This window comes from Paraburkholderia sp. 2C (genome assembly GCF_054589215.1).
Map to the genome: position 1 here is coordinate 394,248 of NZ_BAAILL010000049.1, position 56,127 is coordinate 450,374.

General features: G+C 63.5%; 55 protein-coding genes and 1 other RNA gene (2 of these 56 running past the window's edge). 26 read left to right on the plus strand and 30 right to left on the minus strand.

Going from position 1 to position 56,127, the window contains the following annotated elements; genetic code table 11:
• Positions 1-771: the 5' end (the start) of an ATP-dependent DNA helicase RecG gene (gene recG, locus ACYPXD_RS26045; protein ID WP_459717962.1), read on the minus strand. Its footprint begins 1,584 nt before the window's first position; the window shows 771 of its 2,355 coding nt (coding positions 1-771); it begins with the start codon at positions 769-771; its stop codon lies off the left edge, out of view.
• A 370-nt stretch (positions 772-1,141) separates the two neighbouring features.
• Here recG and queA point away from each other — a divergent pair, with 370 nt between their 5' ends.
• The 5 genes from queA (at position 1,142) to secF (ending at position 7,332) form a co-directional block, all read left to right on the plus strand.
• A complete protein-coding gene (queA, locus tag ACYPXD_RS26050; protein WP_459717967.1) occupies positions 1,142-2,191 on the plus strand; it encodes a tRNA preQ1(34) S-adenosylmethionine ribosyltransferase-isomerase QueA in 1,050 nt (349 codons plus the stop codon).
• A gap of 128 nt (positions 2,192-2,319) precedes the next feature.
• Positions 2,320-3,546 (plus strand): tRNA guanosine(34) transglycosylase Tgt, encoded by a 1,227-nt coding sequence (tgt, locus tag ACYPXD_RS26055; RefSeq protein WP_459717970.1) that lies wholly within the window; start codon positions 2,320-2,322, stop codon positions 3,544-3,546.
• 268 nt (positions 3,547-3,814) lie between these two features.
• The gene (gene yajC, locus ACYPXD_RS26060) at positions 3,815-4,081 is read left to right on the plus strand and encodes a preprotein translocase subunit YajC (RefSeq protein WP_246641727.1); all 267 of its coding nucleotides are present in this window, start codon (positions 3,815-3,817) and stop codon (positions 4,079-4,081) included.
• 173 nt (positions 4,082-4,254) lie between these two features.
• A complete protein-coding gene (gene secD, locus ACYPXD_RS26065) occupies positions 4,255-6,363 on the plus strand; it encodes a protein translocase subunit SecD (protein ID WP_459717973.1) in 2,109 nt (702 codons plus the stop codon).
• A gap of 18 nt (positions 6,364-6,381) precedes the next feature.
• Entirely contained in the window at positions 6,382-7,332 is a 951-nt protein-coding gene (secF, locus tag ACYPXD_RS26070; RefSeq protein ID WP_459717976.1) for a protein translocase subunit SecF, read from the plus strand.
• A gap of 120 nt (positions 7,333-7,452) precedes the next feature.
• Here secF and ACYPXD_RS26075 read toward each other — a convergent pair whose 3' ends face one another.
• From ACYPXD_RS26075 to ACYPXD_RS26085, 3 genes are all read right to left on the minus strand, one after another.
• Complete coding sequence (locus tag ACYPXD_RS26075) at positions 7,453-8,022, minus strand: YceI family protein (RefSeq protein WP_459717980.1); 570 nt, start codon at positions 8,020-8,022, stop codon at positions 7,453-7,455.
• Between the two features lie 120 nt (positions 8,023-8,142).
• Positions 8,143-8,742 carry a YceI family protein gene (locus ACYPXD_RS26080; protein ID WP_459717983.1) on the minus strand — a complete coding sequence of 200 codons (600 nt, stop codon included), beginning with the start codon at positions 8,740-8,742 and terminating at the stop codon, positions 8,143-8,145.
• Positions 8,743-8,751: 9 nt separating this feature from the next.
• Entirely contained in the window at positions 8,752-9,321 is a 570-nt protein-coding gene (locus ACYPXD_RS26085; protein ID WP_459717987.1) for a cytochrome b, read from the minus strand.
• Between the two features lie 465 nt (positions 9,322-9,786).
• On the opposite strand from ACYPXD_RS26085, the gene ACYPXD_RS26090 reads away from it, so the two are divergent.
• The 5 genes from ACYPXD_RS26090 to ACYPXD_RS26110 all read left to right on the plus strand — a co-directional run bounded on the left by ACYPXD_RS26090 (position 9,787) and on the right by ACYPXD_RS26110 (position 14,991).
• Positions 9,787-10,494: a paraquat-inducible protein A gene (locus ACYPXD_RS26090; RefSeq protein ID WP_459717990.1), complete on the plus strand. Its 708-nt coding sequence runs from the start codon at positions 9,787-9,789 to the stop codon at positions 10,492-10,494.
• Positions 10,495-10,501: 7 nt separating this feature from the next.
• Positions 10,502-11,230, plus strand: a complete 729-nt coding sequence (locus ACYPXD_RS26095) for a paraquat-inducible protein A (RefSeq protein WP_459717993.1) — start codon at positions 10,502-10,504, stop codon at positions 11,228-11,230.
• Complete coding sequence (locus tag ACYPXD_RS26100) at positions 11,223-12,863, plus strand: PqiB family protein (protein WP_459717997.1); 1,641 nt, start codon at positions 11,223-11,225, stop codon at positions 12,861-12,863. Before ACYPXD_RS26095 ends, ACYPXD_RS26100 begins: the two co-directional genes overlap by 8 nt.
• On the plus strand, positions 12,860-13,609 hold the full coding sequence (locus ACYPXD_RS26105; RefSeq protein WP_459718002.1) for a PqiC family protein: 750 nt from the start codon (positions 12,860-12,862) through the stop codon (positions 13,607-13,609). The genes ACYPXD_RS26100 and ACYPXD_RS26105 overlap by 4 nt, the downstream gene beginning before the upstream one ends.
• A gap of 83 nt (positions 13,610-13,692) precedes the next feature.
• Positions 13,693-14,991, plus strand: coding sequence for a THUMP domain-containing class I SAM-dependent RNA methyltransferase (locus ACYPXD_RS26110; RefSeq protein ID WP_459718005.1), 1,299 nt, complete (start codon positions 13,693-13,695; stop codon positions 14,989-14,991).
• Between the two features lie 55 nt (positions 14,992-15,046).
• Here ACYPXD_RS26110 and ACYPXD_RS26115 read toward each other — a convergent pair whose 3' ends face one another.
• From ACYPXD_RS26115 to ACYPXD_RS26125, 3 genes are all read right to left on the minus strand, one after another.
• Complete coding sequence (locus ACYPXD_RS26115) at positions 15,047-16,501, minus strand: NAD(P)(+) transhydrogenase (Re/Si-specific) subunit beta (protein WP_459718009.1); 1,455 nt, start codon at positions 16,499-16,501, stop codon at positions 15,047-15,049.
• Complete coding sequence (locus tag ACYPXD_RS26120; RefSeq protein ID WP_459718014.1) at positions 16,502-16,825, minus strand: NAD(P) transhydrogenase subunit alpha part 2; 324 nt, start codon at positions 16,823-16,825, stop codon at positions 16,502-16,504.
• A 102-nt stretch (positions 16,826-16,927) separates the two neighbouring features.
• Complete coding sequence (locus ACYPXD_RS26125; protein ID WP_459718017.1) at positions 16,928-18,070, minus strand: Re/Si-specific NAD(P)(+) transhydrogenase subunit alpha; 1,143 nt, start codon at positions 18,068-18,070, stop codon at positions 16,928-16,930.
• 273 nt (positions 18,071-18,343) lie between these two features.
• Between ACYPXD_RS26125 and ACYPXD_RS26130 the strand changes: the two genes are divergently transcribed.
• From ACYPXD_RS26130 to ACYPXD_RS26140, 3 genes are all read left to right on the plus strand, one after another.
• Positions 18,344-18,820 carry an NUDIX hydrolase gene (locus tag ACYPXD_RS26130; RefSeq protein WP_459718020.1) on the plus strand — a complete coding sequence of 159 codons (477 nt, stop codon included), beginning with the start codon at positions 18,344-18,346 and terminating at the stop codon, positions 18,818-18,820.
• A 22-nt stretch (positions 18,821-18,842) separates the two neighbouring features.
• A complete protein-coding gene (gene mnmA, locus ACYPXD_RS26135; RefSeq protein WP_459718023.1) occupies positions 18,843-20,027 on the plus strand; it encodes a tRNA 2-thiouridine(34) synthase MnmA in 1,185 nt (394 codons plus the stop codon).
• 88 nt (positions 20,028-20,115) lie between these two features.
• Positions 20,116-21,726 (plus strand): FMN-binding glutamate synthase family protein, encoded by a 1,611-nt coding sequence (locus ACYPXD_RS26140; protein WP_459718026.1) that lies wholly within the window; start codon positions 20,116-20,118, stop codon positions 21,724-21,726.
• A 39-nt stretch (positions 21,727-21,765) separates the two neighbouring features.
• Here the strand turns inward: ACYPXD_RS26140 and ACYPXD_RS26145 are convergent, their stop codons facing one another.
• A complete protein-coding gene (locus ACYPXD_RS26145; RefSeq protein WP_459718029.1) occupies positions 21,766-22,377 on the minus strand; it encodes a glutathione S-transferase N-terminal domain-containing protein in 612 nt (203 codons plus the stop codon).
• Between the two features lie 180 nt (positions 22,378-22,557).
• Between ACYPXD_RS26145 and ACYPXD_RS26150 the strand changes: the two genes are divergently transcribed.
• The 8 genes from ACYPXD_RS26150 to ruvB all read left to right on the plus strand — a co-directional run bounded on the left by ACYPXD_RS26150 (position 22,558) and on the right by ruvB (position 31,061).
• A complete protein-coding gene (locus tag ACYPXD_RS26150; protein WP_459718032.1) occupies positions 22,558-24,054 on the plus strand; it encodes an aminopeptidase P N-terminal domain-containing protein in 1,497 nt (498 codons plus the stop codon).
• A complete protein-coding gene (locus ACYPXD_RS26155) occupies positions 24,051-25,328 on the plus strand; it encodes a UbiH/UbiF/VisC/COQ6 family ubiquinone biosynthesis hydroxylase (RefSeq protein ID WP_459718036.1) in 1,278 nt (425 codons plus the stop codon). Before ACYPXD_RS26150 ends, ACYPXD_RS26155 begins: the two co-directional genes overlap by 4 nt.
• 211 nt (positions 25,329-25,539) lie before the next feature.
• Positions 25,540-26,604 carry a tRNA dihydrouridine synthase DusB gene (gene dusB / locus ACYPXD_RS26160; protein WP_459718039.1) on the plus strand — a complete coding sequence of 355 codons (1,065 nt, stop codon included), beginning with the start codon at positions 25,540-25,542 and terminating at the stop codon, positions 26,602-26,604.
• Positions 26,601-26,834, plus strand: coding sequence for a Fis family transcriptional regulator (locus tag ACYPXD_RS26165; RefSeq protein ID WP_219798967.1), 234 nt, complete (start codon positions 26,601-26,603; stop codon positions 26,832-26,834). Before dusB ends, ACYPXD_RS26165 begins: the two co-directional genes overlap by 4 nt.
• A gap of 45 nt (positions 26,835-26,879) precedes the next feature.
• Positions 26,880-28,445: a bifunctional phosphoribosylaminoimidazolecarboxamide formyltransferase/IMP cyclohydrolase gene (purH, locus tag ACYPXD_RS26170; RefSeq protein WP_459718043.1), complete on the plus strand. Its 1,566-nt coding sequence runs from the start codon at positions 26,880-26,882 to the stop codon at positions 28,443-28,445.
• A 143-nt stretch (positions 28,446-28,588) separates the two neighbouring features.
• Entirely contained in the window at positions 28,589-29,131 is a 543-nt protein-coding gene (gene ruvC / locus ACYPXD_RS26175) for a crossover junction endodeoxyribonuclease RuvC (RefSeq protein ID WP_459718046.1), read from the plus strand.
• Between the two features lie 141 nt (positions 29,132-29,272).
• Positions 29,273-29,854, plus strand: a complete 582-nt coding sequence (ruvA, locus tag ACYPXD_RS26180) for a Holliday junction branch migration protein RuvA (protein WP_308830727.1) — start codon at positions 29,273-29,275, stop codon at positions 29,852-29,854.
• Between the two features lie 142 nt (positions 29,855-29,996).
• Positions 29,997-31,061: a Holliday junction branch migration DNA helicase RuvB gene (gene ruvB / locus ACYPXD_RS26185; RefSeq protein ID WP_219800112.1), complete on the plus strand. Its 1,065-nt coding sequence runs from the start codon at positions 29,997-29,999 to the stop codon at positions 31,059-31,061.
• A 73-nt stretch (positions 31,062-31,134) separates the two neighbouring features.
• Here ruvB and ACYPXD_RS26190 read toward each other — a convergent pair whose 3' ends face one another.
• From ACYPXD_RS26190 to tyrS, 3 genes are all read right to left on the minus strand, one after another.
• The gene (locus ACYPXD_RS26190; RefSeq protein WP_459718055.1) at positions 31,135-31,806 is read right to left on the minus strand and encodes a histidine phosphatase family protein; all 672 of its coding nucleotides are present in this window, start codon (positions 31,804-31,806) and stop codon (positions 31,135-31,137) included.
• A 184-nt stretch (positions 31,807-31,990) separates the two neighbouring features.
• The gene (dtd, locus tag ACYPXD_RS26195; protein WP_459718059.1) at positions 31,991-32,449 is read right to left on the minus strand and encodes a D-aminoacyl-tRNA deacylase; all 459 of its coding nucleotides are present in this window, start codon (positions 32,447-32,449) and stop codon (positions 31,991-31,993) included.
• Positions 32,450-32,520: 71 nt separating this feature from the next.
• Complete coding sequence (tyrS, locus tag ACYPXD_RS26200; RefSeq protein WP_459718062.1) at positions 32,521-33,762, minus strand: tyrosine--tRNA ligase; 1,242 nt, start codon at positions 33,760-33,762, stop codon at positions 32,521-32,523.
• Positions 33,763-34,021: 259 nt separating this feature from the next.
• Between tyrS and ACYPXD_RS26205 the strand changes: the two genes are divergently transcribed.
• Positions 34,022-35,158: an anhydro-N-acetylmuramic acid kinase gene (locus ACYPXD_RS26205; RefSeq protein WP_459718065.1), complete on the plus strand. Its 1,137-nt coding sequence runs from the start codon at positions 34,022-34,024 to the stop codon at positions 35,156-35,158.
• A gap of 150 nt (positions 35,159-35,308) precedes the next feature.
• On the opposite strand, the gene erpA is transcribed toward ACYPXD_RS26205, so the two are convergent.
• From erpA to rplM, 3 genes are all read right to left on the minus strand, one after another.
• Positions 35,309-35,674: an iron-sulfur cluster insertion protein ErpA gene (erpA, locus tag ACYPXD_RS26210; protein WP_459718068.1), complete on the minus strand. Its 366-nt coding sequence runs from the start codon at positions 35,672-35,674 to the stop codon at positions 35,309-35,311.
• Between the two features lie 245 nt (positions 35,675-35,919).
• On the minus strand, positions 35,920-36,312 hold the full coding sequence (rpsI, locus tag ACYPXD_RS26215) for a 30S ribosomal protein S9 (protein WP_459718072.1): 393 nt from the start codon (positions 36,310-36,312) through the stop codon (positions 35,920-35,922).
• A gap of 11 nt (positions 36,313-36,323) precedes the next feature.
• Positions 36,324-36,752, minus strand: coding sequence for a 50S ribosomal protein L13 (rplM, locus tag ACYPXD_RS26220; protein ID WP_075158980.1), 429 nt, complete (start codon positions 36,750-36,752; stop codon positions 36,324-36,326).
• A 656-nt stretch (positions 36,753-37,408) separates the two neighbouring features.
• Between rplM and ACYPXD_RS26225 the strand changes: the two genes are divergently transcribed.
• Positions 37,409-37,831, plus strand: coding sequence for an OsmC family protein (locus ACYPXD_RS26225; RefSeq protein ID WP_459718076.1), 423 nt, complete (start codon positions 37,409-37,411; stop codon positions 37,829-37,831).
• Between the two features lie 102 nt (positions 37,832-37,933).
• Here the strand turns inward: ACYPXD_RS26225 and rnpB are convergent.
• The 3 genes from rnpB to pyrC all read right to left on the minus strand — a co-directional run bounded on the left by rnpB (position 37,934) and on the right by pyrC (position 40,341).
• An RNA gene (rnpB, locus tag ACYPXD_RS26230) (RNase P RNA component class A) lies at positions 37,934-38,346 on the minus strand.
• A gap of 82 nt (positions 38,347-38,428) precedes the next feature.
• Positions 38,429-39,274 (minus strand): DUF3025 domain-containing protein, encoded by an 846-nt coding sequence (locus tag ACYPXD_RS26235; RefSeq protein ID WP_459718080.1) that lies wholly within the window; start codon positions 39,272-39,274, stop codon positions 38,429-38,431.
• Positions 39,271-40,341 (minus strand): dihydroorotase, encoded by a 1,071-nt coding sequence (gene pyrC, locus ACYPXD_RS26240; RefSeq protein ID WP_459718083.1) that lies wholly within the window; start codon positions 40,339-40,341, stop codon positions 39,271-39,273. Before pyrC ends, ACYPXD_RS26235 begins: the two co-directional genes overlap by 4 nt.
• 252 nt (positions 40,342-40,593) lie before the next feature.
• Here pyrC and ACYPXD_RS26245 point away from each other — a divergent pair, with 252 nt between their 5' ends.
• Entirely contained in the window at positions 40,594-41,508 is a 915-nt protein-coding gene (locus tag ACYPXD_RS26245) for a class II glutamine amidotransferase (RefSeq protein ID WP_459718086.1), read from the plus strand.
• A gap of 39 nt (positions 41,509-41,547) precedes the next feature.
• Here the strand turns inward: ACYPXD_RS26245 and ACYPXD_RS26250 are convergent, their stop codons facing one another.
• The 5 genes from ACYPXD_RS26250 to ACYPXD_RS26270 form a co-directional block, all read right to left on the minus strand.
• A complete protein-coding gene (locus tag ACYPXD_RS26250) occupies positions 41,548-42,474 on the minus strand; it encodes a transporter substrate-binding domain-containing protein (RefSeq protein WP_459718091.1) in 927 nt (308 codons plus the stop codon).
• A gap of 60 nt (positions 42,475-42,534) precedes the next feature.
• Positions 42,535-43,740, minus strand: coding sequence for a pyridoxal phosphate-dependent aminotransferase (locus tag ACYPXD_RS26255; RefSeq protein ID WP_459718097.1), 1,206 nt, complete (start codon positions 43,738-43,740; stop codon positions 42,535-42,537).
• 49 nt (positions 43,741-43,789) lie between these two features.
• On the minus strand, positions 43,790-44,470 hold the full coding sequence (locus ACYPXD_RS26260) for an RraA family protein (protein WP_459718103.1): 681 nt from the start codon (positions 44,468-44,470) through the stop codon (positions 43,790-43,792).
• A 66-nt stretch (positions 44,471-44,536) separates the two neighbouring features.
• A complete protein-coding gene (locus ACYPXD_RS26265) occupies positions 44,537-45,037 on the minus strand; it encodes a LeuD/DmdB family oxidoreductase small subunit (protein WP_459718106.1) in 501 nt (166 codons plus the stop codon).
• Positions 45,038-45,051: 14 nt separating this feature from the next.
• On the minus strand, positions 45,052-46,311 hold the full coding sequence (locus ACYPXD_RS26270; RefSeq protein ID WP_459718109.1) for a 3-isopropylmalate dehydratase large subunit: 1,260 nt from the start codon (positions 46,309-46,311) through the stop codon (positions 45,052-45,054).
• A 272-nt stretch (positions 46,312-46,583) separates the two neighbouring features.
• Between ACYPXD_RS26270 and ACYPXD_RS26275 the strand changes: the two genes are divergently transcribed.
• Positions 46,584-47,495 carry a LysR family transcriptional regulator gene (locus ACYPXD_RS26275; RefSeq protein WP_459718112.1) on the plus strand — a complete coding sequence of 304 codons (912 nt, stop codon included), beginning with the start codon at positions 46,584-46,586 and terminating at the stop codon, positions 47,493-47,495.
• 126 nt (positions 47,496-47,621) lie between these two features.
• On the opposite strand, the gene ACYPXD_RS26280 is transcribed toward ACYPXD_RS26275, so the two are convergent.
• The 6 genes from ACYPXD_RS26280 to ACYPXD_RS26305 all read right to left on the minus strand — a co-directional run bounded on the left by ACYPXD_RS26280 (position 47,622) and on the right by ACYPXD_RS26305 (position 53,450).
• Entirely contained in the window at positions 47,622-48,347 is a 726-nt protein-coding gene (locus ACYPXD_RS26280; protein WP_459718115.1) for an amino acid ABC transporter ATP-binding protein, read from the minus strand.
• Positions 48,344-49,021, minus strand: coding sequence for a glutamate/aspartate ABC transporter permease GltK (gene gltK, locus ACYPXD_RS26285; protein WP_459718118.1), 678 nt, complete (start codon positions 49,019-49,021; stop codon positions 48,344-48,346). Before gltK ends, ACYPXD_RS26280 begins: the two co-directional genes overlap by 4 nt.
• On the minus strand, positions 49,021-49,761 hold the full coding sequence (locus ACYPXD_RS26290; RefSeq protein WP_459718121.1) for an amino acid ABC transporter permease: 741 nt from the start codon (positions 49,759-49,761) through the stop codon (positions 49,021-49,023). Before ACYPXD_RS26290 ends, gltK begins: the two co-directional genes overlap by 1 nt.
• Before the next feature lie 88 nt (positions 49,762-49,849).
• Positions 49,850-50,755: a glutamate/aspartate ABC transporter substrate-binding protein gene (locus tag ACYPXD_RS26295; protein WP_459718125.1), complete on the minus strand. Its 906-nt coding sequence runs from the start codon at positions 50,753-50,755 to the stop codon at positions 49,850-49,852.
• Positions 50,756-51,016: 261 nt separating this feature from the next.
• Positions 51,017-52,321 (minus strand): Glu/Leu/Phe/Val family dehydrogenase, encoded by a 1,305-nt coding sequence (locus ACYPXD_RS26300; protein WP_459718128.1) that lies wholly within the window; start codon positions 52,319-52,321, stop codon positions 51,017-51,019.
• 169 nt (positions 52,322-52,490) lie between these two features.
• On the minus strand, positions 52,491-53,450 hold the full coding sequence (locus ACYPXD_RS26305; protein WP_459718131.1) for a LysR family transcriptional regulator: 960 nt from the start codon (positions 53,448-53,450) through the stop codon (positions 52,491-52,493).
• Between the two features lie 162 nt (positions 53,451-53,612).
• Here ACYPXD_RS26305 and purB point away from each other — a divergent pair, with 162 nt between their 5' ends.
• On the plus strand, positions 53,613-55,001 hold the full coding sequence (purB, locus tag ACYPXD_RS26310; RefSeq protein WP_459718134.1) for an adenylosuccinate lyase: 1,389 nt from the start codon (positions 53,613-53,615) through the stop codon (positions 54,999-55,001).
• 141 nt (positions 55,002-55,142) lie between these two features.
• On the opposite strand, the gene ACYPXD_RS26315 is transcribed toward purB, so the two are convergent.
• Together ACYPXD_RS26315 and ACYPXD_RS26320 are read right to left on the minus strand one after the other, a co-directional pair.
• Positions 55,143-55,637 (minus strand): gluconokinase, encoded by a 495-nt coding sequence (locus tag ACYPXD_RS26315; RefSeq protein ID WP_459718138.1) that lies wholly within the window; start codon positions 55,635-55,637, stop codon positions 55,143-55,145.
• Positions 55,638-55,647: 10 nt separating this feature from the next.
• Positions 55,648-56,127, minus strand: the final stretch of a protein-coding gene (locus ACYPXD_RS26320) for a GntP family permease (protein WP_459718141.1). Its footprint extends 918 nt past the window's final position; only the last 480 of its 1,398 coding nucleotides appear in the window; its start codon lies beyond the right edge, outside the window — the gene reads right to left on this strand; the stop codon is at positions 55,648-55,650.

Genomic DNA, 56,127 nt, shown 5'->3' on the forward strand with positions numbered 1-56,127 from the left:
TTCCGGCAGCGCCGTGCGCGACAGCGCGTTGTCGATGGCCTTGCGCAAGTACGCCTGCGTCACGCCCGCCGTGCTCGGATAAACGGGCGTCAGCGCCTGCGGCAGCGGCGTGTCTTCGTCGACGACGCGCACGGCCGGATGAACCATCTCCATGCCGAAGAAGCCGCCGCGTACATCGCCGCGCACGCGCAGCCGCACACCGACCGACATCTGCTTGACCTGCGAGCCGTAGAAGTTCAGAAAGCGCAGCACGAGCTCGTCGCCGGCATCGTCGCGCAGCTTCACGAGCAGCTGACGGCGCGGCCGGTAGGCGATTTCGTTGTCGAACACGACGCCTTCCGTCTGCGCGATGCCGCCGGGCAGCAGTTCGCCGATCGGCGTCAGCGACGTTTCGTCTTCGTAGCGCATCGGCAGATGCAGCACGAGATCGATGTCGCGCGAGAGGCCGAGCTTGGCAAGCTTGTCGGCGGTACGCGGGAGCGCGGGCTTATCGGCAACCTTGTCTGCAACCTTATCGGCGGCCTTTCCAGCGGCCTTTTCCGCGGTCTTCTCCGACGCGGGGTCGATAGCCGGCTTTCCCGCGCGCTTCACGGACGGCTTCTTTGCCGCTTGCGCGGTTGAGCCCTCCGATGCGAACGCCGGCTCCTGCTGCGCGCGTGCGGCCGCGGCAGCGTCGCTCACCTGCGCCGCCTTGCCTCGCGAAGCGCGGCGCGGCGGCGCCGCGTCGGCGTCATCGGGATTTATCGGCGGACGGCGTTCGGACAAGGGCATGAGTCGCTTCGCAAGTACAATATCGGCTTTCCACGTTTTCGTGGCCGTTCGGCGCAGCATCAGGACGGCAGGCGCGGGCTCGGCAATGTCCCGCAATCATAGCCGCTCGGCGCGCGGCGGCGATTCCATCCGATCTGTTTCGCGTGAAGTTTCGTTTGAAGTTTCGCTTGAGTCCGGCGCGGATTGGTTCATGGCCGCATCCTGCCGCTCGTGCCCGGCACGCGTCGTTTGCCGCAATGTGCGGCCGGTCGCCGCATCGTCGCCGTCGCATTGCCGCCGTATCCGTCGCCGCTTTGCTGCAAAAGCCGACCCCAGGCGCCTGCGTCATTGGCACGCCCTTTTTTAGCCGTCCCGTATCCAGCACGTCCGCATGTTCACGCTCTCCGATTTCGATTTCGCACTGCCGCCCGAACTGATTGCACAAGTCGCATTGCCCGAGCGCAGCGCAAGCCGCCTGCTCGAGGTGGACAACCGGACCCGGCCGGCCACGCTCATTGACCGCCGCTTCGCCGAGTTGCCCGACTGCGTCGCGCCAGGCGACCTGCTCGTATTCAACGACACCAAGGTGCTGAAGGCGCGCTTTCTCGGCCATAAGTCGAGCGGCGGCAAGGTCGAGGTACTGATCGAGCGGCTGACCGGCGAACGCACCGCACTGGCACAAATCCGCGCGAGCAAGAGCCCGGCCGCCGGCACGCAAATACGTCTTGCCGACGCGTTCGACGTGACGGTCGGCGAGCGTGTCGAACCGTTCTACACGCTGCATTTCCCGGCCGATTGCCTGATGCTGATCGAGCAATACGGCCGGCTGCCGCTGCCGCCGTACATCGAGCACGATCCCGATGCGACCGACGAGACGCGCTACCAGACCGTCTACGCGCAACATCCCGGCGCGGTTGCCGCGCCGACCGCCGGCCTGCATTTCGACGAAGCCCTCTTTGCGCGGCTCGATGCGCACGGCGTCGAGCGCGCCACGCTCACGCTGCATGTCGGCGCGGGCACGTTCCAGCCGGTGCGCGTCGAAAACATCGCGGAGCACAAGATGCACAGCGAGTGGTATCAGCTGCCGCAGTCGCTCGTCGATAAAATCGCCGCGACGCGTGCGCGCGGCGGCCGCGTGATCGCGGTGGGCACGACGTCGATGCGCGCGCTCGAAGCGGCCGCGCGCGACGCGGAAAGCGCGGGCCGGCCGCTCGCGGCAACTAGCGCGGAAACGGATATTTTCATCACGCCAGGCTATCGTTTTCGTGTCGTCGACCGGCTCGTGACGAACTTCCACTTGCCGAAATCGACGCTCCTGATGCTCGTCTCCGCATTCGCCGGTATCGATACGATTCGTGCCGCGTACACGCATGCGATCGACGCGCGTTACCGCTTCTTCAGCTATGGCGACGCGATGTTGCTGACGCGCAGCGATGTGTGATGGAAGGTCATGCCCGACCCGATGCGAACGCAAAAAAGTAAAGCCGGTTTCACCGCTGCCCGGTAAGCTCCGGCCGGCGTTTTCATGACTTGCGCTGGACTGTTCTCCAGTTGCTCAGGAGCCTCTCAATGACCGACGGTCATCATCACAACAATCACGCGGATCGCGCCGATCGTGCCGATCGTGCCGAACACCCGGCGGCAAGCCACACGCTGCCCGCCGGCGGCCTCAAATTCGATCTGCTGACAACCGACGGCCTCGCGCGCCGCGGCCGCCTCACGCTGAACCACGGCGTCGTCGAAACACCGATCTTCATGCCGGTCGGCACCTACGGCACGGTCAAAGCGATCCAGCCGCGCGAGCTCGAAGAAATCCGCGCGCAAATCATTCTCGGCAACACGTTCCATCTGTGGCTGCGCCCGGGCCTCGAAACGATCGCGGCGCATGGCGGTCTGCACGGCTTCATGGGCTGGAAGCGGCCGATCCTGACCGACTCGGGCGGCTTCCAGGTCTTCTCGCTCGGCGATCTGCGCAAGATCACCGAAGACGGCGTCACGTTCGCGTCGCCGATCAACGGCGACAAGCTGTTCCTGTCGCCGGAAGTCTCGATGCAAATCCAGAAAGTGCTGAATTCGGACATCGTGATGCAGTTCGACGAATGCACGCCGTACGCGACCAACGGCGTGCCGACGACGCGCGACGAAGCGGCCGCGTCGATGCGCATGTCGATGCGCTGGGCCAGGCGCTCGATCGACGAATTCAACCGCCTGTCGAACCCGAATGCGCTGTTCGGCATCGTTCAGGGCGGCATGTTCGAGGATCTGCGCGACGAATCGGTAGCGGGCCTCGCCGAGATGGACTTCCACGGCCTCGCGATCGGCGGACTCTCGGTCGGCGAGCCAAAAGAGGACATGATGCGCGTGCTCGAGCACGTCGCGCCGCGGCTGCCCGCGCACAAGCCGCACTATTTGATGGGCGTCGGCACGCCGGAAGATCTCGTGGCCGGCGTCGCGGCGGGTGTCGACATGTTCGACTGCGTCATGCCCACACGCAACGCGCGCAACGGCTGGCTGTTCACGCGTTTCGGCGACATCAAGATCCGCAATGCGACGCACAAGAGCTCGCTGCGCCCGCTCGACGATCAATGCGGCTGCTACACATGCCGCCACTTCACGCGCGGGTATCTGCACCACCTGCATCGCGTCGGCGAAATTCTCGGCGCGCAGTTGAATACGATCCACAACCTGCATTACTACCTCGAACTGATGCAGGAGATGCGCGACGCGATCGACGGCGGCAACTTCACCGCGTTTCGCAAGCAGTTCCACGAGAATCGCGCGCGCGGCACCGATTAGCGGGACGCGGGCACATCGGTGCATCGAATGCCGCGCGAAATATTACAATTCACTTTCGCGACGGCGTGCCGCGCAACGTGTCGAAGCCGTATCGCACGCGCGCACGCTGGTTCAGATGCAATTGTGGCGCGCCGTCGCGCAAAGTGCCGGTGGTAGAATAATCGGCTGACTTTTTTTGACTGGTATAAACGGAGAGACCAACGTGCCGTCGTTCATTTCCAATGCATTCGCGCAAGGCAGTGCCGCCGGGGGCGCCGAATCGAGCCTGATGAGCTTCCTGCCGCTCATCCTCATGTTCGCAGTGCTCTACTTCATCATGATTCGCCCGCAAATGAAGCGCCAGAAAGAGCATCGCAACATGCTCGCGGCGATGGCCAAAGGCGACGAAGTGGTGACGAACGGCGGCATTGTCGGCAAGATCACGAAAGTCGGCGACGCCTATGTCGGCGTCGAAATCTCGGAAGGAACGGAAATCACCGTGCAGAAGGCTTCGGTCACGACGATTCTCCCGAAAGGCACGATCAAATCGCTGTAACGTATTTTTAGCGCGCTTCTGCGCGCTTTTTGCGATTACGTGCGCAACCAGAGCAAGACCCGCAAGGCCCTGTCCCGAAGCCCAAAGATCAAAGACTACGCCGCTCCAGCTGAACGCGGCGTGGCCTTGCAAGCAACTGGCACCTTGCCGCCAACCGTCCGTTGGACCATCCCATGAATCGTTACCCCCTCTGGAAATATGCCGTGATGCTGGTGGCGCTTGCCATCGGTCTCCTGTACACGCTGCCCAATTTCTTCGGCGAAGCGCCGGCGGTGCAGGTGTCGAGCGGCAAGGCGACGGTCAAGCTCGATTCGGCCACGCTGTCGCAGGTCGAAGCGGCGCTGGCGGAGAGCCATATCAAGACCGACGATGTCACGTTCGACAATTCGACGCTGAACGCGAACATCCGCGTGCGCGTGGCCGACACGGACACGCAACTGCGCGTGAAGGATCTGCTGCAGAAGTCGCTGAACAGCGACCCGTCGGATCCGACGTACGTTGTCGCGCTGAACCTGCAAAGCGCGTCGCCGCACTGGCTCACCGCACTGCACGCGCTGCCCATGTACCTCGGCCTCGATTTGCGCGGCGGCGTGCACTTCCTGCTGCAGGTCGACATGGCGGGCGCGCTGAACAAGAAACTCGACTCCGACGCGTCCGATGCGCGCACGCTGCTGCGTGACAATCGCATCCGCGACGGCGGCGTGAACCGCGTCGGCCAGTCGGTGGTCGCGAGCTTCGCGGACCAGAACGTCGCCGAAGCGGCGCGCAAGGAACTGACGACGGCTGTGAGCGAACTGCAGTGGGCCACGCAACCGGCTCCGACCGGCGGCTGGCAGGTGGTCGGCACATTCACGCCGGCCGTCGAAAAAGCCGTGCAGGAGGCCGCGCTCAAGCAGAACATCACGACCTTGCATAACCGCGTCAACGAACTGGGCGTCGCGGAACCGGTGATCCAGCAGCAAGGCAACGACCGCATCGTCGTCGAACTGCCGGGCGTGCAGGACACGGCGAAGGCGAAGGACATCATCGGCCGCACGGCGACGCTCGAAGCGCGCCTCGCGGACCCGGTCAACACGCATCCGAATCCGAACGACCCGGTGCCGCCGGGCGACGAACTCTTCACGCAAGGCAACCAGGTGCCGGTGCTGCTGCGCAAACAGGTGATCTTCACCGGCGACCGCATCATCGACGCGTCGGCGGGCTTCGACGAGCATCAGCGTCCTTCGGTCAATATCCGCCTCGACTCGGCGGGCGGCCGCGCGGTGCGCGCGGTGTCGCGCGACAACATCGGCAAGCCGATGGCGATGGTGCTGTTCGAAAAGGGCAAGGGCCAGGTGCTGACGGTCGCGACAATCCAGTCCGAACTGGGCGACCGCTTCCAGATTACCGGCCAGCCGACGCCGCAAGCCGCAGCCGACCTCGCGCTGCTGCTGCGCGCCGGCTCGCTCGCCGCGCCGATGGACATCATCGAGGAACGCACGATCGGCCCGAGCCTCGGCGCCGACAACATCAAGAAGGGCTTCGATTCGGTCGTCTACGGCTTTATCGCGATCGCCGCGTTCATGATCGCGTATTACATGCTGTTCGGCCTGATTTCGATGATCGCGCTGTCGGTGAACCTGCTGCTGCTGGTCGCAATCCTGTCGCTGCTGCAGGCCACGCTGACCCTGCCGGGTATCGCCGCTATCGCGCTCGCGCTCGGTATGGCAATCGACGCGAACGTGCTGATCAACGAGCGCGTGCGCGAAGAGCTGCGCAACGGCGCGCCGCCGCAGCTCGCGATCCAGAACGGCTACGCACATGCATGGGCGACCATTCTCGACTCGAACGTCACGACGCTGATCGCCGGCCTCGCGCTGCTCGCGTTCGGTTCGGGGCCGGTGCGCGGCTTCGCGGTCGTGCACTGTATCGGCATTCTGACGTCGATGTTCTCCGCGGTGTTCTTCTCGCGCGGCCTCGTGAACCTGTGGTACGGCGGCAAGAAGAAGCTGAAGTCGCTCGCGGTCGGCCAGGTATGGCGGCCGGCGACGGCCACAGCCACGGCCGGCGGCGCTGCCGCTTACCTCGAGGACGATACGGCCGGCGACGACGCGGTAACGGGCACTGCGCGTAGCGCGAACGTGCCGGCGCCCGCTTCCGCGGGCAAACGCAAAGCGGCGAAGGCGGCCGCCAGCGCACAGGCCAACGCGGGCAAGCCGACGGTACGCCGCCGCAATGCACCGGGCGCACCCGGCACGCCAACCGCCGGCAACGCGTCGAAGAAACCGGGTTCAACCCGCTAATACCCGGAGAACGAGACCATGGAATTCTTCCGCATCCATAAAGACATCCCGTTCATGCAGCGCGCGTTGATCTTCAACGCGATCTCGCTGCTCACCTTTATCGCCGCCGTGTTTTTCCTCGTGCACCGCGGCCTGCACCTGTCGATCGAATTCACGGGCGGTACGGTGATCGAAGTGCAGTATCCGCAGGCCGCGCAGCTCGAACCGGTGCGCGACACGCTGACGAAGATCGGCTACGCCGACGCGCAGGTGCAGAATTTCGGCACGTCGCGCGATGTGCTGATTCGCCTGCCGGTGAAGCAGGGCTTGAGCTCGGCGCAGCAAAGCGACCAGGTGATGGGCGCGCTGAAGGCCGACAACGCGCAGGTGCAGTTACAGCGCGTCGAGTTCGTCGGGCCGCAGGTCGGCAAGGAGCTCGCCACCGACGGTCTGCTCGCGCTCGCGTGCGTGGTGGCCGGCATCGTGATCTACCTGTCGTTCCGCTTCGAATGGAAGTACGCGATCGCCGGCGTGATCGCGAACCTGCACGACGTCGTGATCATTCTCGGCTTTTTCGCGTTCTTCCGATGGGAGTTTTCGCTGTCGGTGCTCGCCGCCGTGCTCGCGGTGCTCGGCTACTCGGTCAACGAATCGGTCGTTATCTTCGACCGGATTCGCGAGACGTTCCGGCGCGAACGCAAGATGTCCGTCATCGAAGTGATCAACCACGCCATCACGAGCACGATGTCGCGAACCATCATCACGCACGGCTGTACGCAGATGATGGTGCTGTCGATGTTCCTGTTCGGCGGCCCGACGCTGCACTACTTCGCGCTCGCGCTGACCGTCGGTATTCTGTTCGGTATCTACTCGTCGGTATTCGTCGCGGCAGCGCTCGCGATGTGGCTCGGCGTGAAGCGTGAAGACCTCGTGAAGGAAAAGAAGGAACGCCACGACCCGAACGATCCGAACGCGGGCGCACAAGTCTGAGCGCGGCGCGCTCGCGCCACGCTTCTGTTCGGCACAAAGGCCGGTTCATGTCGAACCGGCCTTTTTCTCTGGGTGACCCAGGTTGGTGATTGATCGTTGTCGGTCACCCGGCGCCGCGGCCTACTGCTTGATTCCCTCGGCCTGGATATGCAGTACGGTCGCCATGTTAAAGCCCTGCTGCTGCCCGAGACTGATGCCGTAGTCCGCGCGATCGAACTTCGCGGTCGCATCGACGCCGCAGACTTCGCGCTTGAGCATCGGATGCTGCATGCACTTGAACGATACGACCTTCAGGTTCAGCGGCTTCGTCACGCCATGCAGCGTGAGATCGCCGATCACCTCGACCGGCTTGTCGCCGTCGAAGCGGATCTGGGTGCCCTTGTAGACCGCCGTCGGATACTTCGCGACGTCGAGCAGATCGTCGGAACGGACATGTTCGTCGAGCTTCGGATTGCCGGTCTGAATCGACGACATATCGATCGTCACGTCGACCGTGCCTGTTTTCGCCGCGCGATCGAGCGTCACGGTTCCCGTCGACTTCGTGAATTTTCCGCGCCATACGGACAAGCCGCCCATATGGTCGGACTCGAAGCTCGGAAACGTGTGGTTGGGATCGAGCTGATACGTGTCGGCAGCCGCCGTTGCGTGTAGCGAACCCCAAGCCGTGAGCGCCGCGACGGCGCTGACCAAGCGTGTCTTCCTCACATTTATTCTCCCGTTTTCAGGCTCGATGCGCGAAAGCGCGCGCCGATGCCGAACGCCTCTTTTACCGTTGCTGCTCGTCCTGCAGTTGCTGGCCCTCCTACGGTTTCACTTCCCCGCCCCGACAAAGTGAAACTTGATGACGACATCATCGGCGACCACCGAGGTGTCCTTCCATTCGCCGAGCCCGACGTCGTATTGCGAGCGTTTGATCGTGAGCGCCCCGTCGAACACAGGGGCCGCGCCCTGCGTTGTCACCGTCACCGGCACGACCGCCGTCTGCGACTTGCCTTTGATCGTCAGCTTGCCCGTCACGTTGAATCGGTCCGCGCCGGCCGGCGCAATCGCGCTCGAGACGAAAGTCGCGCTTGGGTAAGTCTTTGCGTCGAACCAGTCCTTGCCGCGCACTTCGTCGTTATAGGTTTCGTCGCCGAGGTCGTAGCTCGCCATATCGACCTCGACCTTCGCGCTGCCCGCGGCCGGCTGCGCCGGATCGAACGCAAGCTGCGCGGCAAACTTCGTGAACTTGCCTTCGACGGGCACATTCATCTGCTTCGAAGTCGCCGTGATCGTGCTCTTCGCGGCGTCGATCTGCGCGTGCGCGTCGCGCGGCGTCAGTCCAAACGGCAAGGTGGCCGCCGCCGCAATCGCGATGCTGAAGCACCTCGCCGATGCGGCGGCCCTGATCCGGGTGAATGAGGCTTTCAAGGGCTGTCCTTATTTGAGGAAAGGGAGCATGCGCGAGAGCAAGCCATCGCGATCGAGCCATTGATGCTTGAGCGCCGCCGCCACATGCAGCACCACCAGCACAAGCAACGTGTAGTTGAGCGCGATATGCAGGTTCTTCAGCACCTCCTTGAGCACCGGATCGGGCGCGATGAGCCGCGGCAACGGCACGAGCCCGAGGTACACGACCTGCACGTTGGCCGCCGAACTGTACAGATACCCGGACACCGGGATGATCACCATCAGCACGTACAGCGCGATGTGCATAGCCTGCGCGGCCATGCGTTGCCAGGCGGGCATGCCCGCGGGCAGCGGCGGCGCCGCGTGGGTCGTGCGCCACACAATGCGCAGCACGACAAGCGCAAACACCGTGACGCCGATCCACTTGTGCCATGAGAAATAACGCAGCTTGGTCGGCGTGAAGCCTGGGATATCGGTCATGACCCAGCCGAGCGAAAAGCCGCAAACAATCAGCACTGCGATCAGCCAGTGAAAGGCGATGGCCGTGCGCGTATAGCGCAGGCCCGTTGTGTGCCCGGCAAACGACGAGAGATGTGCCACGACAGGCCTCCCGTGCAAGGAATCGCGAGATTCAAATTAAACGGCATGGCCGCGCCCGTTATTCCCGTCGATGCGTGTCGCATCGACTGCGGCCTCGCAACTTTTATCCTGGACGCGCCCTCGCGCCATGCTACTCCACCCTGCACGCTTCGATGCAAGCGTCCGGAACGGATCGCATCGTGCGGTCCGGAATTTGCTATTACGCCTCGGGCTCAATGGGAAACGCCGCACCTCCGCACCATGCGGCCATACGGAGGCATACGGAGGCGACACGACGGCGACGCGATGGCGAGGCACGCAAGCACGCGAGCGCGCCGCCTGCGGGTCCGGCCACCCTATGCGGTGACGGCGAAGCGCCTTTGATACTATGTGGCCAGGTTTTTATGGCCCGCCCGTGGAGAGCGGCGCGCACGCGAATGCGAGCGCTGCCGACCGCTGAACACTTAACGCTTTGCTCTAGCCTGCATGGAACAAGACCGCCTGATTGCATGCCACGATTGCGATGCGCTATTTCAGAAGCCGCGCCTGGGCCGGCGGCGCCTCGCGCGTTGCCCGCGCTGCGGGTCCGTGCTGTACGGCAGTTCGACGGGACGCCTCGACCCGATCTGCGCGATGACGATGGCCGCGCTCATCACCTTCCTGATCGCGCAGACCTTTCCGATTATCGAACTCGAAGCCAACGGCATCACGTCGCAAGCGAGCCTGTTCGGCGCGATCGAAGTGCTGTGGACCCAGAACATGCAGATCGTCGCCGTGATGGTGTTCTGCTCGACGATCCTCTTTCCTCTGACCGAACTGCTCGCGCTGCTGTACGTGCTGCTGTCGGTGCGGGCGGGCTTCGTGCCGCTGGCCTTCCATCAGGTTATGCGCGCGATCCAGTTCGTGCGGCCGTGGGGCATGATCGAGGTGTTCATGCTCGGCACGCTCGTCACGATCGTCAAAATGACGAGCGTGGCGCGCGTCATCCCCGAGGCGGCGCTGTTTGCTTTCGGCGCGCTGACACTGATGTTCGCGGTGGTCGTGACATTCGAGCCGCGCACGCTGTGGGACATCGCCGACACGCTGACGCGGCACAAAACGCGGCAGACGCGCCGCCGCACGAAGAATCCCGGCGAGCCCGCCGCGCCGCGGCCGGGTCACGACGCAGCGGGCACGGCGCCGCGCGGGGGATGAGCGCCCAATGAAATACCTGACGGCCTCGCGCGCCGGTCTGATCTCGTGCCACGCATGCGGGCGCGTGCAGAAACGCGTTCGTTATACAAGCGCCGATCACCCGGCGCAGCGTTGCGAACGGTGCGGCGCGCCGATGCACCGGCGCAATCCCGACAGCCTGATGCGCACGTGGGCGCTGCTGATCGCCGCGGCCGTGCTCTATATTCCGGCGAACCTGCTGCCCGTGCTGCACACCACCTCGCTGGTCGGCACCGAGGACGACACGATCATGAGCGGCGTCGTCTACTTCTGGACGTCGGGCGACTGGCCGCTTGCGATCATCGTGTTCGTCGCGAGCATTCTTGTGCCGATGATGAAGCTCACCGTGCTCGCGCTGCTCAGCATCACCACGCAGCGCCGTTCGCACTGGCGGCCGCACGAGCGCACGGCGCTGTACCGCATCGTCGAGCGGATCGGACGCTGGTCGATGCTCGACATCTTCGTCATCACGCTGACCGTCGCGCTCGTGCGCTTCAAGTCGCTCGCCGAAATTACCGCGGGGCCCGGTGCGATCGCATTCGGTTCGGTCGTGATTCTGACGATGCTCGCGTCGATGCAATTCGATCCGCGCCTGATCTGGGACAACATCGAAGCGGGCCCGCCGCCGCGCCGCCGCCCGAGCAGCACGAACAACAACGAAAGCACGCCCCCTTCCCCGAAAGATTCCCGGAAATCCCAGGACACGCCCCATGAATAGTCCACAAGACCCGACGCCCGACGCGCCGCGCCACGATCCGCCCGGACCGGACGTACCCGAGCCCGACATCGACGCGCGCCGCCGCTGGCTGCCGTCGCTCGTGTGGGTGATTCCGCTGATCGCCGCGCTGATCGGCGTCGCGCTCGTGATCCAGTCGATCTACCAGAAAGGCCCGACCATCACGATCAGCTTCAGCTCCGCGGAAGGGCTCGAGCCGGGCAAGACGAAGGTCAAGTACAAGGACGTCGACATCGGCTACGTGAAGCAGATCAAGCTGTCGAACAATCATTCGCGCGTGCTCGTCTACGTGCAGCTGTCGAAAGAAGCCGACGACTTCGCGGTGAAGGACAGCCGCTTCTGGGTCGTCAGGCCGCGCATCGGCGCAAGCGGCGTGACGGGCCTGAGCACGCTGCTGTCGGGCTCGTATATCGGCGTCGATGGCGGACGGTCGACCGAAACGCAGACCGAATTCGTCGGCCTCGAAGCACCGCCGGCGGTCACGGTCGACCAGAAAGGGCGGCAGTTCACGTTGCGCGGCGAGTCGCTCGGCTCGATCGATATCGGCTCGCCCGTCTACTACCGGCGCGTGCAGGTCGGCCAGGTCACGGGCTTTTCGCTCGACAAGGACGGCACCGGCGTCACGGTGCAGGTGTTCGTCAGCGCGCCGTTCGACCAGTACGTCGGCACGAATTCGCGCTGGTGGCATGCGAGCGGCGTCGACTTGCGGCTCGACTCGAGCGGCTTCAAGCTCAATACGCAGTCGCTTGCGACGGTGATCGTCGGCGGCCTCGCGTTCCAGTCGCCGCCCGGCCAGGCGGTCGGCGTGCAGGCGCCGAACAACATGACGTTCCGCCTCGGCGACGACGAAAGCGATGCGATGCGCGAACCCGACGGCGAACCGGTGCGCGTCGTGATGAACTTCAACCAGTCGCTGCGCGGGCTATCGGTCGGCGCGCAGGTGGATTTCCGCGGCATCGTGCTCGGTCAGGTGACGAGCATCGGCGTCGAATACGATCCGAAAATACGCAACTTCACGATGCCGGTCACGATGAACCTGTATCCGGACCGGCTACGCCGGCGCACGCACGAGGCGTTGCCGGCGCCGGGCACGCCGCCGAGCAACGATCTGCTGCAGGCCCTCGTGCGGCACGGGCTGCGCGGCCAGTTGCGCACCGGCAACCTGATCACGGGCCAGCTGTATATCGCGCTCGACATGTTCCCGAATGCGCCGAAGGCAACCGTGGACGTAGCGCACGATCCGCTCGAGCTGCCGACCATGCCGAATTCGCTCGACGAACTGCAGCTGCAGATCGCGGACATCGCGAAGAAGCTCGACAAGATCCCGTTCGACCAGATCGGCACGAATCTGAACACGTCGCTCATGCACGCGGACAAGCTGTTCTCGCAGCTCGACTCGGAACTGCTGCCGCAGGCGCGCGACACGCTCGCGGCCGCGAAACAGACGTTCGGTTCGGCCGAGCAGACGCTGCAGCAGGATTCGCCGCTGCAGTCCGATGTCCATCAGGCGCTGCAGGAACTGACGCGCACGCTGCAGTCGCTGAACGCGCTGTCCGACTATCTGGAGCGCCATCCCGAATCGCTCGTCCGCGGAAAACCAGGAGATAACAAATGACGTTTGCGTGGCTCACCCGTTCGTTGCGTGCGCCGCGCGGCACGGCGGCGCGATCCGGTTCCGGCGGCAAGGCGGCCGTTGCGGCGACGGCAGGCGTGCTGTGTGCGCTGGCGCTGGCCGCGTGCTCGTCGCCGTCGAGCCGGTTTTATACGCTCTCCACCGGCGATGCGTCCCCGGCAGGCGCCGCTGCTGCTGTCGCGAACCCGGCGTTTCTGATCGAAGTGACGCCGGTCGATGTGCCGCCGCAAGTCGCGAAGAACCAGTTCGTCGTACAGAGCAGCAACAACCAGGTGAGCGTGCTCGAGCAGGAGCGCTGGGCATCGCTGCCGGGCGATGAAATCCGCCGCGCGCTGTCGAATGCGCTGACGCGGCAACTGGGCACGATCGACGTGTTCGGCACGCCGTATCCGGACCGCGTGCCGGTCTATCGGGTCAAGGTGAACGTGCAGCGCTTCGAGTCGTGGCCCGGCTCGCACGCGCTCATCGATGCGGTGTGGAGCGTGCGCGCGGTGCGCACGCAAGCGCTGCTGACCTGCCGCACCGTGGCGAGCGTGCCGGTCGCCGGTGGCTACGATGCGCTTGCGGTCGGGCATCAGCGCGCGGTCCAGCAGATTTCGGACGAGATCGCGAATGCCGTGCGCACGCTTGCCGCGAACCCGGCGCGCGGCTCGACGCCCGCGTGTCCGACGGCGTCGGTGCAGGCGGTGCCTGCGGCAGCGGCGCCGAAGGCGGGTGCCGGCAGCTGAGGCGAACGAGCGACCGCGTACAATGGCGGCTTACTCCAGCCCGACGCGTTCCGAAGCGCGTCCAACGCCCTGCGGCCCGCTCCATGTCTTTCGATTTTTTCGTTCCCTGTCCCCGCGGTCTTGAAGCCGCGCTTGCCGCCGAACTCACCGAGATTGCCGCGAGGCATCTGAACGGCGCGCCGTTCACCGCGGGCGCGCAGGTGCCCGGCGGCGTGCACTTTCGCGGCGGCTGGGCGGCCGGCATGGCCGCGAATCTGCATTCGCGCCTCGCGAGCCGCGTGCTGCTGAAAATCGCGCAACGCCCCTACCGCAACGAACAGGACGTCTACGCGCTTGCACTCGAGCAACGCTGGGAGCAATGGTTCTCGGCGAATGAAACGCTGCGCGTCGATGTAACCGCCATCAAGTCGCCGCTGCGCAGCCTCGAATTCGCGACGCTGCGCGTCAAGGATGCGATCTGCGATCGCCTGCGCGACGTCAGCGGCGCGCGGCCGAGCATCGACACCGGCGCGCCCGACGTGCGCGTGTTCGCGTTTCTTACCGCCACCGAGTGCACGCTGTATCTCGACACATCGGGCGAGCCGCTCTTCAAGCGCGGCTGGCGCCTCGACAAGGGTGCGGCGCCGCTGCGCGAAAATCTCGCCGCCGGCATTCTGCGGCTGACGGGCTGGACGCCAGGCACGCCCCTTTACGACCCGATGTGCGGCAGCGGCACGTTCCTCGCCGAAGCGGCGCAGGTCGCATTGAACATCGCGCCGGGCGCCGACCGGCGCTTCGGCTTCGAGAAGCTCAAGCAATACGATGTCAGCATGTGGCAGGCAATGAAGGTCGCGGCGCAGGACGCGAAGCGCGCCGCGCGCGCCGATGCGCAGCGCGCTGATCTGCAGATTTTCGGCAGCGACATTTCCGGCGACATGCTCGACAAGGCGCGCGCCAACTTCGACCGCGCCGGCTTTTCAGGGCTGCCGCTCAAGCAGGTCGACGCGCGCGGCATGACGCCACCGACGGACACAGCGGGCGTTCTCGTCGCGAACCCGCCGTACGGCGAACGTATCGAAGTGCGCGGCCGCGGACCGCGCGGCGAGGTCCGGGCGCCGAGCCGCGATCGCGAGCCTCGCGACGATCGTGACGAACGGTTTCATCGCACGCATTCGGATACGCCGGACAGCGAATTTTTTCAATCGCTCGGCGACGCGTTGAAGCAGCGCTTTACTGGCTGGCATGCGTTCATTCTGACGTCCGATCGCAAGCTGCCGGGTCAGCTTCGTCTGCGCGAATCGGCGAAAACGCCGCTTTACAACGGCGCGCTCGAATGCCGGTTGTTCCGCTTCGATCTCGTGGCCGGCAGCGTCAAGCAGAAGCCGGCCGCTGCCGCAGAGTAATAACGAGGGTTCGGGTTGCGGCAACCGGCGGTGGCCGCGCGCCGAACCGCATCGCTCACTCGACCGACTTCACCATATCCTCGATCACCTTCTTCGCATCGCCAAAGACCATCATCGTCTTGTCCATGTAGAAGAGATCGTTGTCGAGGCCCGCGTAGCCGGCTGCCATCGACCGCTTGTTGACGATCACGGTGCGCGCCTTATACGCCTCGATAATCGGCATGCCCGCGATCGGCGACTTCGGATCGTTCTTGGCCGCCGGGTTCACGACATCGTTCGCGCCGAGCACGAGCACGACATCGGTCTGGCCAAACTCGTTATTGATGTCGTCCATCTCGAAGACGAGGTCGTACGGCACTTCCGCCTCCGCGAGCAGCACGTTCATATGCCCCGGCATGCGGCCCGCGACCGGATGGATCGCATAGCGCACGTCGATGCCCTTCTCGACGAGCTTGTCGGTCAGCTCCTTCAGCGCATGCTGCGCGCGCGCCACGGCAAGCCCGTAGCCGGGCACGATCACCACCGTCTCCGCATTGCCGAGCATGAACGACGCGTCCTCCGCCGAGCCCGACTTCACCGGCCGCTGCTCCTGCGCGCCGCCCGCGGCGGCCGCGCCCGGCTCCGCACCGAAGCCGCCGAGAATCACGTTGAAGAACGAGCGGTTCATCGCGCGGCACATGATGTACGACAGAATCGCACCGGACGAACCGACGAGCGAGCCCGCGATGATCAGCATCGCGTTGTTCAGCGAAAAGCCGATGCCCGCCGCCGCCCAGCCTGAATACGAGTTCAGCATCGACACGACGACCGGCATGTCCGCGCCGCCGATCGGGATGATGATCAGCACGCCGAGCACGAACGCGATCAGCGTCATGATGACGAACGGCAGCCACGACTGCGTCAGGAAGAAGATGATGCCGAAGCCGATCATCGCGAGCGCGAGCAGCAGGTTGATCGTGTGCTGGCCTGCGTAGACCACCGGCGCGCCCTGGAACAGGCGGAACTTGTACTTGCCCGACAGCTTCCCGAACGCGATGACCGAACCCGAGAACGTAATCGCGCCGACGAACGTGCCGATAAAGAGCTCGATGCGGTTGCCGTACGGCAGGAAGTTCGGATACGGTGCGTCCTCGGCCGTGAGACCGAACGCGGACGGCTCCGATACCACCGCATAAGCGATGCACACCGCCGCAAGACCGATCAGCGAGTGCATCGCCGCGACGAGTTCCGGCATCTTCGTCATCTCGACGCGCGCGGCGATAAACGCGCCGATCGCGCCGCCGACCACGAGCCCGCCGAATAGCAGCCCGAGCCCGAGCGGCAGGTCGGCGCCCAGCAGTGCCGCCTGCTTGACGATCAGCGCGATGGTCGTGACGATCGCGATCGCCATGCCGACCATGCCGAACACATTGCCCGCGCGTGCGCTCTTCGGATTGGACAGGCCCTTCAACGCCTGGATGAAGCACACCGACGCGACGAGGTAGAGCAGCGTAACGACGTTCATGCTCATTTATGCGCCCTCCTTGCCCGGAGCGGCGAGTTTCTTCGGCTCCTTCTTCTTGAACATTTCGAGCATGCGCCTGGTGACAAGAAAGCCGCCGAATACGTTGACGGCCGCGAGCGCGACCGCGACCGTGCCGAAGAACTTGCCCGGGCCGACCGTAAGGCCCGCCGCGAGCATCGCGCCGACAATCACGATCGCCGAGATCGCATTGGTCACCGCCATCAGCGGCGTGTGCAGCGCGGGCGTGACGTTCCAGACCACGTGATAGCCGACGTAGATCGCCAGCACGAAAATGATCAGGTTGACCACCGTGTGGTTGATGACTTCCATCGCTGATTCTCCTTGTGCGTCTTCAAGCGTTTTTGCGGTGCTTGTGCGGTGCTTGCAGGTGGGCGGCCCGATGGTCGCAATCAGGTTGCGCTCAGGTTGCGCTCAGGTTGCGCGCACGACCGCGCCGTCGCGCACGAGCAGGGTGGCCGCGACGATATCGTCGGCAAGATCGATGTTGAGTGCGCCTTCCTTCGTGACGATCAGCTTCATGAAGTCGAGCAGGTTGCGCGCATACAGCGACGACGCGTCCGCGGGCACCATCGCGGCGAGGTTCGTGTAACCGACGAGCGTCACGCCATGCCTGACGACGACCTTGTCCGCTTCGGTCAGCGGGCAATTGCCGCCGCGTCTGCCTTCGAACTCCGCACCGCGTCCCGCCGCGAGATCGACGAGCACGGAGCCGGGCTTCATCGACTGCACGGTGTCCGTCGAAATCAGCGTCGGCGCCGGGCGGCCCGGAATCAGCGCGGTCGCGATCACCACGTCGGCCTGTTTTGCACGCTCGTGCACGAGCGCCGCCTGACGCGTGAGCCACGATGGCGGCATCGGCCGCGCGTAGCCGCCGACGCCTTCGGCCGCTTCGCGTTCCTCATCCGTTTCGTAGGGCACGTCGAGAAATTTCGCGCCGAGCGATTCGATCTGCTCTTTTACCGCGGGGCGCACGTCGGACGCTTCGATGACGGCGCCGAGGCGCTTCGCGGTCGCAATGGCCTGCAGGCCCGCGACGCCCGCGCCGAGTATCAGCACGCGTGCCGCCTTCACCGTGCCGGCCGCGGTCATCAGCATCGGCATGAAGCGCGGATACAGGTCCGCGGCGAGCAGCACTGCCTTGTAACCGGCAATATTCGCCTGCGACGACAGCACGTCGAGGCTTTGCGCGCGCGTCGTTCGTGGCGCCGCTTCGAGCGCGAAGGCGGTTACGCCGGTTGTGGCAAGGCGCGCGGCATTCTCTGCGTTGAACGGATCGAGCATGCCGACCAGCGTCGCGCCGCGCCTGATCAGCGGCAATTCGGCTTCGGTGGGCGACTGGACTTTGAGAACGAGTTCGGCGGAAAAGGCATGCGCCGCATCGGTGATGTCCGCGCCGACGGCGGCAAAAGCGTCGTCGGGGAAGCTGGCGGGCACGCCGGCGCCGCTTTGCACCGTGACGCGGTGGCCCTGCGACACGACCTTCTTCACCGTCTCGGGGGTCGCGGCGACGCGGGTTTCGTAGGCGCGCGTCTCGGCTGGCACTCCGATGTGCATCGTGATCTCCTCCTCGACCTTCTTGTTTGACGGACTTGCCGACGAGGGCTCGCCGGCTTGCTCAATGCAACGGCTACGGTGTCACTTTAACCGAATCCCCGGCGCGCGCATTAAATTTGTCGGCTGACTGGCTGTCGGGAAGGCCGTGGGACCGAAGTGGGCCCGAAGCGGGACCGAAGCGGCACTCATTGGCGCTCACTGGCCCTGACGGGCCCTTGCCGACCCGCGCACCCGGCGGGCGGCGAAACCTCAGAAACGGTAAAATGTCGGCCCATGAAACCGGAAACCTGGGCTCCGCATGTGACGGTCGCAGCCGTCGTCGAACGCGACGGGCGCTTTCTCGTCGTCGAGGAACACACGTCCGCCGGACTGCGCCTCAATCAGCCGGCCGGGCACCTCGAAGCGGGCGAAACGCTCGCCGAAGCGGTCGTTCGCGAGACGCTCGAGGAAACCGCGCATCCGTTCACGCCCGAGGCGCTGATCGGCGTCTACATGACGCATTACTCGCGCGACGGCCGCGACGGCACGACGTATCTGAGCTTCACGTTCTACGGTGCGGCCGGCACGCCCGAGCACCGGGCGCTCGACCCGGATATCGTCCGCACCTTGTGGATGAGCGCCGACGAAATGCGCGCGTGCGCCGACCGGCATCGCTCGCCGCTCGTGATGCAGCGCATCGACGATTACCTCGCGGGCAAGCGTTTCCCGCTCGACTTCGTGCACACGCATTCGGTCGGGCCTCCCCGATAAAGAAAGCAGCAGGCACAACGAGATGAGCAAGCAGAAAGTCGTAGTAGGCATGTCGGGCGGCGTCGATTCGTCGGTCACCGCGTGGCTGCTGAAGGAACAGGGCTACGACGTGGTCGGCCTTTTCATGAAGAACTGGGAAGACGACGACGACAGCGAATACTGTTCGACGCGCGAGGACTGGATCGACGTCGTGTCGGTGGCCGACCTGATCGGCATCGACGTCGAAGCGGTCAACTTTGCCGCCGAATACAAGGACCGCGTCTTCGCCGAATTCCTGCGCGAATATTCGGCCGGCCGCACGCCGAACCCGGACGTGCTGTGCAATGCGGAAATCAAGTTCAAGGCGTTCCTCGATCACGCGATGTCGCTCGGCGCGGCAATCATCGCGACCGGACACTACGCGCGCGTGCGCGAAGTGGACGGCCGTTTCGAACTGCTGAAGGCGAAGGACCACACAAAGGACCAGTCGTACTTTCTGCATCGGCTGAACCAGGCGCAACTGTCGAAAACGCTGTTCCCGCTCGGCGAAATCCCGAAAACGAAAGTGCGTGAGATCGCGGAAAAAATCGGCCTGCCGAATGCGAAGAAGAAGGATTCGACCGGTATCTGCTTTATCGGCGAGCGCCCGTTCCGCGACTTCCTGAACCGTTATCTGCCGACGAAGCCCGGTCCGATGAAAACCGCCGACGGCAAACTCGTCGGCGAGCATATCGGCCTCGCGTTCTATACGTTCGGCCAGCGCAAGGGCATCGGTTTGGGCGGCAGCAAGGACGGCAGCGGCGAACCGTGGTTCGTCGCGGGCAAGGATATTCCGGGCAACACGCTCTACGTCGCGCAAGGGCACGACCATCCATGGCTGCTCAGCGAAACGCTCGTCGCCGGCAATACGAGCTGGGTCGCGGGCGAGCCGCCGGCCGAAGGCTTCGCGTGCGGCGCGAAAACGCGTTACAGGCAAGCCGACGCCGCGTGCACCTTCTCGCGCGTCGATGCACCGGCAGGCACGCCGCAGGGCGTGCAGCAGAACCCGCATCACGACCTCTTCTCGCTGCACTTCGACGATGCGCAATGGGCTGTCACACCGGGACAATCCGCGGTGCTCTACGATGGCGACATTTGTCTTGGCGGCGGCATCATCGAATCCGCGGCAACGGCTCAGCCGCGGCCTGTTGCGCCGGCACCGCGCGACGCGGCGCTGGCCGCGCGCTGACCACGCTCCACGCCCCACCCCGCAGCGGATTCCGTTCGCATGGCGACGAACGATCCCGCCGCGGCGCATTCACAGCAACGGAGTCTCCATGTTTTCTCGACGTTATCTGGCGATGTGGTGCGCGGTGCTCGTCACCGCCGCCTGCGCGGCGCTCGCGGCCGTGTCGCTCATTTCGTGGTTCTGGCTCCTCGTGCCGGCGCTCTTCGTCGCGCTCGGCGCGTGGGACCTCACGCAAAAGCGGCACGCGATTCTGCGCAACTATCCGCTGTGGGGACACTTCCGCTTCCTGTTCGAGTTCATCCGGCCGGAGATCCGCCAGTATTTCGTCGAAGGCGACACCGACGAGAAACCGTTCTCGCGCGTGCAGCGCAGCATCGTCTACCAGCGCGCGAAAAATGAAACGGACAGCCGCCCTTACGGCACGGAAGTCGATGTGAAAGCGGTCGGCCACGAATGGCTCAGCCACTCGCTCGCGCCGACGCAGCTCGACAGTCACGACTTCCGCATCACGGTCGGCGAAACGCGCGAGCAGCCATATTCGATGTCGATCTTCAATGTGTCGGCGATGAGCTTCGGCTCGCTGTCGGCGAATGCGATCCGCGCGCTCAATCTCGGCGCGAAGAAAGGCGGCTTTGCACACGACACCGGTGAAGGCTCGATGTCGAAGTATCACCGCGAGCACGGCGGCGACATCATCTGGGAGATCGCGTCCGGTTACTTCGGCTGCCGCAACGACGACGGCACGTTCAATGCGGACAAGTTCGCGAAGCAGGCGCGCGACCCGCAAGTGAAGATGATCGAGATCAAGCTGTCGCAAGGCGCGAAGCCCGGCCACGGCGGTGTGCTGCCGGCCGCGAAGATCACGCCGGAAATCGCCGAGACGCGCGGCGTGCCGATGGGCCGCGATTGCGTATCGCCGGCCTCGCACTCGGAGTTCTCGACGCCGCGCGAGCTGCTTGAATTCGTCGAACGGCTGCGCACGCTATCGGGCGGCAAGCCGACCGGTTTCAAGCTGTGCATCGGACATCCGTGGGAATTCTTCGGCATCGCAAAAGCGATGCTGGAAACGGGCATTTTGCCGGACTTTATCGTCGTCGACGGCGCGGAAGGCGGCACGGGCGCCGCACCGCTCGAGTTCACCGATCATATCGGCGTGCCGCTGCAGGAAGGGCTGCTGCTCGTGCGCAACACGCTCGTCGGGATCGGGCTGCGCCACAAGATTCGCATCGGCGCGAGCGGCAAGATGATCACCGCGTTCGATATCGCGAAGACGCTCGCGATCGGCGCGGACTGGGTCAACGCGGCGCGCGGCTTCATGTTCGCGGTCGGCTGCATCCAGGCGCAAACGTGCCATACCGGACGCTGCCCGACCGGCGTCGCGACGCAAGACCCGGTACGCCAGCGCGCGCTGATCGTGTCCGACAAGTCGGACCGCGTGTTCAACTATCACCACAACACGCTGCATGCGCTGAAAGAAATCGTGCAGGCCGCGGGATTGCGGCATCCGGCGGACTTGCGGCCGCACCATATCGTGCGGCGTGTGTCGTCGTACGAGGTGCGGCTGATGTGCGATCTGCTGAAGTACCTCGAGCCCGACGATCTGCTCAACGGCACCTACCGCTATACGCTCTATGAAAAATGGTGGCCGGTCGCGACCAGCGATTCGTTTACGCCGGAAGTGAGCAGCGTAGCCGCCTGACGGCGGAAAGCGGCGTGCGTGGCCGGCGCGGGCCGCCGCTTATTCCGTCAGCACAGTATCGATAAACGACTGCCGCTGCGACAGCTTCTGATAATGCTTGTCCAGATTCGGATGCAGTTCGCGCCAGTTCAGCTCCGGCATTCTGAAATCGATGTAGCTGAGCGCGCAGCCCACCGAGATATCGGCAAGCGTGTAGTGATTGCCGGCGCACCACGTATTGCTGTCGAGGCCCTGCGACATCGCGACGAGGCCTTCGTCGACCTTACGGCGCTGCCGCTCGACCCAGCTCACGCTGCGCTGCTCCGGAGTGCGCAGCACGCCTTCGAGACGCGCAAGCACGGCGGCGTCCATGATGCCGTCCGCGAGCGCTTCCCAGCAGCGCACTTCGATGCGCTCGCGCCCCGGTTGCGGAATCAGCTTGCCGACCGGCGACAGCGTATCGACGTATTCGCAGATCACACGCGAATCGAATACGGCCTCGCCGTCTTCCATCACCAGACACGGCACCTTGCCGATCGGGTTGAAGGTATGGATGGTCGTCTCGTCGGACCATGGGTTCTCGAGCACCAGCTTGTAGTCGATCTTTTTTTCCGCGAGCACGATCCGCGCTTTGCGGACGAACGGGCTCGTCAGCGAACCGATGAGTTTCATCACTTCTTCTGCCTCTTCTCGTCTTCTTGATTGGGCGAAAGTATACGTGGAATGGCGCCGTTTCAAGGGCTGCCACCGTTTCCTGTAAGCGGCGCCGGTGCTGCGTGTGGGCGGATTGCAACAATTCGCGGGCATACGCGCCGCGCATTGCGATTTCTTTTAGGGCGCTACAATCGCACGATGAACCTGCCGACCGAATCCTCCATCGATCCGACCGCGGCCGTCGCCGTCTACCGTCAGCGGCGCGAGCGCGTGCTTGCCGCACTGCGCGCGGCGGGCGGCGGTGTCGCGATCGTGCCGACCGCCCCCGAAGTGCTGCGTAACCGCGACGCCGACTACCCGTACCGGCACGACAGCTACTTCTACTATCTGACCGGCTTTACCGAACCCGAAGCGCTGCTCGTGCTCGACGCGAGCGCGCCGCCCGATGCGCCCGCCGCCATCCTGTTCTGCCGCGAGAAGAACGCCGAGCGCGAGACCTGGGAAGGATTCCGCTACGGGCCGGAGGGCGCGCGCGACGCATTCGGCTTCGACGCCGCCTTTCCATTCGACGAGCTCGACACGCATGTGCCGCGCATCATCGCGGACAAGCCGGCGCTGCACTATGCGCTCGGCGTATCGCCCGAACTCGACGCGCGGGTGCGCCACTGGCTCGACGCGGTGCGTGCGCGCGCGCGCAGCGGCGTCGTCGCGCCGACCGCGGTGCATGACCTGCTGCCGGTGCTCGACGAGATGCGTCTTTTCAAGGACAGCCATGAGCTTGCCGTGATGCGGCGCGCCGCGCAGATTTCCGCGCTCGCGCATCGCCGCACCATGGCCGCATGCCGGCCGGGCATGCGCGAATACGAACTCGAAGCCGAGCTGCTGTACACGTTTCGCAAATATGGCGCGCAAGCGCCGGCGTACGGATCGATCGTCGCGGCAGGCGCGAATGCCTGCGTGCTGCACTACCCGGCCGGCAACGCGATCGCGCGCGATGGCGATCTGATCCTGATCGATGCCGCATGCGAACTCGACGGCTACGCATCCGACATCACGCGCACCTTTCCGGCCAACGGCCGCTTTAGCGCCGCGCAGCGCGAGTTGTACGACATCGTGCTGGCCGCGCAGCAGGCGGCGATCGATGCGACGCGCGCCGGTGTGAGCTTCGATGCACCGCATGAAGCCGCGGTGCGTGTGCTCGCGCAAGGACTGCTCGATACGGGCATCATCGGGCGCGAGCGCTATGCGACGGTCGACGATGTGATCGAGCAGCGTGCGTATGCGCGGTTCTATATGCATCGGACCGGGCATTGGCTGGGCATGGATGTGCACGATTGCGGCGATTACCGTGAGCGAAGTGGTGAAAAAAGCGGTGAAAAAAGCGGTGAAAAAAGCGGTGAAAAAAGCGGCGATGCAAGTGCGGCCCCGGACGGCCAGAAAATGCCGCCGTGGCGCACGCTCGCGCCATCGATGACGCTCACGATCGAGCCCGGCCTCTACGTCCGCGCCGCGGAAGATGTGCCGGAAAAGTACTGGAACATCGGCATTCGCATCGAAGACGATGCAGTCGTCACCGCGACCGGCTGTGAACTGCTCACGCGCGATGTGCCCGTCGCCGCCGATGAAATCGAAGCGTTGATGCGCGACGCGCAAGCAGCTCGAGGCAGCGCGCTTGCCGCGCCCGGCGCGGCATGAGCGGGGCGAATGTGGAACCGGCACAGCAGGCGCCGGCTCACGGGTCGCGGACCGGCGAGCCGTCAGGCTCGAACACCGTGAGCCCTTCCCCGCAAGACCAGCCGTTCGACTTCGACGTGACGATTATCGGCGCGGGCCCGGTCGGGCTTGCGCTCGCGGGCTGGCTCGCGCGGCGCAGTGCGACGCGCGCGCTGTCGATTGCGCTGATCGACGCGCGCGAGCCCGAAGATGCCGCATCCGATCCGCGCTCGATCGCCGTGTCGCAAGGCAGCCGGGTGATTCTCGAACCGCTGCGCTGGCCGGCCGATGCGACCGCGATTCAGCGCATTCACGTCTCGCAGCGGGGGCACTTCGGCCGCACGCTGATCGATCATACCGAGCATGGTCTGCCGGCTCTCGGCTATGTGCTGCGCTACGGCTCGATCGTGCATGCCCTCGCGCAGGCCGTGCAAACGACGCCCGTGCACTGGTTCAAATCGACGACTGCACAGCCGCCCGTGCAGGAAAACGACGGCGTGACGCTGCACATCGAAAGCACCGGCCCGGCCCACGCACCGCGCACGCTGCGCACGCGGCTGCTGGTCAGTGCCGAAGGCGGCCTCTTCCACGAACAGCAGGCGCCTCGCGGCGGCGGAACGCGCGACTACCGGCAAACGGCACTGGTCGGCACGGTGACGGTGTCGGCACCGCGGCCGCACGTCGCGTGGGAGCGTTTCACTTCGCAAGGGCCGATCGCCCTGCTGCCGGTAGGCGGCGCGCGCGGCGCGGACTATGCGCTGGTCTGGTGCTGCGCGCCCGAAGAAGCGGCACGCCGGGCGCAACTGCCCGACGACGCGTTTCTGCACGAACTCGATATCGCATTTGGCGAGCGGATGGGCCGCTTTACGCACATCCGCGGACGTGCGGCGTTTCCGCTCGGCCTCAATACTGTCGACGCGCTCGTCAACGGCCGCGTCGTCGCGATCGGCAACGCCGCGCAGACGCTCCACCCTGTCGCCGGGCAAGGGCTCAACCTCGGTCTGCGCGACGCGCATGCGCTTGCCGACGCGCTGTCGCAATACGGCGCGTCGCCGCTCGCGCTGGCGGCGTTCGCGCGCAGCCGCGCGCTGGACCGGCGGCTCACGATCGGCGCCACCGATACGCTCGCGCGTCTCTTCACGTTCGACTTCCCCGCACTCGGCCCGCTACGCGGCCTCGCGCTGACTGCGCTCGAGTTCGTGCCGCCCTTAAAGACGGCGCTCGCGCGGCAGATGATGTTCGGGCAGCGGCGCTAGCGTCGCTTGACTGAGCGTGCGTCCGTTCTATGACCGGGCGCACTTTCATAGAAGATTTAACGGGTTATCGTGCACTTAACTCTGACGGGTAGTGCGCCGTTAACGTTAAAATAGAAACTTTCCCCTCGCGATCCGCGGTACTCGTTCATGCGTCGGCGCTGTGTGCAGCGCCGCCTCGCAAAGCGACTCGCCGCAGCTGGTTCTTTTGCTCATGCCCGTTCTCGGCACGCACAATTTGCGCAACAACCTTTTCGTCGCCCCCATGGCGGGCGTGACGGATCGGCCGTTCCGCCAGCTTTGCAAGCGGCTCGGGGCAGGCTATGCCGTCTCGGAAATGGTCGCGTCGAACGCGCAACTCTGGAAGAGCGAAAAGACCATGCGGCGCGCGAACCACGCGGGCGAAGTCGAGCCGATCGCCGTGCAGATCGCCGGCGCCGATCCGCACATGATGGCCGAAGCCGCGCGCTACAACGTCGCGAACGGTGCGCAGATCATCGACATCAACATGGGCTGCCCCGCGAAAAAAGTTTGCAACGTCGCGGCCGGCTCCGCGTTGCTGCAAAACGAGCCGCTCGTGCAACGCATCGTCGAGGCCGTCGTACACGCCGTGGGCATCGGCCCCGATGCGGTGCCCGTCACACTCAAGATTCGTACCGGCTGGAATCGCGAGAACAAAAACGCGCTCACCGTCGCGCGTCTTGCCGAATCCGCCGGCATCTCGATGCTGACTGTGCACGGCCGCACGCGAGCGGATCTCTATCACGGCGAAGCCGAATACGAAACGATCGCCGCGGTCAAGGCCGCGGTGACCATTCCGGTCGTCGCCAACGGCGACATCGCATCGCCGCAGAAGGCGCGCGACGTGCTTGCCGCAACCGGAGCGGACGCCATCATGATCGGCCGCGCGGCGCAGGGGCGCCCGTGGCTGTTCCGCGAAATCGATCATTTCCTGCAGACCGGCAGCCTGCTGCCGCCGCCGCGTATCGACGAGATCCAGCAGGTCATGAACGAGCATCTCGAGGATCACTACGCTTTTTACGGTGAATTCACCGGCGTACGTACTGCGCGTAAGCATATCGGCTGGTACACTCGCGGCCTTTCCGGCGCCAACGTGTTCCGCCATCGGATGAATACGCTGGATACGACGCGCGAGCAATTGCTCGCCGTCAATGAATTTTTCGACGCGCAAAAGGCGATTTCCGATCGCCTCGTGTACGTCGAAGACGATGCAAAAAACAACGGCGAACGGGACCAATCCGACTTATTAGCAGCATGAGCAAGCACAACATCGAACAATGTGTCCGCGACAGCCTGGATGTGTACTTTCAGGATCTCGACGGCTCCAATCCGCACGACGTTTATGACATGGTCATTTCGTGCGTTGAAAAACCGCTGCTCGAGGTGGTGCTCGAGCAGGCCGGCGGCAATCAGTCGCTGGCCGCCGAGTATCTCGGCATCAACCGCAATACGCTGCGCAAGAAGTTGCAACAGCACGGTCTGCTGTAGCGCACGCGCCCTGCCACGCCTTCATCGGGCTTTCCCGTTTTCATCATGATCAAGCAAGCGCTCATCTCCGTTTCCGACAAGTCAGGCATCGTCGATTTCGCGAAATCGCTGTCGGAACTCGGCGTCAAGATCCTGTCGACCGGCGGCACCGCGAAACTGCTCGCGGACGCGGGCCTCGCGGTCACCGAGGTGGCCGATTACACCGGCTTTCCGGAAATGCTCGACGGGCGCGTGAAGACGCTGCACCCGAAAGTGCACGGCGGCATTCTCGCGCGCCGCGATCTGCCCGAACACATCGCGGCGCTCGAACAGCACGCCATTCCGACAATCGATCTGCTCGTCGTGAATCTGTATCCGTTCGTGCAGACCGTATCGAAGGAAGACTGCTCGCTCGAAGATGCGATCGAGAATATCGATATCGGCGGCCCGACCATGCTGCGCTCCGCGGCGAAGAATCACCGCGACGTAACGGTGGTCGTCGATCCGGCCGATTACGTGGCAGTGCTCGATGAAATGCGCGCGAATCGCAACACGGTTAGCTACAAGACCAACTTCCGTCTCGCAACCAAGGTGTTCGCCCACACGGCGCAGTACGACGGCGCGATCACGAATTACCTGACGAGCCTCACCGAAGAGCTGCAGCACCGCTCGCGCAACACATATCCGGCCACACTCAATCTCGCGTTCGACAAGGTTCAGGACCTGCGCTACGGTGAGAATCCGCATCAGAGCGCAGCGTTCTATCGCGACCTGTCGGTGCCGGCCGGTGCGCTGGCGAACTACACGCAGTTGCAGGGCAAGGAGCTGTCGTACAACAACATCGCCGATTCGGACGCTGCCTGGGAATGCGTAAAAACGTTCGATGTGCCGGCCTGCGTGATCATCAAGCACGCGAATCCGTGCGGTGTGGCAGTAGGCGCCGATACGAACGAAGCATACGCCAAGGCATTCCAGACCGACCCGACGTCGGCATTCGGCGGCATCATCGCGTTCAACCGCGAAGTGGACGAAGCAACCGCGCAAGCCGTTGCGAAACAGTTCGTCGAAGTGCTGATCGCACCGGCGTTCAGCGCCGCGGCGCGTCAGGTGTTCGCTGCGAAACAGAACGTGCGGCTGCTCGAAATCGCGCTTGGCGACGGGAATAATGCGTTCGACCTGAAGCGCGTCGGCGGCGGTCTGCTCGTGCAATCGCTCGACGCAAAGAATGTGCAGGCGCGCGACCTGCGCGTCGTGACGAAGCGCTACCCGACGCCTAAGGAGATGGACGATCTGCTGTTCGCGTGGCGTGTGGCGAAGTTCGTGAAGTCGAACGCGATCGTGTTCTGCGGCAACGGCATGACGCTCGGCGTTGGCGCCGGACAGATGAGCCGCGTGGACTCGGCGCGCATCGCGAGCATCAAGGCGCAGAACGCCGGGCTGTCGCTGAACGGCTCGGCTGTTGCGTCGGACGCGTTCTTCCCGTTCCGCGACGGGCTCGACGTGGTCGTCGCGGCTGGCGCGACCTGCGTGATCCAGCCGGGTGGCTCGGTGCGCGACGACGAGGTTATCGCCGCCGCGGACGAGCACAACATCGCGATGGTCGTGACGGGCGTGCGGCATTTCCGTCACTGAGTCACGCCACTGAGTCACGCCACTGAGTCGCATCACTGACTCACGTTACCGGATTGACCAGGCGGCCCGGCAGAACCACACTGCCGGGCCGTTTTTCATCCGATTCGTTGTAGTATCGCAGGCACTGAGTCTGCCCTTCCGTTATGAGAATTCTCGGCATCGACCCCGGCCTGCGCGTGACCGGCTTCGGCGTGATCGACCAGTCCGGTCACCAGTTGAGCTATGTCGCAAGCGGCGTCATCAAGACGCCGGACGGCGATCTGCCGTCCCGCCTGGGTACGATTTTCGAGGGCATTTCCACGCTGATTCGCGAGCATGCGCCCGATCAGGCGGCCATCGAAAAGGTCTTCGTCAACGTCAACCCGCAATCGACGCTGCTGCTCGGCCAGGCCCGTGGCGCGGCAATCTGCGGGCTCGTCGCGGGCGGCGTGCCGGTTGCCGAATACACGGCGCTGCAGTTGAAGCAGGCGGTGGTCGGCTACGGCCGCGCGACAAAGGAACAGATGCAGCAAATGGTCGTGCGCCTGTTGACGCTTTCGGGCGTGCCCGGCACCGATGCCGCCGATGCGCTCGGCATGGCCATTTGCCACGCGCACGGCGGCAGCACATTGAGCACGCTCGGCGGCATCGCGCCCGCGCTGGCGAAGAAAGGCCTGCGCGTACGACGGGGGCGACTGGTCGGTTAGGCTGATGCATCGCGCGATCCCGAACCGCGGTGCCCATGCGCAGCGACTTCGTGGCAGCAACGTGGCGCCGACCTTTCACACCGCCGCCGCCGGCTTGCGCGCTGCGCTACACTCGCGCTTTCCCTCACGATTGAATCGATCATGATCGGTCGCATTGCCGGCGTCCTGCTGGAAAAGAACCCGCCGCACCTGCTCGTCGACTGCAACGGCGTCGGCTACGAAGTCGACGTGCCGATGAGCACCTTCTACAACCTGCCGTCGACAGGCGAAAAAGTGGTGCTGCTCACGCAGCTGATCGTGCGTGAGGATGCTCATTTGCTGTACGGCTTCGGCACCGCGCAAGAACGCGCGACGTTTCGCGAATTGTTAAAGATCAGTGGCATCGGCGCGCGCATGGCGCTCGCCGTGCTGTCCGGCATGAGCGTGCAGGAGCTCGCTCAAACCGTGACGCTGCAGGATGCCGCGCGCCTCACACGCGTGCCCGGCATCGGCAAGAAAACCGCGGAGCGGCTGCTGCTCGAACTCAAGGGAAAGCTCGGTGCCGACCTCGGCGCTGCCGCAGGCGCTGTTTCCGCTTCCGATCATGCGTCCGATATCCTGAATGCTTTGCTCGCATTGGGCTACTCCGAAAAGGAAGCGTTGGCGGCCATCAAAAACGTGCCGGCGGGCACGGGTGTCTCCGAAGGCATCAAGCTCGCGCTCAAGGCATTGTCGAAGACCTGACCGGCCCTCGCCATTGCGTCGTGCCGCCCTGGCGGCGCGTCGCATCTGACGACGAAGCGAAGCATCTCACACTGCCGCCGCGCGCACACCCTGGCCATTCGGCCAGGTTTGTGAACACGCGGCGCGCGGTACAATGGCCGTCATGATCGAAACCGACAAACTCGCTGCCGAACGCATCATCGCCGCCACGCCCGTGTCGCCGAATGAGGAGGCGTTCGAGCGCGCGCTGCGCCCGCGTCAGCTCGACGAATACGTCGGCCAGGAAAAGGTGCGCGGTCAGCTCGAGATCTTTATCGAAGCTGCGAAGCGCCGTTCGGAGTCGCTCGACCACGTTTTGTTGTTCGGGCCGCCGGGCCTTGGCAAGACCACGCTCGCGCACATCATCGCGCGCGAAATGGGCGTCAATCTGCGGCAAACGTCAGGGCCGGTGCTCGAGCGTGCCGGCGACCTCGCCGCGTTGCTGACGAACCTCGAAGCGAACGATGTGCTGTTTATCGACGAAATTCACCGCCTGTCGCCGGTCGTCGAGGAAATCCTCTATCCGGCGCTCGAGGACTACCAGATCGACATCATGATCGGCGAAGGGCCGGCTGCGCGCAGCGTCAAGCTCGACCTGCAGCCGTTCACGCTGGTGGGCGCAACGACGCGCGCGGGTATGCTGACCAATCCGCTGCGCGATCGCTTCGGTATCGTTGCCCGGCTCGAGTTTTATAACGCGACGGAACTTGCGCGCATCGTGACGCGGTCCGCGTCGCTATTGAATGCGCAGATTGATCCCGAGGGCGCGCTCGAAATCGCAAAACGCTCGCGTGGCACGCCGCGTATTGCGAACCGCCTGCTGCGCCGCGTACGCGACTTCGCGGAGGTCAAGGCTGACGGCAATATCTCCGCGAAGGTGGCGGATGCCGCGCTTGCAATGCTCGATGTCGATCCAGTCGGCTTCGATCTGATGGACCGCAAGTTGCTCGAGGCGATCCTGCACAAGTTCGATGGCGGGCCGGTTGGCGTCGACAATCTCGCTGCGGCAATCGGGGAAGAGCGCGACACGATCGAAGACGTGCTCGAACCTTATCTGATCCAGCAGGGCTATCTTCAGCGCACGCCGCGCGGCCGGGTGGCGACGCTGCTCACGTACCGGCATTTCGGGCTTGCCGCGCCCGACTCTTCGAGTCCGGTGCGCGGGTTATGGGATTCGGATCCTGCATAAGCGTTGCCCCGCGCGCTGCGGTTTAGCGCCCGATGCGGTGACCCTGGGGAACCTGGTGGGATACGCGGCGGCTTTAGCGTTGCGCCTGCGGCGACTTGTAGAAGCTGTCGTCCTCGCTGCGTCCATCGAGATGCGCAACGTCTGCCCATGACACGACAGTCGCCTTCCCGCCCTCGAAATCGACAATGTTGATACTCGTGTTAAGCAGCGGGTAGTCGCGCGGCGCATCGAGCGCAATGCCATTGGCAAACCGGTACACGCAATCAAGTACACCGCCGTGCGCAACGCACGCGATGCGCCCATCCGGATGCGCGGCAACGATCGGCTCGAGCGCGTGCAACACGCGGTGATAGAACACGCGCTCCGACTCGCCTTCAGGCGGAGCGAAGCCAGGATCGCGCGTCTGCCATTGCGCGTATTCGTCGGGAAAGCGCTGGGCGATCTCTTCGCTATCGTGGCCTTGAAACGCGCCGAACGAACGCTCGCGCAAGCCCTCGTTCAGGATCAGCGACATGCCGAGCAGATCGGCAAACGGCTGCGCGGTTTGCCGCGCGCGCTGCAGGTCGCTTGAATAGATCGCATCGAGACGCGCGCCCTCTTTTGCTTCGCGTGCAAGCCGCACGGCAAGTCGCTGTGCCTGTGCGACGCCGGACGCCGCGAGCGGAATGTCGATATGCCCCTGAATGCGCTTGATGCGATTCCAGTCGGTTTCACCGTGCCGAATAAAGAGAATTTGAGTGGACATGTGATAGCGGTGCGCGTTCGTGGCTTCGTCAAGCCGAATAGCGAACGCAAAGTTAGACCGTTCGTTAATAACACATGCCGGCAAGCCGTGCTGACTGGGCGCACACTGCCTGGCGCCGAGGCAGCACCGTTGGCGACGCCCACGTTCGGTTGAAACGCGATGCGATGCACTGCGATGCGTTACGTTATGCGCGGACTTGCAGCCAGAACGTGACCGGCCCGTCGTTCACCAGCGAGACCTGCATTTCAGCGCCAAATTCGCCGGTTTCGACAACCGGATGCTTCGCCCGCGCCGCGGTAACGAAGTAGTCGAACAGGCGCTTGCCTTCGTCGGGCGGCGCTGCCGGCGTGAAGCTCGGCCGCAGCCCACTATTCGTATCCGCCGCGAGCGTGAACTGCGAGACCAGCAGCAAGCCGCCCGCGCGCCCGGCGCCGTCGACATTCTGCAGGTTCAGGTTCATTTTTCCCGCGGCATCGCTGAAAACACGGTAGCCGAGCACTTTCGCCAGCAACCGGTCGGCAACCGCTTCGGTATCGCCGCGTTCCGCACAGACGAGCGCAAGCAGGCCTGCACCGATTGCGCCGGTCACACGATCGCCGACGCGCACCTCGGCGTTTCTCACACGCTGGATCAGCGCAATCATGCGACACACCTTGCTGGCGCAAGAGCGACGGCTCGCGCGGCGAAGTCGGCCATGTGCGCCATCACCTTAGGTCACGCCGAAAGGGTCACGCGCGCAAAGCGCCGCTTGCCGACCTGCACGACGTATTCGCCCGCTTCGACCTTGAGCGCCTTATCGGAGATCGTGGCACCGTCGATCTTCACGCCAGACTGCTCGATATTACGCAGCGCTTCGCTCGTCGACGGCACGAGGCCCGCCTGCTTCAGCAACTGACCGATCGCGAGCGGCGCGCCGCTAAGCGCCACTGACGGGATGTCGTCCGGCACACCGCCCTTCGCGCGGTGATTGAAGTCTTCAAGCGCCCGCTCGGCGTCCGGCTGCGAGTGGAAGCGCGCGACGATCTCCTGGGCGAGCATCACCTTGAAGTCGCGCGGATTGCGGCCCGCTTCAGCTTCGCGCCTGAAGCCGTTGATCTCGTCCATCGGCCGGAACGACAGCAGTTCGAAATACCGCCACATCAGGTCGTCGGAGATGCTCATCAGCTTGCCGAACATATCGGTCGGCTTTTCGCTGATGCCGACGTAGTTATGCTTCGACTTCGACATCTTCTCGACGCCGTCGAGTCCTTCGAGCAGCGGCATGGTCAGGATGCACTGCTGCTCCTGGCCATACTGCTTTTGCAGCTCGCGCCCGACCAGCAGGTTGAACTTCTGGTCCGTGCCGCCCAGTTCGAGGTCCGAATTCAGCGCCACCGAGTCGTAGCCTTGCATGAGCGGGTACAAGAATTCGTGAATCGAAATCGGCACGCCGCTCTGAAAGCGCTTCGTGAAGTCTTCTCGCTCAAGAATGCGCGCCACCGTGTAGCGCGACGCGAGCTTGATCATGCCGTCCGCGCCGAGCGGCATCGACCATTCGCTGTTGTAGCGAATCTCGGTCTTCGCACGGTCGAGCACCAGCGAGGCCTGATCGAAGTAGGTCTTAGCGTTCGTTTCGATCTGCTCGCGCGTGAGCGGCGGACGCGTCGCGTTGCGCCCGGACGGATCGCCTATCAGCGAGGTGAAATCGCCGATCAGAAAGATCACGGTGTGCCCGAGATCCTGCAGCTGGCGCATCTTGTTGAGCACGACGGTGTGGCCGATATGGATGTCGGGCGCGGTCGGATCGAGACCAAGCTTGATGCGAAGCGGCGTGCCGGTCGCGGCGCTTTTCGCGAGCTTTTGCTCGAACTCCTCTTCGATCAGCAGCTCGTCGACACCGCGCTTCGTAACGGCAAGCGCATGACGGACTTCGTCGGTGACGGGAAAGGCGGGTTTGGAAGTGGACTCGGTGCTCATGCTGGAACGGGGGAATCGCGAAAAGTGAGATTGTCCCATAGATGCGGCGCGACGCGGCCGGAACGGGGTGGCAACCGCGGCGTGCTGGCCGAATGGCCAGGGTTTCGACGCTGCCTGAATGAGGCATGATGCAGGGGTCGCATGAACCCGATGCGGCCGCAAACCGCGTTGCATAACCTGTTACGCGAGGCGGCATTGCGCGACAATCGGCGTGAGCAGTCGTGAGCAGTGTGCAATATACGTTTGAAAGGAGCCCAACGTGGCGAAACAGGCAGCAAGCGCAGACGGCGTGTACGTCGGGTTGATGTCGGGCACGAGCATGGACGGCGTCGATGGCATCGCGGTCGAATTTGCGGCGGGCAAAGTGCCGGTCGTGCGGTCAGAGGCATTCGTGAGCTTTTCGGAGACGCTGCGCGACGCGCTCTTCGGCCTGCAACAGCCGGGCGACAATGAAATCGAGCGCGAAGCGCTTGCCGCCAATGCGCTCGCCGCGCGTTATACCGTTTGCGTACATGAACTGCTCAGAAGCGGCAATCTGTCCGCGGAAGACGTCCGTGCGATCGGCGTACATGGGCAGACCGTTCGCCACCGCCCGGAAAAGGGCTATACGCGGCAGATCAACAATCCGGCGCTGCTCTCGGAGATGACGCACATCGACGTCGTCGCCGACTTCCGCTCGCGCGACGTCGCGGCAGGTGGCCAGGGCGCGCCGCTCGTGCCGGCGTTTCACGCCATGGTCTTCGGCGCGAAGGGCGAAACGCGTGTTGTGTGCAATCTGGGCGGCATCAGCAACATCACGATCCTGTCGGCGAACGGTGCCGTGCGCGGCTTCGACTGCGGGCCGGCAAACGCACTGCTCGACGAGTGGGCACAGCGCCATCTCGGCAAGCCCTTCGATGAAAACGGCCACTTCGCCGCCGACGGCCAGGTACACCGTCCGTTACTGCATGCGCTGCTCGACGAACCCTTCTTCGAACTTCAGCCGCCGAAAAGCACGGGGCGCGACCTCTTCAATAACGAATGGCTCGATGCGAAGCTACAACCATTCCGTTCGCTGCAGCCGAATGACGTGCAAGCCACATTGACCGCGCTCACCGCAGTAACGATTGCGCGCGAGATCGAACGTCATGCGTCGGATTGCAAGGCACTCTATGTGTGCGGTGGCGGGGCGCGCAACGCGGAGTTGCTCAAATCGCTGCAACGAGCGATGGGGGAAAGTGGTGTGAGCGGCGTGCCTGTGCTGTCGACCGAAGCGCTCGGCGTGCCGCCGCATCAGGTCGAGCCGCTTGCGTTCGCGTGGCTCGCGATGCGGCATGTCGCGCGGGAACCTGGAAACTTGCCGGCGGTGACGGGCGCGGCCGGCGAACGTGTACTGGGGGCGCTATATCCGCGCTGAACGTCGCTGAACGAGGGAGCGGCTGGCGAAACCCGGCGCTACACGGGGATACTTCGAAAGCACACTGAAATAAAGGCGTCGCGCAGCGGCAGCAAATGAAAAACGGGGCCGAGGCCCCGTTTCCTGTCGCACAGACTGCGCGTCAAATCATCACACCGAGAACGACGAACCGCAACCACAGGTTGTCGTTGCGTTCGGGTTTTTGATGACGAACTGCGCGCCGTTGATGTCGTCCTTGTAGTCGATCTCTGCGCCAACAAGGTACTGATAGCTCATCGAGTCGATCAGCAACTGGACGCCGCTCTTGTTCATTACGGTGTCGTCTTCGTTGATCGCCTCGTCGAACGTGAAACCGTACTGAAAGCCCGAGCAGCCGCCGCCCTGCACGAACACACGCAGCTTCAGCTCCGGGTTGCCTTCTTCGTCGATCAGTTCCTTGACCTTGTCAGCCGCTGCGTCCGTAAAAACGAACGGAGCCGGCATTTCGGCTACTGGGGTGTCGGTCACTGCGTTCATGCGAACTCTCCAAAAAAGCTACTAAACGCTATTGTAGGGCCGATCCTGATATCGTGCCGAAGTCCATGAAAACAATAGGTTCTTACGAATAGCGGCACGGCGAGCCGAAGGCGTGGCCGCCCGTGGCACCGCAGCGGGAAACAAAAGGCCGCCGACGCAAGTATGCGACAGCGGCCTTTTGCGGCTGATTCCACCACAGCCAGCAGCGGCGGCGGGGAATCGGCAGATGCGTGCAGAGGAAGCGATTAACGCTTCGAGAACTGCTTCCTGCGACGTGCCTTATGGAAGCCGACCTTCTTACGCTCGACTTCACGTGCGTCACGCGTGACGAAACCAGCACTCGACAGCGCCGGCTTCAGCGTTGCGTCGTAGTCGATGAGTGCGCGGGTGACACCGTGGCGAACCGCACCGGCCTGGCCCGTCTCACCGCCGCCCGACACGTTCACCTTGATATCGAACGTGGTTGCGTGGTTCGTGAGTTCCAGCGGCTGACGCACGATCATCAGCGACGTTTCGCGGGAGAAGTAGTCAGCGATAGGCTTGCCGTTGACGATGATGTCGCCCTTGCCAGCCTTGATAAAGACACGAGCGACAGCGCTCTTGCGGCGGCCCGTACCGTAATTCCAGTTACCGATCATGTGGGCTCCCCTTAGATCTCGAGCGCCTTCGGCTGTTGCGCCGAATGCGGATGCGTTGCTTCGGCGTAGACCTTCAGCTTCTTGATCATTGCGTAGCCGAGCGGGCCCTTCGGCAGCATGCCCTTGACCGCCTTCTCGAGCGCGCGGCCCGGGAAGCGTTCCTGCATCTTGCCGAACGTCGTTTCGTAGATACCGCCCGGGTAGCCCGAGTGCCGGTAGTACTTCTTGTCCGTGGTCTTGTTGCCCGTGACCTTCAGCTTGCCGGCGTTGATGACGATGATGAAATCGCCAGTATCGACGTGCGGAGTGAATTCAGGCTTGTGTTTGCCGCGAAGACGGCGTGCCACTTCGCTGGCGACACGGCCGAGAACCTTATCCGTCGCGTCAATCACGTACCATTCGCGCGTCACCTCATGGGCTTTTGCGGAAAAAGTTTTCATGATCGATCCAAATAAATTGCTGTGCCCTTTTTGTTCCTGCTGGACTTTGAACGGCGTCCATTGACCACGTTTGTCGGGAAGTTCTAGTTGCTTCCGTAACGCTGCGCAGGCGCTCCCTGTTCTTCTTCCGCGGGCATGAATGCGGAAAAGCTCTGAATTATAAAGGAAATTGCGAGCCCGAGTCAAAGCGTCGCTAACGATGACGGTGTGTGCTGCGCACAGAGCAAGACGAAAAAAAGCCCGAACCAGCGGTTCGGGCTTAATCCACCTTAGGAGGAGGGTGGAGGAGACATGCTGAGGTTGCTCAGAAGCAGCAACCAATGAACAGATTATATGAGCGCGGCTTGTGCGTTGCAAGAGGATTTGCAATGCGAAATTTGATTTCACGATATGACATGTCGATCATACTTTAAGCGCCCGGAAGAATTTCTTTAAAATCAACCAATAAGGCATGTTGAAGGCACCATCCCCGCGCAAAATGGGCGCTGGAAAACCCTAATCGCTCTAGGGGAATCCCGTATCGGACCGTTTGTGATGCACCGCAACAATCGACATCCGGTCAAGGCTCATGCGAATGGATGTAGCCTCGGGCGAACCTCAACCTGACGGGCTACAATGCGTGCTCGAATTTGCACCGAATCAGTTGGGGACCACACATGGAATGCACAGTGAGCTGGATGGGCACCGACGGCATGGCCTTCGCCGCGGAAACCGGCAGCGGCCATCTGGTCGCGATGGATGGCGCGCCCGAAGGCGGCGGCCGCAACCTCGCGCCGCGCCCGATGGAAATGGTGTTGCTCGGCACGGGCGGCTGCACTGCCTACGACGTCGTGATGATCCTCAAGAAGAGCCGTCAGGAAATCGCCGGCTGCTCGGTGACGCTGAAGGCCGAGCGCGCGAGCGAAGATCCGAAGGTGTTCACGAAGATCCACTTCCACTTCACCGTGACCGGCAAGAACCTGAACCCGACGACGGTCGAGCGCGCGATCAATCTTTCGCACGACAAGTACTGCTCCGCGTCCATCATGCTTGCGAAAACCGCTGAGCTGACCCACTCGTTCGACATCGTCGACGCCTGATCGGACGATGTCCTCGCGCGTGCGATGCGCAACATCGCCGTACGCGGCAAAAAAACAAACGCCGGCGCCCCAACCAATGGGACGCCGGCGTTTTTCATTCAGCGGCAAAGCCTGCCGATAAGCCGGATTCTGTGCACGCCGCGCGCCCGAAGGCGTGCCGCGCGTGGCAGCCATTCCTCTAGACGCGCCATTGCTGACGCGCTCAAGCTTCCTACCCGCAGACGAAACGGGGGCCCCGTCCTGCATCGCGAAGATGCACGCCTGCCTACTTGGAATTGCTCCGGGTGGAGGTTGCCGTGCCGGCTACGTTACCGCAGCCGCGGTGCGCTCTTACCGCACCGTTTCACCCTTACCTGATCCTGGCTTTCGCCAGGCCATCGGCGGTTTGCTTTCTGTTGCCCTGTTCCGCGTGTCGCCACGGATGGCCGTTAGCCATCACCCTGCCCTATGGAGTCCGGACTTTCCTCGCCTTCGCCGGCCGTGACCGGCAAAGCCGCGACTGCCTGGCCTGCTTTGCTGAGCGCGATTCTACCATCGCACCTGTTGACCTATGCGGCATTATCCGGCCGTGCGTGGCCGTACCTGGCCTTGCCCGCCCTATCCAGCCTGCCCGCCCCGGCGGCCCGCGCGGAATACCGATCCATCGTCGTAGAACGACGGTGCTTCGTTCGCCGGCCACCAGCCCGGAATGCCGAGCACCGGCAGCGGTGCGAACACACGGCCCGTTATTGCATCCGACGCCAGCAAGGCGCGGCTGACTGCGTCGTCGAGCCATGCATCACGTGCGGCGGCGTCCCACGAGAAGTAAGCGCGCGGCACGTCGACGATCCACGCATGGGCGGTGCAAGCCTTGTACGGCGTAACGAGTTTCTCGAGCAGCGCGTGACCGAAGCAGCGCACCTCGCAGTGCGCGCCCCAGGCGCCGCGGCCCGCGACAAAAAGCGCCGGCCAGTCGAATGCCCGCAACGCAGCCGCCAGCGCCCGGTCGGAACAGGCGAACAGAACCGCGTTTTCGTCGAACACGGTCAGCGCGTCACGCGTGCTGCCGCGCGTCGGACCGACGCCGAGTGCATCGATCGCGGCGGTCCCGCGCGCACTGAGCGCCGCCTTGATCCGCGGAAACTGGAACCACGACAGCGCGTTGAAGAAATCGTGAAGATTGTGCCGGGTAGGAACGCCGCCGGTCGCTGCGATGTGCGCCTCGTAAGTGGTCCCGGACGGAAGTTCGTGTTGCGCGATAAACGACAGACGCGCGCCGCGGCCGGTTGTGTGAGCGCATTGCCGCGCATCCGCGTTCATCTCCGCGAGCAGCGCAGCGAGGCTTTGCAGCGCCGCCCGCTGCCAGCATTCCCCGCGCGGCGCGAAGGGGGAGAACCAGGGCGTCGACCAGTCGATATCGGCGAAACCGGCAGCCGGACGCGCCGCGCGAGCCGCACCACTCACACGAGCCGCCAGCCGATCGCCTCGCCGGCGCGCAACGGCACGACCGGCGTATCGCCGGCCGTCACCTCGGCGGGCAGCGTCCACTGCTCGCGACGCAGCGTCACGCGCTCGTCGCTGCGCGGCAGACGGTAGAAATCCGCGCCATAAAAGCTCGCGAAGCCTTCGAGACGATCGAGCGCGCCGGCCTTGTCGAAGGCTTCCGCGTAAAGCTCGAGCGCATGCAGCGCCGTATAGCAGCCCGCGCAGCCGCACGCGTGCTCCTTGAGCCCCTTCGCATGCGGCGCGCTATCGGTGCCGAGGAAAAAGCGCGGATTGCCCGAAGTCGCCGCCTCGACGAGCGCCACCCGGTGCTTCTCGCGCTTCAACACCGGCAGGCAGTAGTAATGCGGACGAATGCCGCCCTGGAAAATCGCGTTGCGGTTGTAGAGCAGGTGGTGCGCGGTGATCGTGGCGCCGAGGAGGCCAGGCGCCGCGTCCGCATCGCGTACGTATTCGGCGGCATCCTTCGTCGTGATGTGTTCGAACACGACCTTTAGCGCCGGGAAATCGCGGCGCAGCGGGGTCATCACGCGGTCGATGAATTCTTTCTCGCGGTCGAAGAGGTCGATCGACGGGTCGGTCACTTCGCCATGCACGAGCAACGGCATGCCGACGTCCTGCATCGCGTCGAGCGTCTTCGCACACTTCGCGAGGTTCGACACGCCCGCATCGGAATTCGTCGTCGCGCCGGCCGGGTACAGTTTGACGCCATGCACGAAGCCGCTTTCACGCGCGCGACGAATCTCATCGGGCGCGGTGTTGTCGGTGAGATAGAGCGTCATCAGGGGTTCGAACTTCATGCCCGCGGGAATCGCAGCCAGAATCCGCTCGCGGTACGCGCGTGCCTGTTCGGTTGTGGTAACCGGCGGTTTCAGGTTCGGCATGATGATCGCGCGGCCGAACTGGCGTGCCGTGTGCGGCAACACCGCCGCAAGCATCGCGCCGTCGCGCACATGCAGATGCCAGTCATCGGGACGTGCAAGCGAAACAGAATCGACGGATGTGCCGGCAGGCGACGAGGAAGACATGGAAGCAGACAATGAGGAGATCATGGCAATCAAATAGAACAAACTCAGCGCAAAGCGGCGCAAACCGGCTGCGAAACCCGCTCACAAACTGTCGGAAAGCGGCCTGAACACAGGTCAATTTTAATGATTACGGCCTGGGACGAGGTGCTATGCTTGTAAAGATATCATTGTAACGGCTGGCTCGGCCTTAAGCCGCAAGGCTTTGCGTACCGCCCGCCCTTACGCGTCACAGACGCTTGACCCTAGCGCATCATGTGCCAACTTCTTGGAATGAACTGCGCCGCGCCGACCGATGTCGTGTTCTCGTTCACCGGTTTTGCGGCACGCGGCGGTGTCACCGATCACCACGCCGACGGCTGGGGCATCGCGTTCTTCGAAGACAAGGCATGTCGCCTCTTCATCGATCATCAATCATCGGCCACGTCGCCGGTCGCCGAGATGGTCAAGCGCTATCCGATCAAATCGAAAAATACGATCGCGCATATTCGCAAGGCGACGCAGGGCCACATCGTCCTCGAAAACTGCCACCCGTTCCTGCGCGAACTGTGGGGGCGTCACTGGATCTTTGCGCACAACGGCGATTTGCAGAACTATCGGCCCGAGCTGTCGGGCGTCTATCAGCCGGTCGGCACGACGGACAGCGAACTCGCGTTCTGCGCGCTGCTGCAGGGATTGCGCGAGGCGTTTCCAGGCCAGCAGCAGCCTCCGCTCGAAGAACTGTTCGCCGCGCTCGAAACGCTCACGCGTGAAATCACGCAATTCGGCGTATTCAACTTCCTGATGTCGAACGGGCAGGCGCTCTTTGCGCATTGCTCGACGCACCTGTACTACCTCGTGCGCAGCTGGCCGTTCTCGACCGCGCATCTGGTCGATGCGGACGTATCGATCGATTTCGCGAAGTACACGACGCCTGAGGATCGCGTGGCGGTCATCGCCACGCAGCCGCTCACCGACAACGAGACATGGACGCGTTTCGCGCCCGGCGATCTGCTGATGTTCCAGCACGGCAAGATGGTCGCGCAAACGAACGTGCCGGTCCCGCCCGCCGTGCTCGAAAAAGCCGCAAAGGCGCCTTGCGACGGCGTGTCGGCGTCGGGCGCATCGATGCTGCCCGACACGTCGACGCTCGATCTCGAATCCGACGACGCGGCGGCGTTCGAATCCTAGCGTCCTTCAACTTCAAGGACGCCGCGCCACCGCCTGCGTTCAATCATCCATCGGCTGATCGTTCGGATGCTGGAACACGGCCTTCAGCGCCTCGCTCATCGGCAGATTCAGATTGATGCCCTTCGGCGCAATCGGCGACATAAACCACTTCTTGTACAGCGCCTCGCCTTCGCCGCTCGTCTCGAGCCGCGCAATCGTGCGGTCCGCGATCGCCTTCAGCTGAGTCTCGCCTTTGGGCAGCATGCACGCGATCGCCTCGTGCGTCTGCGGCTCGCCCGTCACCACATATTCCTGCGGGTTGTGCGCCGTCGCGCGCTGGCTGGCAAGCACATCGGCATCCATAAAGAACGCGGCGGCTCGTCCGGTTTCGAGCGTCATGAACGACGCACTGTGATCGCGCGACGAGATGATCGTGATATTCGCGTTCTTCTCGTGCACGTAGCTGCGCAAATAGCGCTCCGACGTCGTGCCCGCGGTGACCGCGACCGTCTTGCCGTTCAGGTCGTCAAACGAATGAATGTCCGAATTCGTTCGGGTCAGAAGCCGTGTTTCGGTGACGGAAATCGTGTCGGAGAAGTCGACTTGTTGCGCACGCTCCTTATTGTTCGTCGTGCCGCCGCATTCGAGGTCGACCGCGCCGTTCTGGATCAGCGGAATACGATTTTGCGCGTTCACCGCAATCATCTTCACCTGCAGATTCGGCGCATTGATCGCGCTCTTCAATTCCTTGACGATCTGAAGCGCGATGTCGTGCGAGTAGCCGATCACCTGCTCGTTGTTGTCGTAGTACGAGTAAGGCACCGACGATTCGCGGTAGCCGAGCACGATCGTGTTGCGTTCCTTGATCGACGCGAGGCGTCCGGTCAGATCCTGCGCTTGCGCCGGCAATGCGAAGCAACCGTACAGCAGCAACGCGATCGCCCCGCACGGCGCCCAGTGACGCGCCTTGATCTGCAGCGTTTTCATTGTTGTCCCCTTCCCGCTAGTGAATAACGCGCGGCGAGCCGCCACGCGTCGTGCTACAAGCTACGAGTCGAGCATCGCGCAAGCCGCCTCGATCCGGTTACATGCCTCTTCCAGTTGTTCGTATGACGTAGCGAATGAAATGCGAAACGCGGGCGACAAACCGAACGCCGCGCCTTGAATCACCGCCACTTCGCGGCTCTCCAGCAGATGCATGACGAAGTCGGTGTCGTCGCCGATCACGACGCCGTTCGGACCGCGCCGCCCGATCACGCCCGCACACGACGGATAGACATAAAACGCGCCCGCGGGACGCGGACAATACAGACCGTCGATCGCATTCAACCGGCTGACGACGAGATCGCGCCTGCGCTGATATTCGCTGCGCCAGCCCGCCAGAAAATCGTTCGGACCGGTCAGCGCCGCCAGCGCCGCCGCCTGGCTCACCGACGACGGATTGCTCGTGCTCTGCGACTGCAGCTTCGCCATCGTTTTGATCAGCGACTTCGGGCCGCCGGCGAAGCCGATGCGCCAGCCTGTCATGGCATACGCCTTCGATACGCCGTTGATCGTCAGCGTGCGTTCGCGCAGTTGCGGGTTGCATTGGGCGAATGTCGCGAATGTCTGGCCGTCGTAGATCAGATGCTCGTAGACGTCGTCGGTCAGTACCCAGACGTCCGGGTGACGGCTCAGCACTTCGCCGAGCGCAACCAGCTCGCTTTCGCTGTAAGTCGCGCCGGACGGGTTGCACGGCGAATTGAGCACGACCCACTTCGTGCGCGGCGTGAGCGCGGCTTCGAGTTGCGCGGCCGTCATCTTGTAACCGCTTTGCGCATCGCATTCGACGATAACCGGCCGCCCGCCGTTGAGCAGCACCATGTCCGGATACGACACCCAGTACGGCGCGGGAATCACGACTTCATCGCCTGCTTCGACCGTGCACGTGAGCGCATTGAAAACGATCTGCTTGCCGCCATTGCCGACCGTCACCTCGTCCTGCTCGTACGCGAGGCCGTTGTCGCGGGCGAATTTGTCGCGCACCGCGCGCTTCAGTTCCGGCGTGCCGTCGACGACCGTATAGCGTGTCTTGCCGGCCTTCATCGCGGCGTAAGCGGCTTCGACGATATGCGGCGGCGTATCGAAGTCCGGCTCGCCCGACGTCAACCCGACGACGTCGCGGCCCGCGGCGCGCAGCTCCTTCACGCGCGCGGTCGCCATCGAGCTCGGCGACGGCTTGATTCGGTCCATCCGTGCGGCAATCAGTTTCATTCGAAGTCCCCTTGTTTGCAGGTATGGCGGCGCGTTTCTTTCGCGGCCTTCAGGCGATCACGCCCTTCTCCTTCAGATACACATCGATCCAGCCGCGCTTGTCTTCGCCCTTCAGAATGGCTTCCTTACGCTGCTGCTCGCGCCTGGCCTGCGCGGCGGCCGCTGCAAGCAGCGTCTCGAGCTGATCGGCCGGCACCGCGACAAGGCCGTCCTCGTCACCGACGATCAGATCGCCCGCTTCGATCACCAGACCGCCGATCGCCACCGGCACATTGATCTCGCCGGGACCCTCCTTGAACGGACCGCGATGCGTGTTGCCGCGCGCATAGCACGGAAAATCCGCGGCATGGAACGCGGCCACATCGCGCACCGCGCCGTCGATCACGAAGCCCGCCAGGCCGCGTACCTGCGCATGCATCTGCATCAATTCGCCGACCAGCGCCTGCGTGACTTCGCCGCCGCCGTCGACGACGATCACATCGCCAGGTTCGGCGATATCGATCGCCTTGTGGATCATCAGGTTGTCGCCGGGCCGAACTTTCACGGTGATCGCGCGGCCCACCAGCTTCTTGCCGGCGTGATACGGCTTGAGGCCGATCACGCCGCACAAGCGCTGCATGTTGTCGCTGATATGCGGCGTCACGACCGACTGAAAGCGTTCGACAATATCCTTGCTGATCGGCGCGGGCATCGGCAGGACGCGAAAACCGGGGATGTTGGGCTGGCTCATGGTTGATGTCCGTGTGTCGGGAAGCGGGAAGCCGAAAGCGTCAGTCAGTCAACGGGACGCAGTCGCTCAGAACGACGCATGCCGGCGCAAATACGGCACGAGGCCGCCTGCGTCGAGTATCTTCAGGATGTCGTGTGCGATAGGCGCTGCTTCGATAACCTGATCGTTGCCCGCGCAACGAACCTGCGTATGCGCGCCGATCTCGAGCTGCAACGGGTCGCCCTCACGAATCGCGCTGGTATCGCACTCGACCGGGTAGAGCCCGTTATTGATCGCATTGCGAAAGTAGGTGCGCGCAAAGCTCCGCGCGAGCACGACGCGAATGCCGGCGCCGACCACCGCGGTCACCGCAACCTCCATCGCCGAGCCGCAGCCGAAGTTTTTGCCGGCCACGAGGATGTCGCCGATGCGCACGGTCTGCGCGAATTCCGGCGCGATCGTTTCGAACAGAAAGTGCTTCAGCACCGCGGGGTCGAGTGACTCGCGCTTGCGCTGCGAAGAGATGATGTAGTCGGTATTGACGTCGTCGCCGAAGCGGCGCGCAATCCCTGTCACGGAAAATTGCATGATCGTTGGAATCGCTATCGCTCGGCGGCGAACGTTTGAAGGCTGACGATGCGGCCCGCGACCGCGCTTGCGGCGCAGACCTCCGGCGACGCAAGAAACACATTCGCGCTCGCATTGCCCATGCGCCCCTTGAAATTGCGATTCGCGGTCGACACGACGTTCGCACCGTCTTCGGGAATCGCGCCCGCGGTGCCGCAGCACGACCCGCAGCCCGGCGTGACGATGACCGCACCGAGCGCGACGAATTCGGCAAGCTCGCCGCCCTCGGTCAGCTCGTGCATCACTTCGCGCGACGCGGGCGTCACCACGAGCTGCACGCCTTTCGCAGGCTTGCCGTACTCACGGAACACGGCAAGCGCCTGTCGAAAGTCTTTCGCGCGACCGCCCGTGCACGTGCCGAGATACGCCATCTGCACCGGCACATTGCCGAGTTCGGCAAGGCTCGTGACGTTGTCGACGTTGTGAGGCATCGCGACGTAGGGCTGCAGCGCGGACAGATCGACGTCGATGGCGCGCACATACTGCGCATCCGGATCCGCCGACACTGCTTCGAGCGTCCCGGCCGCACGCTTCTCCAGATAGCGGCGCGCGGCTGCATCGAACGGAAACACCGCGTTTTTCGCGCCCATTTCGACCGACAGATTCGCCACCACCAGACGGTCTTCGAAATCGAGCGACGCGACCCCTTCGCCATGAAACTCGAGCGCCTGATAAGTCGCGCCATCCGCGCCAAATAGCTGCGCGAGGTGCAGCGCGAGATCTTTCGGATAGACGCCACGTGGCAGCTTCCCGTGCAGCGTGATGCGGATCGACTCCGGCACGCGCAGCCAGGTCTTGCCGGTCAGCATGATGCCCGCGAGATCCGACGAGCCGATGCCCGTCGCAAAGCAATTCGCGGCGCCATATGTGACCGCGTGGCTATCGGCGCCGGCCAGCAGCCGCCCTGGCGCCGCAAGCCCCTGCTCGACGACGATCTGATGTCCGATGCCGGCGCCGATATCGAATAGCGGGATGCCCTGCTCGCGCGCAAAGCGGCGGATCTTCGCCTGCAGCATCGCGGCTTTGGCGCTTGCGGGCGGCGCATAGTGATCGAGCGCGAACAGCAGCTTGTGCGGTGCATGCACGCGCACGCCGCCCATCGACGCAAAATAGTCCATTGCCATCGGAATCGAGCCGTCGGTGCCCATCGCGCAGTCGACCTCGCAGATGGCGATTTCGCCTGCTCGTACGCTGCGTCCCGCCGCGGCGGACAGCAGCTTTTCCGACAAGGTCATGCCTCGCATATCGTTTTGCCTCGCTAATGCGGGTTCTGGACTGTTCTGCCTCGCTGCTCTGCGATGCCGATTGTGCTATCTCCTCGCGCAACCCGTTCGCGCAGTATCCCAAACCAGAATGCCGTTTAGCGGGAGTAAAAGGCATCGCGAAAGATGAATAAAATTCATAGGTCGGGAAACCGGCCGTACGCTGTACCTTGCGGTTTACCGCAGGTTCGCCGCTATCTCCCGTCGCTTTTCCATTAACCGCATCACTTCATCGCTCTGGAACCATGCTCACGCTCAAGCAGCTCGAAGCGATCTACTGGGTCGCGCGCCTCGGCACCTTCGGCGCGGCCGCGGACCGTCTGTACACGACGCAGTCGGCCATTTCGAAGCGCATCAGCGAACTCGAAGCGTTCTTCCTCGCGCCGCTTTTCGATCGCAGCCGACGCACCGTGCAATTGACGCCCAAAGGCCGCGAGTTGCTCGAGGCCGCCGAGGAAATGCTGCAGTTGCGCGACCGTCTGCTTGAGAAAATGGGCAAGGAAGTCGAAGTGGTCCGGCACTTTCGCCTCGGCATCACTGAGCTGATCGCGCTGACCTTCCTGCCGAAGCTCGTGCAGGACATTCGCGTGGCGTATCCGACGGTGTCGCTCGAGCCGGAAATCGACGTCAGCACGAATCTGAGTGCGCGGCTCCTGCGCGGCGATATCGATTTCATCATCGCGCCAACGGTGCTCAAGGATCCGCGCTTTACGTCAGTGCCGCTCAGGAAGCTGCAACTCAAATGGATGGCGAGTCCGTCGCTCGTCGACGCATCACGCGTGCTGTCGCTCGAGGAAATCGCGAACTATCCGATCCTGATGCAAATCGGCACGTCGGGCGTCGACGCGATCTACGACCGCTGGTTCGAATCGAAAAAGCTCGCCATCCGGCGCACGTTCGCGGGCAACAGCCTGATCGCGCTGAGTTCGCTGACGGTGGCGGGCTTTGGCGTGAGCTATTTGCCGGCGCTTTATTTCGCCGACCTCGTCGAGCAAGGGCTGCTCAATGTGCTGGATTCGACGCAGCGGCCGCCCGATGTGCGCTACTACGCGATTTATCGCAACGACGGGCCGTCGGCGCTGTATTCGGTCGTTGCCGATCAGGCGCGGCGGCTTTGCGATTTTTCGAAGCCGGATCTGGCGTCGGTCGCGCGTTAGTCCCGGCAATTGCGTTGGCGACGGTCGTGCCGCGTCGCCAAAAACAGAACGGGCAGCTTCGCGCTGCCCGTTTCATGACCGCTTGTTGCGCTTCGGCCAGGCGAAGCGCAGCGCATTCGCGCGCAATCAGTGCAAGATCTTCGCGAGAAAATCCTTCGCGCGATCCGACTTCGGATTCGCAAAGAAGTCTTCCTTGCGGTCGTCTTCGACGATCAGCCCCTTGTCCATGAAGATCACGCGATGCGCGACCTTCTTGGCAAAGCCCATTTCGTGCGTGACGCACATCATCGTCATGCCTTCCTGCGCGAGTTCGACCATCACATCGAGTACTTCGTTGATCATCTCGGGGTCGAGCGCGGACGTCGGTTCGTCGAACAGCATCGCGATCGGATCCATCGACAGCGCGCGCGCAATCGCCACGCGCTGCTGCTGTCCGCCCGACAACTGGCCCGGAAACTTGTCCGCATGCGCGCGCAGGCCGACGCGATCGAGCAGCTTGATGCCCTTCGCCGCGGCCTCGTCCTTCGACCGGCCGAGCACCTTGACCTGCGCAAGCGTCAGGTTTTGCGTGATCGTCAGATGCGGGAACAGCTCGAAATGCTGAAACACCATGCCGACCTTCGCGCGCAGCTTCGACAGGTTGGTCTTCTTGTCGCCGAGCGACTGGCCGTTGATGACGATATCGCCTTTCTGGAACGGCTCAAGGCCGTTTACGGTCTTGATCAGCGTCGATTTGCCTGAACCCGACGGGCCGCACACGACGACCACCTCGCCCTTTTTCACTTCCGTCGTGCAGTCGGTCAGCACCTGGAACTGACCGTACCACTTCGAAACATTCTTGATAGAGATCATCTTGCGACCTTTTTCTGAAGACTTTTGACGAGGCTCGACGCGATCACGCAGATCACGAAATAGCAGGCGCCCGCAAACAGTACCATCTCGACGCTCGTGCCGTCACGATCGCCAATATTGGCAGCAGTACGGAAGAAGTCGGCGAGGCCGATCACGTAGACGAGCGACGTATCCTGAAACAGTACGATTGCCTGCGTGAGCAACAGCGGCACCATCGCGCGGAACGCTTGCGGCAGCACGATCAGCTTCATCGCCTGGCCGTACGTCATGCCGAGCGCAAACGCTGCATTGACCTGGCCGCGCGGCACCGCCTGAATGCCGGCCCGGATGATCTCCGAGTAATACGCGGCTTCGAACAGCGAGAACGCGACCATGGCCGAAGCCAGCCGGATGTCGATATCGGGCGACAGCCCGAGCAGATTCTGCAACACCTGCGGCACGATCAGGAAGAACCACAGCAGCACCATCACGAGCGGAATCGAGCGGAACAGCGTCACATACGTGCGCGCGAACCACTCGAGCGGCTTGACGCCCGATAGCCGCAGCAGCGCCAGCACCGTGCCGATCAGAATGCCGCAGACAATCGCGATGACGGTAATCTCGAACGTGATGATCGCGCCGGTCCATAAGGTAGGCAGCGCGCCCGGAATACCACTCCAGTCGAAGTGATGCATCACTTGCCTCCGATATAGCCCGGCAGGCGGGTCTTGTGTTCGAGGATGCGCATCAGCTGCATCACGATCAGGTTGATCACCATATACGCGACCGTCACCGCGATAAACGACTCATACGCCTGCGAGGTGTAATCGACGAGCTGCCGCGCCTGCGCCGAGAGTTCGAGCAGACCGATCGTGGACGCGACCGCGGAGTTCTTGAAGATATTCAGAAACTCGGACGTGAGCGGCGGCACGATGATGCGGTAGGCAACCGGCAACAGCACGTAGCGGTACGTCTGCCATTGCGTGAAGCCGAGCGCGAGACCGGCGGCGCGCTGGCCCCGCGGCAACGCGTTGATGCCCGAGCGCACCTGCTCGCAGACACGCGCAGCGGTGAAAAGACCAAGACAGAGAATCGACGACGAGAAGAACTGCACGGTCGGCGGCAATTGCTTGAACCAGGTGCCGATCGACACCGGCAGCAATTCCGGTATCACGAGATACCAGATGAAAAACTGGACGATCAGCGGGATGTTGCGGAAGATCGCGACATAGGTGGTGCCGATCGCGGAAAGCGTTTTGTTCGGTACGGTGCGCAGCACGCCGAACAACGAACCGACGATCAGCGCGATCACCCATGCCGACAGCGAGACGACGATCGTCACCCAGAAGCCGGACATCAGCCAGCCCAGATAGGTAGTCGGCTCGCCCGTGGAAACCGGACTTAGCAGAATGCCCCAGTTCCAGTGATAGGACATGACAAAGACTCCAACAAAAAGAAACGGAAGAAGCGTTCGGCCCCTTCCGTTTCGTTCAACACGTTGCGACGGTAACGGTTGATCGACCTTAGTCGATTGCCTTGTCGTTCGGGCTCTTGTAGAGCGCCTTGATATCTTCGCTTTCCGGGAAGTTCAGGTTCAGGCCCTTCGGCGGAATCGGCGATTCGAACCACTTCTTGTAGATCGGATCGGCTGCGCCCGATGTTTCGAGCTTCGCGATCGCGTCGTCGACCACCTTCTTGAATTCCGGATCGTTCTTGCGCAGCATGCAGCCGTACGCTTCACGCGATTGCGGCGTGCCGACGATCACGAAGTCGTTCGGGTTGTTCGACTTGGCGCGCTCGCCGGCGAGCAGCGCGTCGTCCATCATGAACGCGGCGGCACGACCCGTCGACAGCGTGAGGAACGACTCGCCGTGGTCCTTCGCGCTGATGATGTTCATGCCCATGTTCTTGTCCTGATTCATCTTGCGAAGCAGGCGCTCGGACGTGGTGCCGGCGGTCGTCACGACCGTCTTGCCCTTCAGGTCCGGGAAATCCTTGATGCCGGAATCTTTCTTCGTCATCAGGCGCGTGCCGATCACGAAGATCGTGTTCGAGAATGCGACCTGCTGCTGGCGCTCGGTGTTGTTCGTGGTCGAACCGCACTCGAGGTCGATCGTGCCGTTCTGCACGAGCGGAATGCGGTTTTGCGACGTCACCGGCGTGAGCTTCACCTTCAGGTTCGGCATGTTCAGCTTCTGCTTGACGGCTTCGACCACGACCAGCGCGAATTCCTGCGAATAACCAACCACATTCTGCTTGTCGTCATAGTACGAAAACGGAATCGACGATTCGCGGTGACCGAGCGAAATAACGCCCGTGTCCTTGATCTTCTTAAGCGTGCCGGCGTCCTGTGCATGAGCACCCGCCGCAAACAAACCCGAAAACAGTCCGACAGTCGCGAGAAGCAGCGCAGCTTTTTTAACCTTCATTTGTAAGTCTCCTTGGCCAATACCGGCGCAAGTGTATCAAAGTAACTATTTTGAAAGAATGGTCGTTAACCATGTCCGGACACAAATGTTGCGTAAATCCAGCACTGTGTCCGGTATTGCGTCCCGCGCGCTACCCCCTACGGAACGCATACGCAAAAGCGGACGGCATCTTACAACGCCGTCCGCCTGCAATGTGCGCGATCATACAGAATCGCGCACAAACCGTTTGTGAAAAATTAAACCCGGGCTGGGGGCCCCCAATCAGGGGTAGAGCCCGCGCATCTCGCGCGCCATCAGAATCCGTTTGCACGCGACGATAAACGCCGCCGTGCGCACCGACACCTTCTGCTCGTCGGCAACCTGCCAGACCGCGGCAAATGCCTCGCGCATCACGCGCTCGAGCCGCTCGTTGATCTCGTCCTCGGTCCAGAAGAAGCTCGAAAAATCCTGCACCCACTCGAAGTACGAGACGGTCACGCCGCCCGCATTCGCGACGACGTCCGGAATGACGAGCACCCCCTTGTCGTGCAGGATGTCGTCGGCCGCGGTCGTGGTCGGGCCGTTCGCGCCTTCCACGATGATTTTCGTGCGGATTTTCGGCGCGTTTTTCTCGGTGATCTGGTTTTCGAGCGCGGCCGGAATCAGGATGTCCGATTCGATGGTCCAGAAGTCGTCGTTCGCGATGGTGTCCGCTTCACGGAAGCCGCCAACGCCACCGGTCTTTGCGACATGCTCGAGCAGCGCGCCCGCATCGATGCCGGTCGACTTGTGCAGCGTGCCCGTGTGGTCCTGCACGGCGACGATGTTCGCGCCGGCTTCCTGAAAGAGCCGCGCCGCGATACCGCCCACATTGCCGAAGCCCTGCACCGCGACGCGCGCGCCTTCGATCGGAACGCCGGTGCGCCGCGCCGCTTCGCATCCGACCACGAACACGCCGCGGCCCGTCGCTTCGCGGCGGCCGAGCGAGCCGCCGAGCGTGATCGGCTTGCCGGTCACGACGCCCGTGGCCGTCTGGCCCTGGTTCATCGAGTACGTGTCCATCATCCACGCCATGATCTGCTCGTTCGTATTCACGTCCGGCGCGGGAATATCGGTGTTCGGCCCGATGATGATGCCGATTTCGCTCGTGTAGCGGCGCGTCATGCGCTCGAGTTCGCCGCGCGACAGCTTGCGCGGATCGACGCGGATGCCGCCTTTGGCGCCGCCGTACGGCACGTTGACCGCCGCGTTCTTGACCGACATCCACGCGGAAAGCGCCATCACTTCCGACAGCGTCACGTCCTGGTGATAACGCACGCCGCCCTTGCCGGGGCCGCGCGAGACGTTGTGCTGCACACGATAGCCTTCGAAGTGAGCGACGGTGCCGTTATCGAGTTCGATCGGTACATCGACGATCAGGATGCGTTTGGGACGCTTGAGCGTTTCGATCCAGCGCGATTGCGTACCGAGGTACGGCGCGACGCGGTCGACCTGGCGCAGGTAGTTGCCCCACGGGCCGAGATCGTCCTGATGCAGATAGGAGGGCAGGGTTTCCGGCGATGTTTCGAACTTCGATTGGGATGACATGAAGACTCCGACGGTCAACGAATGACGCCATTGTCGAAAATCGCCTCTGCGAAGGCCAATGCCGTTTGATCATCCCGTTATGTTTTTTATGCATAACCTCCGGAATGCACAAAACGCTATTGCCGGGGGCGGCGATAGCGCGTGCATGCACGCACTTCGCACCGATCCATCAGCTGGCGTCTTGCGCAAGCTCGGCCGACACCACGTCCCACAGCGCGCGTATCAGCGTATGCCGCGGGTCGTCGCCTTGTACGGCGAGCTTGTCGCGATAGAGGCGGATCTCCATCGTCAACGTGAACTGCCCTTGCGCGCCGCCGCCGCGCGTCGCGCGGTCGAGACGGAGCAGGCGGCCGTCGGCGACCGCGTCTTCGACGGCGCTATGCGGAAGAAACGCGATACCGTGCCCGGCCAGCGCCATTGCTTTCAGTCCCTCCGCCATGTCGGTTTCGTAGACGCGATCGAGGTATAGCCGCTGCGGCGCGTTCGAGATGATCACCTCGGTCATGCGGCCGAGATACGCGTTCGGCGTGTACGACAAGTACGGCGCGGGCGCATCGGGCGTGCCCGGCAGCGTGTGGCGCGCGCGACCCGCGCGGCCCGGCGCCGAGAACGGACTGATCGGCTCGATGCCGAGCGTCAGCATGTCGTATCGGGCAGGATCGAGCGCGACCGGATGGCTCGGATGGTGATAGCCCATGACGAGATCGCAGCCGCCTTCGACGAGCGACAACACCGCGTCGTGTACGTTCAGCGCACGCAGGCGTGTATGAATCGGCCCGAGCTGCGCTTCGATGCGCTGCAGCCAGCGCGGAAAATAGGTGAGCGACAACGTATGCGGCACCGCGAATTCGATCGTCGCGGCAGGCGTCGCGGTGTGGCCTCGCAACAGCGTGCGCGCTTCGTGGAATTGCGACAGCATCGCAAGCGCCTGCTCGTAGAACACCTGGCCGGCGTTGGTCAGACGCGTCGGGTACACGGATCGGTCGATCAGTTCCGTGCCGAGCCACGCTTCGAGCGCCTGAATGCGGCGCGAAAACGCCGGTTGGGTGACGTGCCGCAGTTCAGCCGAACGGCTGAAGCTGCGGGTTTCCGCAAGCGACACGAAGTCTTCGAGCCATTTCAGTTCCATGCGAGAGCCTGTGGGCGGCGGGGAAAAAGGAAATCCGGCGAAGCCGCCATTCTAGCGGCGGCGCAGTGGCCCGACGGAGCCGACGTCCTCGGCGACACGCCCACGGTGGTAAAATTCGCGGTTCTCCCCGTTTCCGTCCTGACGCTGCGCGTCCGCCCCATCATGTCCGACACCCGCCCCGATACCCTGTTCGCGCTGACCGCGCTGTCCCCGCTCGACGGCCGCTACGCGCCGAAAACCGAAGCCCTGCGCGACTGGCTTTCGGAAGCCGCCTTTATGCGCCACCGCGTGACTGTCGAGATTCACTGGCTGATTGCGCTGTCGCATGCCGGGTTCGCCGAAGTGCCGCGTTTCTCGCCCGCGTCCGAGCAGTTCCTGCTGCAACTGGTCGAGCGCTTCACCGCGCACGACGCGGCGCGGATCAAGGATATCGAGCGCGTGACGAACCACGACGTGAAGGCGGTCGAATACTGGCTGAAGGAGTCGGTGAAGGGACAGCCGGAGCTCGAGCGCGCGAGCGAGTTCATCCACTTCGCGTGCACGTCGGAGGACATCAACAACACGTCGCACGGTTTGATGATTGCCGGCGCGCGTGAGCACGTCATCCTGCCGGCGCTGCGCGCGGTGCATCAGCGCCTCGTCGCGCTTGCGCATGCGCAGGCCGAACAACCGATGCTGTCGCGCACGCACGGCCAGCCGGCCAGCCCGACAACGCTCGGCAAGGAAATCGCGAACGTGGCCGCACGCCTCGCGCGCGCGATCGAGCGCATCGCCAGGGTCGAACTGCTCGGCAAGATGAACGGCGCGGTCGGCAACTTCAACGCGCATCTGTCCGCGTATCCGGAATTCGACTGGGAAGCGTTTTCGCGCAAGGTCGTCGAAGAACGGCTGAAGCTGACGTTCAACCCGTACACCATTCAGATCGAGCCGCACGACTATATGGCGGAACTGTTCGATGCGGTCGCGCGCGCGAACACGATCCTGCTCGATCTCGATCGCGACGTGTGGGGCTATATCTCGATCGGCTACTTCAAGCAAAAGACGAAGGCCGGCGAAATTGGTTCGTCGACCATGCCGCACAAGGTCAATCCGATCGACTTCGAAAATTCGGAAGGCAACCTCGGGCTGGCGAACGCAACGCTGCGTCACCTTGCGGACAAGCTGCCGGTGTCGCGCTGGCAGCGCGATCTGACCGATTCGACGGTACTGCGCAATATCGGCGTGGCGTTCGGTTACTCGCTGCTCGCCTACGACGCGCTGATTCGCGGTCTCGACAAGCTCGAAGTGAATCCGCAACGGCTCAACGAAGACCTCGACAACTGCTGGGAAGTGCTGGCCGAGCCGGTGCAGACCGTCATGCGTCGCTATGGAATCGAAAATCCGTACGAGCAGTTGAAGGAATTGACGCGCGGCAAGGGCATTACGCGCGACGCGCTGCAGACGTTTATCGGCGGCCTGAATATTCCGGCCGATGCGAAAGAACGGCTGCTGGCGATGACGCCGGGTTCTTATGTTGGCAAGGCGGTGGAGTTGGCGAAGCGGATTGCCTGAACGGCGTACATAAGCGACGTCAGTCGCCAATCAAGCGAGCCGCGCTCATTTTGCACAAGGGCGGCTCTTTTTTTGCCGCGGCAAACTTGGCCGGCAAGCTTTGGCCGGCAAACCGGGACGCCGCCGCTCCCTTACGCCCGATCAGCGCGACTTCAGCTGATCGAGCACCTCATCGACCATCCGCTCCGGCGTCAGATCGATGCTCACCGTAATCGCTTCGTCCACTCCCGGCTCTTCGAGCGTATCGAGCTGGCTTTGCAATAACGACGGATCGAAGAAGTGTCCGGTGCGCGTCGTCAACCGCTCCTGCAGCACCTCGCGCGTTCCCTTCAGATAAACGAAGCACACGTCCCTGTCGCCGGCGCGCAGGATGTCGCGATACGAACGCTTGAGCGACGAGCAGGTGAACACCGCCGTCTCATGCGTGCGCTGTTTCTCTTCGATTGCCGCGCGTATCGCCTTTAGCCACGGCCAGCGGTCGTCGTCGGTGAGCGGAATGCCCTGGTGCATCTTCTCCTTGTTCGCCGCGCTGTGAAACGCGTCGCCATCGGTGAATTCGCAGTGCAGGCGCTCGGCGAGCAACTCGCCGATACGCGTTTTTCCGGCGCCCGACACGCCCATCACAATCAGAATCATCAAACACTCCTTACAGGACCGCCGCCAAAGCGAAGGTCAGTCCCAGGCCAAGCAACGAAATGAGGGTCTCGCACAGCGACCAGGTCTTGAACGTCTGACCAACCGTCATGCCGAAGTATTCCTTGATCAACCAGAAACCGCCATCGTTGACGTGAGAGAAAATCAGCGAACCCGAGCCCGTTGCGAGCACGAGCAGTTCGGGCTTCACGGCAACCGTGGCCGCGGACGCGATCGGCGCGACGATCCCGCAGGCTGTGGTCATCGCAACGGTCGCGGAGCCGGTGGCAAGGCGAATCAGCGCGGCCACCGACCAGCCAAGCAACAGCGGTGACAGATGCGCGGAAGTCGCCGTGTCGACGATCTGCTTCGAAATACCGCTATCCATCAGCACGCGCCCGAATCCGCCGCCCGCGCCGACAATCAGCGTGATGCCCGCGATCGGCGCGAGACATTCGCCGCAAAACTTCTGGATCTGTTCACGATTGAAGCC

Coding starts and splice junctions, on each gene's coding strand:
- ACYPXD_RS26305 (WP_459718131.1), bottom strand. CDS start 53,450: ATGGAACTGAAATGGCTCGAAGACTTCGTGTCGCTTGCGGAAACCCGC.
- ACYPXD_RS26295 (WP_459718125.1), bottom strand. CDS start 50,755: ATGAAGGTTAAAAAAGCTGCGCTGCTTCTCGCGACTGTCGGACTGTTT.
- rplM (WP_075158980.1), bottom strand. CDS start 36,752: ATGAAAACTTTTTCCGCAAAAGCCCATGAGGTGACGCGCGAATGGTAC.
- ACYPXD_RS26315 (WP_459718138.1), bottom strand. CDS start 55,637: ATGATTCTGATTGTGATGGGCGTGTCGGGCGCCGGAAAAACGCGTATC.
- erpA (WP_459718068.1), bottom strand. CDS start 35,674: ATGAACGCAGTGACCGACACCCCAGTAGCCGAAATGCCGGCTCCGTTC.
- ACYPXD_RS26190 (WP_459718055.1), bottom strand. CDS start 31,806: ATGTCCACTCAAATTCTCTTTATTCGGCACGGTGAAACCGACTGGAAT.
- dtd (WP_459718059.1), bottom strand. CDS start 32,449: ATGATTGCGCTGATCCAGCGTGTGAGAAACGCCGAGGTGCGCGTCGGC.
- ACYPXD_RS26090 (WP_459717990.1), top strand. CDS start 9,787: ATGGAACAAGACCGCCTGATTGCATGCCACGATTGCGATGCGCTATTT.
- ACYPXD_RS26300 (WP_459718128.1), bottom strand. CDS start 52,321: ATGTCATCCCAATCGAAGTTCGAAACATCGCCGGAAACCCTGCCCTCC.
- queA (WP_459717967.1), top strand. CDS start 1,142: ATGTTCACGCTCTCCGATTTCGATTTCGCACTGCCGCCCGAACTGATT.
- secF (WP_459717976.1), top strand. CDS start 6,382: ATGGAATTCTTCCGCATCCATAAAGACATCCCGTTCATGCAGCGCGCG.
- yajC (WP_246641727.1), top strand. CDS start 3,815: ATGAGCTTCCTGCCGCTCATCCTCATGTTCGCAGTGCTCTACTTCATC.
- ACYPXD_RS26255 (WP_459718097.1), bottom strand. CDS start 43,740: ATGAAACTGATTGCCGCACGGATGGACCGAATCAAGCCGTCGCCGAGC.
- ACYPXD_RS26110 (WP_459718005.1), top strand. CDS start 13,693: ATGTCTTTCGATTTTTTCGTTCCCTGTCCCCGCGGTCTTGAAGCCGCG.
- ACYPXD_RS26095 (WP_459717993.1), top strand. CDS start 10,502: ATGAAATACCTGACGGCCTCGCGCGCCGGTCTGATCTCGTGCCACGCA.
- ACYPXD_RS26245 (WP_459718086.1), top strand. CDS start 40,594: ATGTGCCAACTTCTTGGAATGAACTGCGCCGCGCCGACCGATGTCGTG.
- ACYPXD_RS26100 (WP_459717997.1), top strand. CDS start 11,223: ATGAATAGTCCACAAGACCCGACGCCCGACGCGCCGCGCCACGATCCG.
- tyrS (WP_459718062.1), bottom strand. CDS start 33,762: ATGAGCACCGAGTCCACTTCCAAACCCGCCTTTCCCGTCACCGACGAA.
- ACYPXD_RS26225 (WP_459718076.1), top strand. CDS start 37,409: ATGGAATGCACAGTGAGCTGGATGGGCACCGACGGCATGGCCTTCGCC.
- ACYPXD_RS26115 (WP_459718009.1), bottom strand. CDS start 16,501: ATGAGCATGAACGTCGTTACGCTGCTCTACCTCGTCGCGTCGGTGTGC.
- ACYPXD_RS26130 (WP_459718020.1), top strand. CDS start 18,344: ATGAAACCGGAAACCTGGGCTCCGCATGTGACGGTCGCAGCCGTCGTC.
- tgt (WP_459717970.1), top strand. CDS start 2,320: ATGACCGACGGTCATCATCACAACAATCACGCGGATCGCGCCGATCGT.
- ruvB (WP_219800112.1), top strand. CDS start 29,997: ATGATCGAAACCGACAAACTCGCTGCCGAACGCATCATCGCCGCCACG.
- gltK (WP_459718118.1), bottom strand. CDS start 49,021: ATGCATCACTTCGACTGGAGTGGTATTCCGGGCGCGCTGCCTACCTTA.
- ACYPXD_RS26125 (WP_459718017.1), bottom strand. CDS start 18,070: ATGCACATCGGAGTGCCAGCCGAGACGCGCGCCTACGAAACCCGCGTC.
- ACYPXD_RS26290 (WP_459718121.1), bottom strand. CDS start 49,761: ATGTCCTATCACTGGAACTGGGGCATTCTGCTAAGTCCGGTTTCCACG.
- pyrC (WP_459718083.1), bottom strand. CDS start 40,341: ATGTCTTCCTCGTCGCCTGCCGGCACATCCGTCGATTCTGTTTCGCTT.
- dusB (WP_459718039.1), top strand. CDS start 25,540: ATGCCCGTTCTCGGCACGCACAATTTGCGCAACAACCTTTTCGTCGCC.
- rpsI (WP_459718072.1), bottom strand. CDS start 36,312: ATGATCGGTAACTGGAATTACGGTACGGGCCGCCGCAAGAGCGCTGTC.
- ruvA (WP_308830727.1), top strand. CDS start 29,273: ATGATCGGTCGCATTGCCGGCGTCCTGCTGGAAAAGAACCCGCCGCAC.
- ACYPXD_RS26275 (WP_459718112.1), top strand. CDS start 46,584: ATGCTCACGCTCAAGCAGCTCGAAGCGATCTACTGGGTCGCGCGCCTC.
- ACYPXD_RS26165 (WP_219798967.1), top strand. CDS start 26,601: ATGAGCAAGCACAACATCGAACAATGTGTCCGCGACAGCCTGGATGTG.
- secD (WP_459717973.1), top strand. CDS start 4,255: ATGAATCGTTACCCCCTCTGGAAATATGCCGTGATGCTGGTGGCGCTT.
- purH (WP_459718043.1), top strand. CDS start 26,880: ATGATCAAGCAAGCGCTCATCTCCGTTTCCGACAAGTCAGGCATCGTC.
- ruvC (WP_459718046.1), top strand. CDS start 28,589: ATGAGAATTCTCGGCATCGACCCCGGCCTGCGCGTGACCGGCTTCGGC.
- ACYPXD_RS26105 (WP_459718002.1), top strand. CDS start 12,860: ATGACGTTTGCGTGGCTCACCCGTTCGTTGCGTGCGCCGCGCGGCACG.
- ACYPXD_RS26265 (WP_459718106.1), bottom strand. CDS start 45,037: ATGCAATTTTCCGTGACAGGGATTGCGCGCCGCTTCGGCGACGACGTC.
- ACYPXD_RS26145 (WP_459718029.1), bottom strand. CDS start 22,377: ATGAAACTCATCGGTTCGCTGACGAGCCCGTTCGTCCGCAAAGCGCGG.
- ACYPXD_RS26250 (WP_459718091.1), bottom strand. CDS start 42,474: ATGAAAACGCTGCAGATCAAGGCGCGTCACTGGGCGCCGTGCGGGGCG.
- mnmA (WP_459718023.1), top strand. CDS start 18,843: ATGAGCAAGCAGAAAGTCGTAGTAGGCATGTCGGGCGGCGTCGATTCG.
- ACYPXD_RS26260 (WP_459718103.1), bottom strand. CDS start 44,470: ATGAGCCAGCCCAACATCCCCGGTTTTCGCGTCCTGCCGATGCCCGCG.
- ACYPXD_RS26150 (WP_459718032.1), top strand. CDS start 22,558: ATGAACCTGCCGACCGAATCCTCCATCGATCCGACCGCGGCCGTCGCC.
- ACYPXD_RS26120 (WP_459718014.1), bottom strand. CDS start 16,825: ATGGAAGTCATCAACCACACGGTGGTCAACCTGATCATTTTCGTGCTG.
- ACYPXD_RS26270 (WP_459718109.1), bottom strand. CDS start 46,311: ATGACCTTGTCGGAAAAGCTGCTGTCCGCCGCGGCGGGACGCAGCGTA.
- purB (WP_459718134.1), top strand. CDS start 53,613: ATGTCCGACACCCGCCCCGATACCCTGTTCGCGCTGACCGCGCTGTCC.
- ACYPXD_RS26280 (WP_459718115.1), bottom strand. CDS start 48,347: ATGATCTCTATCAAGAATGTTTCGAAGTGGTACGGTCAGTTCCAGGTG.
- ACYPXD_RS26155 (WP_459718036.1), top strand. CDS start 24,051: ATGAGCGGGGCGAATGTGGAACCGGCACAGCAGGCGCCGGCTCACGGG.
- ACYPXD_RS26140 (WP_459718026.1), top strand. CDS start 20,116: ATGTTTTCTCGACGTTATCTGGCGATGTGGTGCGCGGTGCTCGTCACC.